This is a genomic window from Streptomyces sp. NPDC048383, from assembly GCF_040651775.1.
Taxonomy (GTDB): domain Bacteria; phylum Actinomycetota; class Actinomycetes; order Streptomycetales; family Streptomycetaceae; genus Streptomyces.
Genome location: NZ_JBEZKS010000014.1, coordinates 1 through 56,142, shown reverse-complemented (window position 1 = coordinate 56,142; position 56,142 = coordinate 1). Strand labels below are relative to the sequence as shown.

Genomic DNA, 56,142 nt, shown 5'->3' with positions numbered 1-56,142 from the left:
CCGCCGGGGACGAAGCCCTCGGCCTTCGCGTCGTACGCGCCCTCGATCAGGCCCATGTACTCGCTCATCACGTTCCGGTGGAAGTACGGCGGCCGGAACGTGTCCTCGCCGACCAGCCAACGCGGTGCGAACACCACGAAGTCGACGCCCGCGAGCCCGGGAGTGTCGGACGGCGAGGTCAGCACGGTGAAGATCGACGGGTCCGGGTGGTCGTAGCTGATCGACCCGATGACGTTGAAGCGGCGCAGGTCGTACACGTACGGGACGTGCGTACCGTGCCAGGCGACCACGTCGAGCGGCGAGTGGTCGTACGTCGCCGACCAGAGGTTGCCGCAGAACTTGTTGACCACCTCGGTCGGGCGCTCGCTGTCCTCGTACGCCGCCACCGGGGCCCGGAAGTCACGCGCCGAGGCGAGGCCGTTGGCGCCGATCGGGCCCAGGTCGGGCAGCTCGAAGGGGCGGCCGTAGTTCTCGCAGACGTACCCACGGGCGGGCGCGCCCTCGGAGTCCAGCGGCTCGACGCGGAACCGGACCCCGCGCGGGATCAGCGCCATCTCGCCGGGACCGGCGCTGAGCAGGCCGAGTTCGGTGCGCAGCAGCAGGCCGCCGCGCTCGGGAACGATCAGCAGCTCGCCGTCGGAGCTGCTGAACACCCGGTCCGTCATCGGGGCGTTGGCGGCGTAGAGGTGGATGGCCATGCCGCTGCGCTGGGCGGCGTCGCCGTTGCCGCCGAGGGTCCACAGGCCGGCCAGGAAGTCGGTGCCGGGCGCCGGGTCGGGCAGCGGGTTCCAGCGAAGCCGGTTGGGGTCGGGGACCGCCTCGGTGAAGGGCGCCGTGCGCAGGGCGCCGTTGTCGACGCGGACGAAGGCCGGGTGTGCGGCCGACGGGCGGATCCGGTAGAGCCACGAGCGGCGGTTGTCGGCGCGCGGCTCGGTGAAGGCGCTGCCGCTGAGCTGCTCGGCGTAGAGGCCGAGCGGCGCGCGCTGGGGCGAGTTCCGGCCGAGCGGGAGAGCGCCGGGCACGGCCTCAGAGCTGTGCTCGTTGCCGAAGCCGGTGAGGTACTCCAGCCCCTCCGCCGTCTTCCTGGCCTGCTCACTCATGTGCTGCTCCCGCTCCGTCGAAGGAATCCTATGCCTGACAGTAGGATTCCGCGACCCCGGCGTCAACGCCCCCTCGCCCGAACAGGCGGCATGCGGATTCCCACAGAGGGGGATCCGAAAAGATGAACATTGCTCTACTCTCTCGCGCATGTCGTGGACCCGCAGGTTCCCTGCCGTGCCGGCGGCGCTCCTCGCCGCCCTCCTCGCTCTCCTGTCCCTCCTCGTCGCCGCGCCCGCCGCCCGCGCGCACGAGGAGCGCCCCGTCACTTTCCCCGACGGCACCGGATCCGTCCCGCAGTACCGTTCCACCGCGCCCGACCTGCTGGTCTGCAAGACCGACCGGGCCGCCTTCGAACGCCGCACGGCGGGCTTCCCCGACGCCCTGCGGCAACGCAACCTGGCCCTGTACGAGCAGTGCGAGAAGAGCGGCTACCGCCACCTCCAGGAGGCCGTCGACGCCGTCGACCGCCCCGGCATGAACATCGCGATCCTCCCCGGCCTCTACGAGGAGGAGCCCTCGCTGCCGAAACCGACGGGGGAGTGCGCCGCGCTCAAAGCCCCCAACTCCTCCTTCGGCTACCAGATCCTGACCTACGAGCAGCAGGCCCAGTGCCGCCACAACCAGAACCTCGTCGCGATCCTCGGCAAGACCGACCTGCAGATCGAGGGCACCGGGGCATCCCGCACGGACGTGATCATCGACGCCAAGTACCAGAAGCTCAACGGCCTGCGCGCCGACCGCTCCAACGGCATCTACTTCCGCAACTTCACCGCGCAGCGCACCACCTTCAACTCGTTGTACGTCCTCGCGGGCGACGGCTTCGTCATCGACGACGTCCTGACCCGCTGGAACGACGAGTACGGCTTCCTGACCTTCGCCAGCGACCACGGCCTGTACAAGAACTGCGAGTCGTACGGCAACGGCGACTCCGGCATCTATCCCGGTAGCGCCTCCAACATCAACGACGGCCGCGGCTACGACGTCCCCCGCTACTCCATCGAGATCACCGGCTGCCGCAGCCACCACAACATGGTCGGCTACTCCGGCACCGCGGGGGACTCCGTGTGGGTCCACGACAACGAGTTCGACCAGAACATGGGCGGTGCCTCGATGGACAGCGCCTTCCCCGGCCACCCCGGCCTCCCGCAGAACCACGCCCGGTTCGAACGGAACCTGATCCACGACAACAACCAGGACTACTACCGCTACGTCGCCGACGGCACCTGCGCCAAGCCGCCCGCCGAACGCGGCTACGAACAGGGCGTGGTCTGCCCGCAGATCTCCATGCCTCCCGGCACCGGCATCATCACCGCGGGCGGCAACTGGAACCTGTACGAGGACAACTGGGTGTACGGGCACCGACGCGCGGGCTTCTTCCTCAGCGCCGTCCCCGCCTTCATCCGAGGCGAGGAGGAGTGGTCCAAGCAGACCGACACCTCCCACCACAACCGGTACGCCGGCAACGTCCTCGGCAAGGACAAGTCCGGCGCATCCCGGCCCAACGGCACGGACGTGTGGTGGGACGGGCAGGGCAGGGGCAACTGCTGGCAGGACGGACCCGACGGCTCCACCCCGGGCACGCTCCCGCAGTGCGGATCCGCCCGCGGCGACGTCAGCGGAGCCTCGGCCCGACTGGTCGGCGAACCGGTGAAACTCGCCCAACTGATGGTCTGCGCGGACTACAACGTCCAGGCGCGCAAGCTCCCGGCGGGCTGCGACTGGTACGGAGCCCGCGGCCTGGAACGGGTCGAGACCCAGCTGGCGCTGGGCGTGGCCGCCGTACTGCTGCTGGTCGGCGGAGTGCTGTGGCGACGCCGGCTTGCCGGCTCCCGACTGGGCGCGGCAGCCTCCCTGCTGGGCCTCGCCGGGCTGGCCCTGGACGTCGCCGGATCCACGATGCCCCTCGTGGACACCTTCGTTCCGGCGCTCGCCCTGTTGCTCCTGGGCCTGTGGTGGACGGGCGCCGGGCTGGTCCTGCGCGCGGAACGCCCCTGGCTGGCACGCCTCACCCTGCTACTGGGGGCCCTGACCCTGCTCGACGCGTTCGACAAGGCCGTCCTGATGATCCCCTGGACCCCGCTGAGCCCCGCCTGGGTACGGGCCCTGGTCGCGGTGGTGTGGGTCCTGTGGGCCGTCGCCGCCTCGGCCCGCCCGACCCCGCCCACCCCGACCCACCCCGCCGACCCGGGCGCTGCCGCCGACCCGGGCGCCGGCGACCCGGGCGACGGCAACGGCCCGACCCACCCCGCTGGCCCGGGCGACGCCGGGGACGCCGCCGTCCCGGGCGACGCCGCCGTCCCGGGCGACGGCAACGACCCGACCCACCCCGCCGATCCTGGCGCCGCCGCCGACCCGGGCGACGGCCCGGAGGGCGACCGAGCCCCGTCCCCGGCCACCCCACCCCCACCGCCCCCCGCAGCGGCCACCCCGACCCCGTAACACCCCGACGGACGGGGCGGGGGCATGCGAGAGCGCCCCGGCTCGGGGTGCGGGGGAGTCGAGCCGCTTCCCCGCGTCGGGGCTCCGGAGCGCCCGCTCCGGAGGGGCCGGCGCGTCGCCCCGCAGCGCCGCCTCCCACACCGGGCCCCGCGCCGGGCCCCGCGCCGGGCCCCGCGCCGGGTCCCGGGCCGGCCGGGGTGGACGCCCGTCGTCCCGCCCCGGCCGGCCCGGAATACCGATATGACGACCCGTTCCGAGACCGGAGGTCCGCAGTGAGCGTCCGTCCCGAAGACCGTGTCCGGTGCGACGCGTGCGGGATACCCAACCGCACGGCCCGCACGGCCGGGCCGTCCCGCCGGGCCACCCGGCTCGCCGCGCTGGTGGCCGTCCTCCTGCTGCTGGTCGGCGGCGCGGTAACGGGCTGCGGGGGCCGGGCCACGACCCACCACAAGCCCGGCACCACCCACGAAGAGGCGTCCGGCGGAGTCGGGACCCTCCTGGAGGTGCAGGACGGTACGGGCCACCGCCTGCGCGAGGTCCCCCCGCAGGGCGCGCCGGAGGTCCGGCTCACCGCACGACCCGACTCGGAGGACGGCTGGAACCTCCAACTGGCCGTGACGAACTTCCGCTTCACCCCCGACAGCACCGGCGGCGGCGCCCTCCCGGGCGCCGGCCACGCCCACCTCGAACTCGACGGCCGCAAACTGGCCCGGGTGTACGGCCCATGGTTCCACCTGCCCGCGGCGCAGGTACCCCAGGGCCCGCACACCCTGACCGTCCGCCTGTACGCCGACGACCACACCGCGTGGGCCGTCGCCGGCAAGGCGATCGAGGCTGCCGTTCCGCTGACCGCCGCCCCCGCGGGCGCCGACCACAGCCACCCGGCGGGCACCCCGAGCGCCGGCGGCACCCCGACCGGGGCCCCGCAGGCGGACCGGACCGTCACCCTCGCCGTCCGGGACGGCAAGGTGCACCCCGCTCCCGACCGCACCGAGCTCAAGCGCGGTGAGCGCGTGGCCCTGATCGTCACCAGCGACCTCGCCGACACCCTCCACGTCCACGGTTACGACAAGGAACTCACCCTGCCCGCGGGCCAGGAGGCGACCTTGGTCCTGACGGCCGACCGCACCGGCCTCTTCGAGGTCGAGACCCACACGTCCGGCCTGCTCCTGACCCAGCTCGTCGTCCGATGACCGCCACCGCCACCGCCACCGGAACGGGCGCAGGCGCAGGCGCAGGAACAGCCACGGGGACCGTCACCACCGCCGCCGCGCCCGGCCCCGCCGCATCCGGCGGCACCTGGCCGGGCGGTGGCCCGGCTGTGTGGCCCGATGCCGGGGTCACCGCCACGAGCCCGACTGGGAGCCCGGTCGGGTTCACCACCGCGAGCCCCGCCGACATCCCGTCCGCGATCGCCGCCGGATTCGGCCCCGCCCCCGGCCCCGGCGCGAGCCCGGTCGGCTGGTCCGGCCAGAGCGTGGTCCTTCACCCGGCCGACCCGTCGATCCTGCTGGCGCACGGGATCGGATCCCAGCACGACCTGCCCATCTCCCCCTTCTACGCCTTCGCCGGCGCCTTCACCGCCCTGTTCGTCTCCTTCCTGGCCCTCGGCCTGCTCTGGTCCGTGTCCCGCTTCCGCGGCGACCGCTCCGGTCTCGCTCTGCCCGCCGGGTTCCAGCGGGTGGCCGACGCGCCGGCCACCCGCCTCGTCCTGCGCGGACTCGGCCTCGCCGCAGCCCTCGCCGTACTCCTCCACCTCCTCCTCGGTCCCGACGACCCCACCCGCAACCCCGCGCCGGGGGCCGTCTACGTCCTGTTCTGGGTCGGCCTCGTGCCCACCTCCCTCCTCCTCGGCCCCGTCTGGCGCCTGGTCAACCCGCTGCGCACTCTCCACCGCCTCCTTTCCCGGGGCCGGGCCCGGCTCCTGGGCCGCCCGCCCGGACCCGGACGCCCCCTGCCCGCACGGCTGGGCCAATGGCCGGCCGCCGCAGGCCTGTTCGGCTTCACCTGGTTGGAGCTCGCCGCCCCCGATCCCGCATCCACCACCACCCTCCTGATCGCCCTCGTCGGCTACGCGTCCGTCCACCTGCTCCTCGCCGCCCGCCACGGCGAGCGCTGGTTCACCGACGCGGACGCCTTCGAGGCCTACTCCGACCTCCTGGCCCGGCTCGCCGTGCTCGGCCGTCGTAGCGACGGCCGCCTGGTCCTGCGCAACCCCTTCCACGGACTCGACGCGACGCCCGAGCGGCCCGGACTCGTCGCCACCGTCTGCGTCCTCCTCGGTTCCACCGCCTACGACGGCTACAGCGACAACCCCTCCTGGATCAACGTCGTTCAGACCTCCCCCCTCGGCCGCACCCCCACGGCCACCCTCGGACTACTCGCTTCCGTCGCTCTCGTCGCCGGCCTCTATTGCCTGTGCGCGGCGGCCACCCGCCTCGTCGCCGGACCTCATCCCGGCCCGCTGACCGCCTTCGCGCATTCACTCGTGCCGATCGCCCTCGGCTATCTCATCGCTCACTACTTCTCCCTCCTGGTCACCGAAGGACCACGCACAGTGAGCATCGCACTCGGCACTGACAACGGCCCCGATCCCAGTCCCCCCATGGGCCCCGGCGGTCTCGCAGCCCTCCAAGTGATCGCCGTCGTGACCGGACACGTACTCGGAGTGATCGCCGCGCACGACCGTTCCGTTCGGCTGTTCCCGCCCGCCAAGGCGGTGGCGGGTCAACTCCCGCTGCTGGCGCTGATGATCGCGTACACCGTCGGCGGGCTCGCCCTCCTGCTCAACTGACCGGTCGGGCGCGGGCAGGGAGGCCGGAAGGCTGGACCGAGAAGCCAGGAGCGGCATCATGGACACCGTGCCTCCCGCCCAGCCCCTGCGCAGGACCCCCGTCCAGCAGCGCAGCGCCGACCGCCTCGTGCGGATCCTCGACGCCTGCGCCGAGCTCCTCGATGAGACGGGGTACGAGAACCTCAGCACCCGGGCCGTCGCCCTGCGCGCCGGAGTGCCCATCGGATCGGTCTACCGCTTCTTCGGCAACAAGCGGGCCATGGCCGTCGCCCTGGCCCACCGCAACCTCGACCGCTACGCCGACGGCATCCAGCGCCGCCTCGCCGAGCTGCCCGCCGACTCCTGGCGGCCGGCGGTCGACGCGGTGCTGGACGAGTACCTGGCCATGAAGCGCAGCGTGCCCGGCTTCGCCCTGGTCGACTTCGGCGTGCCCGCACCGCCGTCCGACGGCCCGGCCTCCGACCCCAACCACCAGGTGGCCGCCCGGCTCACCGAACTGCTCTGCGCCCACCTCGGAATGACGCCCGACGCCGACCTCCGCAGGGCGGTGCTGGTCGCCGTCGAGGCGACCGACGCGTTGATCCAGCTGGCTTTCCGGACGGACCCGGTCGGAGACCCCGGCATCGTCGCCGAAACCCGGGCGATGATGCGGGCCTATCTCGCGCGCGTCCTCGACTGATCCGCCGCCGGACCGGCGCCCCGGACCGGCGCCCCGGACCGGCGCCCCGGTCCGTAGTCAGCCGACGCAAACCCCTCCCGCCCGTGCCTACCGGTCGGTATGCTCGGGACGCCCCAGCCGGCCCGGCCCCCGCGGTCGGCTCCGGGTCGTGTCCGTGCCGCAGCCCGCCGCCTCCCAGGAGCGTCCATGCCTCGCACCGCCCCGCGCATCTGCCCGCTCTGCGAAGCCACCTGCGGCCTCACCCTCACCATCGAGGGCGCCACCGTGACCGGCGCCCGCGGCGACCGTGACGACGTCTTCAGTCGCGGGTTCATCTGCCCCAAGGGTGCCGCCTTCGGTGCACTCGACGCCGACCCGGACCGGCTGCGCGGCCCCCTCGTACGCCGCGACGGACAACTGCGCGAAGCCGGCTGGGAGGAGGCCTACGAGGCCATCGCCGCCGCGGTGCCGGCGCTCGTCGCGGAGCACGGAGCTCAGTCCGTCGGCGTCGTCCTCGGCAACCCGAACGTCCACACCATGGCCGGCGCCCTCTACCCGCCGCTGCTGGTCAACGCCCTGGGCACGCGGAACCTGTTCACCGCCAGCACCCTCGACCAGATGCCCAAGCACGTGTCCAGCGGGCTCCTGTTCGGCGATCCGTTCGCCATCCCGGTGCCCGACCTGGACCGCACCGACTTCCTCCTGGTCCTCGGCGCCAACCCGGTCGAATCCAACGGCTCGTTGTGCACCGCCCCCGACTTCCCCGGCCGGCTCAAGGCGCTGCGCGCCCGCGGCGGCACGCTCGTGGTCGTCGACCCGCGCCGTACGCGCACCGCCCGGCTGGCCGACCGTCACCTCGCCCCGCGCCCCGGCAGCGACGCCCTCCTGCTGGCAGCCCTCGCGCACACCCTGCTGACGGAGAAGCTCGCGAAGCCCGGTCCGCTCGCCGAACACATCGAAGGACTCCGGGAACTCGCCGACGCCCTCGGGAGTTTCACCCCTGAGGCCGCCGCCCCCGCCTGCGACCTCCCGGCCTCCGAGATCCGCGCCCTCGCCCGCGACCTCGCGGCCGCGCCGACCGCCGCCGTCTACGGGCGGATCGGCAGCTGCACCGTCGAGTTCGGAACGCTCGCCAGCTGGCTGGTCGACGTACTGAACATCCTCACGGGCAACCTCGACCGCCCGGGCGGAGCCCTCTTCCCGCTGGCCGCGGCGGGCCCGCGACCCCGTCCCGCCGGACCGGGTCGGGGGTTCGCGCTGGGCCGCTGGCACAGTCGGGTCAGCGCTCATCCCGAGGTGAAGAGCGAGCTGCCCAGTGCGGCACTGGCCGAGGAGATCGAGACGCCCGGCGAGGGGCGGATCCGCGCCCTGATCTCCATCGCGGCCAACCCGGTGCTGTCCGCCCCCGACGGCCGCCGGCTCGACGCCGCCCTCGCCGGACTCGACTTCATGGTCAGCGTCGACCCTTACCTCAACGAGACCTCGCGCCACGCCCACGTGGTCCTGCCCCCGCCGCCGCCCTCGCAGAGCGCCCACCACGACTTCGCGTTCAACGGCTTCGCCGTCCACAACCAGGTCCGCTACACGCGCCCGGCCGTCCCGCTGGACGCGGACCGAATCGACGAATGCGAGATCCACGCCCGTCTCGTCCTCGCCGTCTCGGGCCTGCACGGCGCCGCCGAACCCTCCACCGTGGACGACCTCGCCATCCGGGCCGTCCTCGTCAAGGAGACCTCCGACCGGCACTCCCCGCTGCACGGTGCCGACCCCGAACGCCTCGCCGGACTCCTCACCGGCGAGAACGGCCCCGAGCGCCGGCTCGACCTGATGCTCCGACTCGGCCCGTACGGCGACCGCTTCGGCGCGCCCGGATACGTCGCCCCCGAGGCGGCGCCGCACGGGGCCGGCCTCAGTCTCGAACGGTTGCTCGCCCATCCGCACGGCATCGACCTGGGCCCGCTGCGGCCCCGGCTTCCGGGCGTGCTCAGGACCCGCAGCGGCAGGATCGAGCTGCTTCCCGACCCGATCGCGGCCGAGCTCCCCGGGCTCCGCGCGGCGCTCGCCGAACGCCCCGCCGCCCTGGTGCTCGTGGGCCGCCGCCACCTGCGGTCCAACAACAGCTGGTTGCACAACGTCCCGGCCCTCACCGGAGGTTCCAACCGGTGCACCCTCCAGGTCCACCCCGAGGACGCGGCGCGCCACGGCCTCACCGACGGCGGCCGCGCCAGGATCAGCGCGGACGGCGGCAGCCTGGACGTGCCCGTCGAGGTCACCGACACGGTCCGCGCCGGCGTGGTCAGCCTGCCGCACGGCTGGGGTCACGACCGACCCGGCACCCGGCTCGCGGTGGCCGGCGCCGACCCCGGCGCCAACGTGAACCAGCTGCTCGACGGCACCCGGCTGGACCCCCTGTCCGGCACGGCGGTGCTCAACGCCTTCCCCGTCCAGCTGGCACCCCTGCCCTGAGCTGGGGTTTTGCTCGTATTGCTCACGCGCGGACATCTTGTTGGGCGTGGCAGGGGGCACCTACGTTCCCTGCATGCTGACCTTCCTCGGCTTCGCCATGATCGCGACCTTCCTGGTCCTGATCATGCTGAAGAAAATGTCGCCCATCGCGGCGCTCGTGCTCATCCCCGCGCTCTTCTGCGTGTTCGCCGGCAAGGGCGCACATCTCGGGGACTACGTCATCGACGGGGTCGGCAAACTCGCGCCGACCGCCGCGATGCTGATGTTCGCCATCGTCTACTTCGGGCTGATGATCGACGTCGGTCTCTTCGACCCGATCGTGCGCGGCATCCTGCGCTTCTGCAAGGCCGACCCGATGCGGGTGGTGGTGGGCACGGCCGTGCTCGCCGCCATCGTCTCGCTCGACGGGGACGGCTCGACCACCTTCATGATCACGGTCTCGGCCATGTACCCGCTGTACAAGCGGCTCGGCCTGAGCCTGGTAGTCATGACGGGCGTCGCGGCGACCGCCAACGGCGTCATGAACACCCTTCCCTGGGGCGGCCCCACGGCCCGCGCCGCCACGGCCCTCAAGCTCGACGCCGGCGACATCTTCGTGCCGATGATCCCGGCCCTCGCCGTCGGTCTGCTCTTCGTCTTCGCCCTGGCCTACGTCCTGGGCGTCAAGGAGCGCCGTCGGGTCGGCTCCCTGGTGATGCCCGGCGGGGATGGTCTCGAAGGTGAGGGGAACGCCGGTGCGGCCGGCGCGGAGGTACTGGTTCCGTCCGGTGCCCGTACCGGCGGCGCCACCGACGGTTCCGGCGCCCCGGCGGTCGCCCCGTCCTCCGACGGCGTACCCGGATGCGACGGAGCCGAGGCCGACCGGCCCGCCCGTGCCCCCCAGCCGACCGGCCCCATCCCGACCGGCCCCATCCCGACCGGCTCAGGCCCGAGCGGCCCCGCCCCGGCCGACACCTCGCCGGACGCCCCGTCCGACACCGAGGGCTTCCAGGGCCTCGACCCGCGCCGCCCGACGCTGCGCCCCCGCCTCTACTGGTTCAACGCGGGGCTGACGATCGCCCTGCTGACGGCCATGATCATGGAACTGCTGCCGATCCCGGTGCTGTTCCTGCTCGCCGCCGCCCTCGCGCTCACCGTGAACTTCCCGCACATGCCCGACCAGAAGGCCCGGCTCGCCGCGCACGCCGACAACGTGCTGAACGTGGCCGGCATGGTCTTCGCGGCCGCCGTCTTCACCGGGGTCCTCACCGGTACGGGCATGGTCAAGGACATGGCCGACTGGCTGGTCGGGGCCATCCCCGAGGGCATGGGCCCGCACATGGCCCTGGTCACCGGACTCCTCAGCCTGCCCCTCACCTACTTCATGTCCAACGACGGCTTCTACTTCGGCGTCCTGCCGGTGCTCGCCGAGGCGGGCGCCGCCCACGGGGTGTCCCCGCTGGAGATCGCCCGCGCCTCCCTGGTCGGCCAGGCCCTGCACATGTCCAGCCCGCTGGTCCCGGCCGTCTACGTGCTCGTCGGCATGGCCAAGGTCGAGTTCGGCGACCACACCCGCTTCACGGTGAAGTGGGCGGCCCTCACCTCCCTCGTGGTCCTCGCGGCGGGGATGCTTTTCGGCATCATCTGATCCGGGCCACCCCTGGCGCCCGGAAAACTACCGACGCTAGTTTGTAGGGTGTTGGTGACGTCAGGTCTACGCGCTCGTGCGTGCTCGGGAGGAATGCCATGAAGGCCCAGGACGGGATGTACATCGGCGGGGCGTGGGTGCCCGCAGCCGGCGCCGGCCGGATCCAGGTCGTCAATCCGGCGGACGAGCAGGTCATCGCGGAGGTGCCGGCCGGCAGCGCCGAGGACGTGGACGCGGCCGTACGGGCCGCCCGCGCGGCCTTCCCCGGCTGGGCGGCCACCGCCCCGGCCGACCGGGCGGCCCTGATCGGCGCCCTCCGGGACGTACTGGTGGCCCGGAAGGGCGAGCTGGCCGAGACGGTCACCGCCGAACTCGGTTCCCCGCTCGGCTTCGCGGAGGCGGTGCACATCGGGTCGCCGATCGCGGTGGCCGGCTCGTACGCCGAGCTGGGGGCCTCGTACGGCTTCGAGGAGCGCATCGGCAACTCCACGGTCCTGCTGGAGCCCGTCGGCGTGGTCGGGGCGATCACGCCCTGGAACTACCCGCTGCACCAGATCGTTGCCAAGGTGGCACCCGCACTCGCCGCCGGCTGCACCGTCGTCCTCAAGCCCGCCGAGGACACCCCGCTGACCGCACAGCTCTTCGCCGAAGCCGTGCACGAGGCGGGCATCCCGGCCGGGGTCTTCAACCTGGTGACCGGCACCGGGCCGGTCGCCGGTCAGGCCCTGGCCGAGCACGAAGAGGTCGACCTCGTCTCCTTCACCGGCTCGACCGCCGTCGGGAAGAAGATCGGCGCCACGGCAGGCGCCGCGATCAAGCGTGTCGCCCTCGAACTGGGCGGCAAATCGGCCAATGTCATCCTGCCCGGGGCGGACCTCGCCAAGGCCGTCGCGGTGGGCGTCGGCCACGTCATGAACAACTCCGGTCAGAGCTGCAACGCCCTCACGCGCATGCTCGTCCACCGGGACCAGTACGAGGAGGCCGTCACCCTCGCGGCCGCCGCCGTCGCCAAGTACCCGTCCGGAGACCCCCGCGACCCGGGCACCCGCCTCGGCCCGGTCGTCAACGCCACCCAGCGCGACCGCGTCCGCGCGTACATCGCCAAGGGCGTCGAGGAAGGCGCGCGCCTCGTCGCGGGCGGCCTCGACAGCCCCCACGAGCAGGGGTACTTCGTGGCCCCGACGGTCTTCGCGGACGTCACCCCCGCGATGACCATCGCCCAGGAGGAGATCTTCGGCCCCGTGCTGGCGATCCTCCGCTACGAGGACGAGGACGACGCCCTGCGCATCGCCAACGGCACCGTCTACGGCTTGGGCGGCGCGGTGTGGGCCGAGGACGAGGAGACGGCCGTGGCGTTCGCCCGCCGCATGGACACCGGGCAGGTGGACATCAACGGGGGCCGCTTCAACGTGCGCGCGCCGTTCGGTGGGTACAAGCAGTCGGGTGTCGGCCGCGAGTTGGGCCCGCACGGCCTGGGGGAGTACCTCCAGACCAAGTCCCTGCAGTTCTGACCGCCCGAGACGGAGAAAAGATCATGGTCCGCGCCGCCGTCCTGCCCGCCGTCGGAGCCCCGCTGGAGATACGGGAGATCGTGCTGCCCGAGCCCGGCCCCGGTCAGGTCCGGGTACGCCTCGTCGCAGCCGGGGTCTGCCACTCCGACCTCTCCCTCACCAACGGCACCATGCGGGTGCCCGTCCCCGCCATCCTCGGCCACGAGGGCGCGGGTACGGTCCTCGCCGTCGGTGAGGGCGTCACCCACGTCGCCCCGGGAGACGGCGTCGTCCTCAACTGGGCGCCGTCCTGCGGGGAGTGCCACCACTGCCTGATCGGCGAGGTCTGGCTCTGCGCCAAGGCGCTGAGCGGAGTCGGGGCCGTCCACGCCCATGACGCCGAGGGGACCGAGCTGCACCCCGGGCTCAACGTCGCCGCGTTCGCCGAGGAGACCGTCGTCGCGGCGAACTGCGTGCTGCCCGCGCCCGCCGGGATCCCGCTCACCGAGGCCGCCCTCCTCGGCTGCGCCGTCCTCACCGGCTACGGCGCCGTCCACCACAGCGCGCAGGTCTTCCCGGGCGAGTCGGTGGTGGTGTTCGGCGTCGGCGGCGTCGGCCTGGCCGCGCTCCAGGCGGCCCGGATCGGTCAGGCGGGTCCCATCGTCGCCGTGGACGTCTCCCCGGCCAAGGAGGAGCTCGCGCGGGCGGCCGGAGCCACCGAGTTCGTGCTCGCCTCGGACACCACCGCCAAGCAGGTCCGCGCGGTCACCGGCGGCCGGGGCGCGGACGTCGCCATCGAGTGCGTGGGTCGCGCGGAGAGCATCCGCGCGGCCTGGGAGTCGACGCGGCGGGGCGGCCGCACGACGGTCGTCGGCATCGGCGGCAAGGAACAGCAGGTCACCTTCAACGCGTTGGAGATCTTCCACTTCGCGCGCACGCTCAGCGGCTGCGTCTACGGCAACAGCGACCCCGCCCGGGACCTCCCGGTGATCGCCGACCACGTCCGCGCGGGCCGACTCGACCTCGCGGGCCTCGTCACCGACCGGATCACCCTCGACGGCATCCCGGCCGCGTTCGAGGCGATGCTCGCGGGCAAGGGGGGCCGCTCGCTGGTCGCCTTCTGACCCACCCCGACGGGCACACCCGCCCGACCCCGCCCGACCCCGACCCACGCCCTCCGGGCGGGAGTCAGGCGGGGTCGGCGGGAAGGGCGTCGAACTGGAGGGCCAGGCCGTCGAGCAGGGCGGCCAGACCCGTCTCGAAGGCTCCCTCGTCGACCTCGCGGCGCCGCTCCGCCAGCAGGTGGGCCTGCCCCAGGTGGGGATAGTCCGTCGGGTCGTACGCCGTCTCGTCGTCGACGAAACCGCCGGCGAACGAGGCCACCGCCGAGCCCAGGATGAAGTACCGCATCAGCGCCCCGATCCGGGTCGCGTGCGCCGGCGGCCAGCCCGCCTCCGTCATCGCACCGAACACCGAGTCCGCCAGCCGCAGTCCCGCCGGCCGCCGGCCCGGCCCCCGGGCCAGGACCGGCACGATGTTCGGATGGTCGGACAGGGCGTCGCGGTACGAGTGCGCCCAGGCGTGCAACGCCCGCCGCCAGTCCCGGCAGTCCTCGAACATCGACAGGTCCACCCGCGCGCTCACCGCGTCGGCCACCGCCTCCAGGATCTCGTCCTTCGTGCGGAAGTGGTTGTACAGGGACGGCCCGCTCACCCCGAGCGCGGCGGCCAACCGGCGCGTCGAGAGCGCCTCCAGACCTTCCGCGTCCACCAGCGCACCCGCCGCCTCGACGATGCGGGCTCGGCTGAGGAGGGGCTTGCGCGGTCTGGCCATGCGCCACATAGTAGGGCCTGCCCGTCATAAACTACCGGTGCTAGTTAAAGGCCGGTCGAGACGCCCCGGAGGTGCCCGGTGAACCTGGAGCCGAGCGAGGAGCAGAGCGCCGTACGCCGACTGGCCCGCGCGTTCACCGAGCGCGAGATCGTCCCGTACGCCGCCGCGTGGGACCGGGCCGAGAGCGTGGACCGGGGCATCGTGAAGAAGCTCGGCGACGTCGGGTTCCTGGGCCTGACGGTGCCCGAGGAATACGGCGGCTCGGGCGGGGACCACCTCTCCTACGCCCTGGTCACCGAGGAACTCGGCCGCGGCGACTCCGCCGTGCGCGGCATCGTCTCCGTCTCCCTCGGCCTCGTCGCCAAGACCATCGCCGCCTGGGGCGACGAGGCGCAGAAGCGGGACTGGCTTCCCCGACTGTGCTCCGGCGAGGCCCTCGGCTGCTTCGGCCTGACCGAGCCCGGTACCGGCTCCGACGCGGGCAACCTCACCACCCGGGCCGTGCGCGAGGGGGACGCGTACGTCATCAGCGGCAGCAAGATGTTCATCACCAACGGCACCTGGGCCGACGTCGTCCTCCTCTTCGCCCGCACCGACGACACCCCCGGCCACCGCGGGATCTCCGCCTTCCTGGTGCCCGCCGACGCCCCCGGCCTCACCCGCCGCGAGGTCCACGGGAAGTTGGGCCTGCGCGGCCAGGCCACCGCCGAACTCGTCCTCGACGGCGTCCGCGTGCCCGCCTCCGCCATGCTCGGCCCCGAGGGCAAGGGCTTCTCCGTCGCCATGTCGGCACTGGCCAAGGGGCGGATGTCGGTCGCCGCGGGCTGCGTCGGCATCGCCCAGGCGGCGCTGGACGCCGCCGTCTCGTACGCCGCGCAGCGCGAGCAGTTCGGCAAGCCGATCGCCCAGCACCAGCTCGTCCAGGAACTCATCGCCGACATCTCGGTCGACGTGGACGCGGCCCGGCTGCTGACCTGGCGCGTCGCCGACCTCATCGACCGCGGGCAGCCCTTCGCCACCGAGTCCTCCACCGCCAAGCTCTTCGCCTCGGAAGCCGCCGTGCGCGCCGCCGGCAACGCCCTCCAGGTGCACGGCGGCTACGGCTACATCGACGAGTACCCCGTCGGCAAACTGCTGCGCGACGCCCGCGTGATGACCCTCTACGAGGGCACCAGCCAGATCCAGAAGCTGCTGATCGGCCGCGCCCGCACGGGGGTCTCCGCTTTCTGAGTACCCGGCTGAGTACCTGCGCCCATGTGCGCCCGGCCGTCGCCGCCGATGCTGGAGCCATGAACGAGACACCGGTCAAGCAGCAGAACACGGGGGCGTACTACGGCCAGGCCGTCGCCTCCTTCGGCGTCGCCATCGCCGCCGTGGCGCTGGGGATCTACAACATGGACGCCGACGGCTGGGTCCGCGCCTTCCTCGGCATCGCGGTGCTCTACCTCACCACCTCGGCGTTCACCCTCGCCAAGGTGATCAGGGACCGTCAGGAGGTGACGCAGATCGTCACCCGCGTCGACCAGGCCCGGATGGAGAAGATCATGACGGGCTACGACCCCTTCGCGCCGAAGCCCCCCACCCAGGACCGCTGACCGCGCGGGCCGGGACGCTCCCGTCCCTGACCGCGCGGTCCGGGACGCTCCCGTCACGCCACGCCCACCCCTGCCCGTCCGGCGCGGCTAAGCGCTTGCTCACCCTCCGGTAGGGTGTTCCTTCCTACAAGAGGAAGAGGTGGACGGGCCATGGACAGCGCGGCGGAAACCGGCGGATACCAGCCGTGGTCGGAGGTCACCCCCGACGCCGCGCGGCGGCTGCTCGTCGCCGCCGTCGAGGCCTTCGCCGAGCGCGGCTACCACGCGACCACCACCCGGGACATCGCCGGCCGGGCCGGGATGAGTCCGGCCGCGCTCTACATCCACTACAAGACCAAGGAAGAACTGCTCCACCGGATCAGTCGCATCGGTCACGACAAGGCGCTGGAGATCCTGGAAACCGCCGCCTCCGGCCCGGGCACCGCCGCCGAGCGGCTCGACGGCGCCGTACGGTCCTTCGTCGGCTGGCACGCGGCGCACCACACCACCGCCCGCGTGGTCCAGTACGAGCTCGACGCCCTCGCACCCGAGCACCGCTCCGAGATCGTGGCCCTGCGCCGGCGGAGCGACGCGGCCGTACGGCGGATCCTCGCCGACGGCGTACGGGCGGGGGAGTTCGCGGTGCCGGACGTCCCGGGCACCACCCTCGCCGTGCTGTCCCTGTGCATCGACGTGGCCCGCTGGTTCAGCGCGGCCGGACCGCGCACGCCCGACGAGGTCGGCGCGCTCTACGCCGACCTCGTGCTGCGCATGGTGAGCGCGGCCCCCGCCGCGTCCGCTCAGAAGTAGTAGCGGGACACCGACTCCGCCACGCACACCGGCTTTTCGGCGCCCTCGCGCTCCACCGTCACCGTCGCGGCGACCTGCACGCCCTCGCCGACCTCGGTGACCGACGTGATCAGCGCGGTGGCGCGCAGCCGCGAACCTACCGGCACCGGAGCGGGGAAGCGGACCTTGTCCACGCCGTAGTTGATGCCCATCCGCATGCCCTCGACCCGCATGATCTGCGGCACCAGGCTCGGCAGCAGCGACAGCGTCAGGTAGCCGTGCGCGATCGTCGAACCGAACGGCCCGGAAGCCGCCCGCTCGGGGTCCACGTGGATCCACTGGTGGTCGCCCGTCGCGTCGGCGAACAGGTCGATCCGCTTCTGGTCCACCTCCAGCCATCCGCTCGGGCCGAGCGGCTCGCCGATGCCGGCGCGCAGTTCCTCGGCGGATGTGAAGATCCTCGGATCGGCCATGCCCTGCCCCTGTCGGTAGACGTCTCCCACGCGGTCCTCAAGCCTGCTCGCCCGGCACACTCAGACGAATAAGCGTTTGCTCAGCATGCTGCGCCGCGTGTGTGAATGTCAACGCACCTCCGACTAGGCTCGGCAGGGTGCCGCAGATTCCCGAGAAGATCCACGAACTCACCGTCGGTCAGCTGTCCGCGCGCAGTGGAGCCGCCGTCTCAGCCCTCCACTTCTACGAGACGAAGGGCCTGATCAGCAGCCGCCGCACCTCCGGCAACCAGCGCCGCTACAGTCGTGACGCGCTGCGCCGGGTCGCGTTCGTACGCGCCGCTCAACGGGTGGGCATCCCGCTCGCCGACATCGGCGAGGCGCTGTCCCAACTGCCGGAAGGGCGCACGCCGAACCGCGAGGACTGGGCCCGCCTGTCGGAGGCCTGGCGATCCGAACTCGACCAGCGCATCGAGCAACTCAGTGATCTCCGCGACCGTTTGACGGACTGCATCGGCTGCGGCTGCCTCTCCATGAAGACCTGCGCGCTGTCCAACCCGGACGATGTCTTCGGCGACCGCATGACCGGCTCACGGCTGGCTTACTGACACCCGTCGCCCGCACCGGTACTCACCGCCCCGCCCGACCGGCGGACGCCGGAGCCCCCGCCGGACCGGCCTCGGCGGTGATCTCCCGGGCCGCCGCCACCAGTTCGGCGTTCGACCGGGCCGGGCGGCCGTCCGGCAGGTGGAGAACCTCTCCTACGCCGATCCGCGCACCGGCGCCGCACCGGGAGGCCAGCCGCAACACGGGCCAAGCGGCTCCGTCCTTCCCGTACAGCAGCACGGGTACGGGAGGCAGCCACCGCAGCCCCGCCACCAACGCGGGATCCGCCCGCGCCAGCTCCGCCACCAGCCGCACCCGCCCGTGGTCGGCCGGGGCCCACGCCAGGAAACGGGCCAGTGGCCCGGGCCCGGCACCGCCGCCCAGCGGTACCACCGCGTCCACCGCAACCCCGCGCGCCAACAGGGCCGAACCCAGCTCGTACGCGCCGGCTTCGGCGAAGGACACCGTCGCCCGGTCCGGCAGCACCTCCCAGCACCGCACCCGCTCCAGCCGCCCCGCCGGATCCGGCTCCGCGGCGACGGAAGCGGGCACCGTCAGGGGGACCCGGACCCCCGCGCCGCGCAACTCCTCCAGCAGTGGCCCCACCACCCGGGGCGAGAGGCCCTCCCGGCCGCACGGGGTCCGCGGGTGCACCAGTACCTCGCCGGCCCCGGCGGCGACCGCGGCCAACGCCGACTCCGCCAGCGCCCGCGGCGACATCGGTACGGCCGCCCCGTCGGCGGCGCCCCGCGACCCGTTGAGCCCGACCTGAAGCACCCGGGCCACACCGGCCGACCCCACCGCATCGGCCGTCCCGCTCACACCGGCCGTCCCGCTCACACCGGCCGCCTCGCCGACCCCGGCCGCCCGGCCCGCCGAAGCCCCCGTCCCGCCCCGGTCACGCCGCGTCCGCCGAAGCCGGGCGCACCACCGCCGCGTAAGCCAGGGCGGGTCTCGGCACCACGATGCCGCAGCCCCCGCACACCGGGCCGTCCCACGACCAGGCCCCGGCCCAGTCGCCGTGCCGGGCCGCCGGTACGGACGGCCAGCGCAACTCCTCCTCGCCGCACACCGGACACGAGGTGCCCGGCTCCGACTCCAGCGCTGTCACCAGCCGCCGCAGAACCTCGCCCAGCGTGCCCTCCGGCCGCACCCACGGGTCGGCGCAGCGCACCACCGCGTCCCCGTTGCCGCCCCAGGCCCACTCCGGGCGGCGCACCCCGTCGTGCTTCTCACGTCTGCGTCGCGCCGCGAACAACTTCTCGTACTCCAACCAGACCGCCCGCGCCTCTTCCAGTTCCTCCAGCGCCGCGACGAGCCGCAACGGGTCCGCACCCCGGTCCTCGGGAGCGATCCCGTGCCGGTCGCACAGGTGCCACCACGTCGCGCGGTGCCCGTACGGGGCGAACCGTTCCAGGCAGCGGCGCAACGAATGGCGCCGCAGGGCCCGGTCGTTGCGCGCGTCGCGCACCTGATAGGCCAGACTTCGAAAACCCGCCATCGCACCTTCACCTCCGCCGTCCCCCCACACCCGTGCCCGTGCCACTCCGTCGAACGAAGCAGCCCGCCCCGACGTGCCCAACATGCCCTGCGGGATGTGGGCGCATGCGGGGGCGGTCGAGGCGTATAGGTGGCACATGGCCGAATTTCAGCGCCCCATGCGCCCCGCGGACACCACGAGCCGGGCGAGTTCCTCGTGGCAGATGTCACTGTGCGCCCCCGACGGGGGCCCGCCCCGGCGCACCACGGACCCGGCGTCGACGCTGACGCAGCCCCTCTCCGGCAGCCCGTCGCGCAGCGCGGCGGCGAGGCCCAGCCGGGGCGCGCCCGGTAGGGCCCGCACTCCGTCGTGCCCGATCGCGCCCCACCGCTCGTCGAAACCGAGAAGTCCGGCCGAATCCCCCGCCATCCGGGAGGCCAGCGGGTAGAACACCCCGAGCGAGGAGTCGTGGGCGGAATGACAGGCCACGACCGGCCCGTCCACCCGGCGCTGCAGCCCGCGCAGGGCTCCGCCGCGACGCGGGTCATGGGGCAGCCGGTCGCTGAAGGCGTAGTGGGAGAAGGCCCCTTGGAGGAGCGTCAACGACTTGGGGTTCCGCCCCCCGTCGGGCAGGGACCGTAGCGCGAAGGAGACCACGCGGGCACCGAAGCTGTGGCCGATCAGGTGGACCCGAAGGGCGGGCCGGCGTCCGGCCAGGTCCGCCAGGACCGGTCCGAGTCCGAGTTCCCCGACCACCCCGGCCCGCTTCTTCATCTCGTAGTACGTGGCCTGCCGCAGCAGTTCCTTGGCCCCGCTCCACAGGGACCGCAGTCCGCCCCCAAGCGCGAGGCCCGACGCCCCGGAAGGTGCGGGCGCGGCGTCCGGTGCGGCGTCCCGCCCGCCCCCGACCTGCTCCAGCGCGTCCGCGAGGGTCCGGCAGACCGCCAGCACGTCCTCGGCGAAAATGGCCGGTACGTCGTGCCGCGCGGTCCCGTCGGCCGCCCCGGCCGGCGTCGGGGGCGGGGCCGGCATCGGGCCCAGCAGGTTGACGGGCGTACCGACCCGGTCGGCCCGCAGCAGTTCCCGTACGAGCGCCCCGAACTCGACGAGGGCCGCCGCAGAGTCCGGCCGGTTCTCCAACAGCTCGGCGATCCGCCCGAGTTCCGCCTCGCGGCCCGGCCAGAACCTCGCCAGGGCCCGCCGCGTGTCGGGGTCCAGGACCGTGCCGAACCCCGGCAGGGGCAGGGCGCCGGGTGCCTCGAAGTCGGGTATCGGCTCGTCGGAGAACCGGATCGACGGCCAGACGACGCCCACGTACCCGAGCCGCACCCCCGTCCCCACCAGCTCCGGGAAGGGAGCGAAGAACCGGTCGTAGAGCCGGGTCGCCGTCCACCGGTCGCTGTTCCAGCCGTGGGCGAAGACCAGCAGGTCCGTCGCCTCGATCCGGGCCACCGTCTCCCGGGCCGCCGGATCCACGTCGCCCTGCGCGTCGAAGGTCAGCTCCCGGTACGGGCCGACGCCGATGCCCGCAGCGGTCGCGGTCGCGGCCGGGCCGGCCGCCGTGACGCCGAACCCGCTCCAGCGCCCGGTCGCCGCCGGGGCCCGGCTCCCGGTACTCGTACCGGTGAAGCCCCTGCCCCCCGCCCCGGTGCGGCTCGCGCCGCCCGTCCCCGTCCCCGTCCGCGTCCGCGTCCCCGTCCCCGTCCCGCCGTCGGATCCGCCCGGCCGTCCACCCGCCATGGGTCCCCCTCCGCGCCGCCCCTGTGGTGCTTGCAGCATCCCGCCGCTCGGGCCGCCCGACCAGTCCCGCGACGCCCCGGATCGGGGGCGGCCGCCCGTCGCTCAGGGATAGAGCAGGTACTTCTCCCGTACGGCCGCGAAACGCGCCAGTCCGGCAGCCCAGTCGTTCACGACCTCCTGCACCCCGGCCCCGGCGTCCACCAGCGTGCGCACCCGGTCCGAGCCCGTCAGCCGGTCGATCCAGTGATCGGAGCGCCAGGCGAACCCGGACCACACCCGGCGCGCGGTGACCAGCAGCCCGACCCCGGTCAGCACCGGATCGAAGGCGTCCCGGTCGTGCACGATCAGCCGGACCCCGCCACACACCTTCCCGGTGTGCTTGGAGAAGGAAGGGGTGAACCACGTCTCGCGGAACCACACTCCCGGCAGCTCCAGGCCGTTCGCCGCCTCGGCCCACCGCCGGTCGACGCCCTCCGCGCCCACCACCTCGAACGGGGTGGTGGTGCCCCGGCCCTCCGACAGGTTGGTCCCCTCGAACAGACAGGTCCCGGCGTACGCCAGTGCCGTGTCCGGAGTCGGCACGTTCGGGCTCGGCGGCACCCACGGCAGCCCGGTCGCCCCGAAGAGCGCATCCCGTCGCCAGCCCGTCATCCGTACCGTCCGCAGCCGCACCGGCCCCTGCGGGAAGGCCGTACCGCTCAGGAACTCGCCGTTGAACAGCAGCGCCAGTTCGGCCGCCGTCATCCCGTGCGCGAGCGCGATCGGCTCCCGGCCCACGAAGCTCGCGTACGGCCGCTCCAGCACCGGACCGGCCGCCCGCCGGCCGCCGACCGGGTTCGGCCGGTCCAGCACCACCACGGCCTTGCCCGCGAGGGCGGCCGCGCGCATGCAGTCGTAGAGGGTCCAGACGTACGTGTAGAACCGTGCCCCCACGTCCTGGATGTCGAAGACGACGGTGTCGATGCCGGCCCTCGTGAAGAGGTCCGCGAGCTGCTGCCCGCTGGTGGCGTACGTGTCGTACACGGGCAGCCCGGTCGCCGGGTCCCGCCCCGCCCCCTCCGAGCCGCCCGCCTGCGCCGTGCCGCGGAACCCGTGCTCCGGCCCGAACACGGCGACCAGGTCGACCCGTTCGTCCGCGTGCAGTACGTCGACCAGGTGGCGGGCGTCGGCGGTGATCCCGGTGGGGTTGGTGACCACCCCGATCCGCTGCCCCGCCAGCGCCGCGTACCCGTCGGCGGCGAGCTGCTCGAACCCCGTCCGCACCCGCTCCGCCCGGGGGCCCGTGGCCGGCGCGGCACCGGTGCCCGCCACAGGGCCCGCGCCCGCCCCCAGGGCCCCGACGGCCCCAGCCGCCCCCGCCAGTCCCAGCACCCCGCGTCGTGACAGCGTCATCCGGCCACGCTAGGCGGTCCCCTCCGGATCCTGCCCGACCCACGCCGCCCGGAGGGTGCGCGTCCGCGTGCCGCGTCCGCGTGCGGCGTCGGGCGATCACGTACCGCCGAGGGGGCCGTCCCTCTTCCGGTCGGGCATACCGACTGGTTAGTCTGCCGGGGATCGGCCCCCAGGGCAGCGACGAAAGGTGACCCCCGTGAGCACGTACCAGGACCAGCGAGTCGTCGTCACCGGCGCGGGCGGCGGCATCGGCGCGGCCCTCGCCCACCGGTTCGCCGCCGAGGGGGCGACCGTCGTCGTCAACGACCTCGACCCCGCCAAGGCCGCCTCCGTGGCGGACGCGATCGGTCCCCGGGCCATCGCCGTCCCGGGCGACGCCTCCATGGTCGTGGCCAAGGCCAGGGAGGCGCTGGGCGGCGCCGTGGACGTGTACTGCGCCAATGCCGGCCTCGCCTCCGGTGGTGACGCCTTCGCGGACGAGGCCGTCTGGGAGGCGGCCTGGGACACCAATGTGATGGCCCACGTGCGCGCCGCCCGGACCCTGTTGCCCGACTGGTTGGAGCGCGGCGGCGGCCGCTTCGTGTCCACCGTCTCGGCCGCGGGACTGCTGACCATGATCGGAGCGGCGCCGTACAGTGTCACCAAGCACGGCGCCCTCGCCTTCGCGGAATGGCTCTCGTTGACCTACCGCCACCGGGGCGTGTCGGTCCACGCCATCTGTCCGCAAGGGGTGCGCACCGACATGCTCACCGCCGCCGGATCGGCGGGCGAGCTGGTCCTGGCGCCGACCGCGATCGAACCCGACGCGGTCGTGGAGGCGCTGTTCGACGGCATGGAGAAGGGCCGGTTCTTGATCCTCCCGCACCCCGAGGTGGCGGACTACTACGCCGCGCGCGCCACGGAACCCGACCGCTGGCTGACCGGCATGAACCACCTCCAGCGGAAGTGGGAATCCTCGTGACCGAAGCACCGAGGGCGCCTGGGGCGCCGAAGGCGCCGGGGTTCGAGGGCCCGGGGTTCGAGGGTCCGGGGTCCGAGGCGTCGGCGGTGTTGCCCCGGGCGTCGGCGACTTCGGTGACCGAAGGGCGCGTGCACGGGGTCCTGGCCGGCCCGGTGCCGGGCGCCGCTACGGTCTCCGCAGCCTCGGCAGCCCTGGCGTCGACCTCCGGCGCCGCCCCCACCGGGTCCCGGTACGCCGCGCGTCCCTGGCTGCGGCAGCTGAGCCCCGCCCAGTTGGCCGGGGTTTCGCCGCAGCCCAGCGTGCTGCACGCGTTCCGGGCGGCCGTCGCCCGCGCCCCCGGCCGCCCGGCCCTCGCGTACTTCGACGGCCGGATCGCCTACGCGGAAGCCGACGCCCTCTCCGACTCCCTCGCCGGGCACCTCGCCGCGCAGGGCGTCGGTCGGGGCGACCGGGTCGCCGTCATGCTGCAGAACACCCCGCACTTCGTGCTCGCGGTGCTGGCCGCGTGGAAGGCCGGGGCGGTGGTCGTCCCGCTCAACCCGATGTACAAGGCCGCCGAGGTCGGGCACGCCCTGCGCGACTCCGGGGCCGCCGCGCTGGTCTGCGCGGAGCCGGCCTGGACGGCGTACCTGCGGGAGGCGGTGCGCGGGACCGGCGTACGGACCGTCCTGACCACCCGCGACCGGGACTTCCAGACCCGCGACGACCCCCGCGTCCTACCCGCACGGCCCGCACAGGCCGAGGCCGCCCAAGCCGCGTCGGCCGGGCCCCCGCCCGCACGTGCCGAGCCCGCGCAGCCCGCGCCCGCACATGCCGAGCCCCGGCACGCCGAGCCCCCGCACCCCGAGCCCGCGCACGGCGGGCCCCGGCACGCCGAGCCCCCGCACGCCTCGCCCACACAGCCCGCGCCCGAGCACCCCGCGCTCGCGCCGGCAGGGTCCGCGCAGCCCGCGCACGCACATGCCGGGCCCCCGCCCGTCGGGCCCCCGCGCCCCCCGGCCCCCACCCCCGTCGACCTCGTCGTCACCGCGCGCCGGGGCCTCCCCCCTCCGCCCGATCCCCGCCTGACCGCCGCCGACCCCGCTCTCATCAGCTACACCTCCGGAACCTCCGGCACCCCCAAGGGCGCCGTGAACCCGCACGGCGCGCTCACGTACAACGCCACCCGCCAGGTCACCGGACACCCCCTCCCCGAGGGCGCCGGCTACTTCGCGCTCGCCCCGCTCTTCCACATCACCGGCATGGTCTGCGAGCTCACCGCCTGCTTCACCAACGCCGGCACCCTCGTCCTCGCCCACCGCTTCGACGCCGGCGCCGTCCTGGACGCCTTCCTCGAACACCGCCCCGCCTACACCATCGGCCCGGCCACCGCCTTCATCGCGCTCGCCGCCCATCCCGCCGTCACGCGCGAGCACTTCGCCTCCTTCCAGGTGGTCTCCTCCGGCGGCGCACCCCTGCCGCCCGCGCTCGTCGCGCGGCTGCGCGCCGATCTCGGCTTCTACCTGCGCAACGGCTACGGCCTCACCGAGTGCACCGCCCCCTGCGCCTCGGTCCCCGCCCACCTCGAAGCCCCCGTCGACCCCGCCTCCGGCACCCTCTCGGTCGGTGTCCCCGGCGCGCAGACCCTCGTACGGATCCTCGACGAGCACGGCGCCGAGGTGCCCTTCGGCGAGAGCGGCGAGATAGCCGTCCGCGGCCCCCAGGTCGTCCCCGGCTACTGGGGGATGCCCGAGGAGAGCGCGCGGGCCTTCCCGGACGGCGAACTGCGCACCGGGGACGTCGGCTTCATGGACGCGGACGGCTGGCTCTACGTGGTCGACCGGAAGAAGGACATGATCAACGCCGCCGGGTTCAAGGTCTGGCCGCGCGAGGTGGAGGACGTCCTGCACACCCACCCGGCCGTCCTCGACGCGGCCGTCGTCGGGGTCCCCGACCCGTACCGCGGGGAGAGCGTGAAGGCGTACGTGAGCCTGCGGCCGGGCGCCTCGGCGGAGCCGGCCGAACTCGTCGCCCACTGCGCCGAGCGCGTCGCCGCGTACAAGTACCCGCGCGAAGTCGAGATCCTGCCTGTTCTTCCCCGGACGACGAGTGGCAAGATCCTGCGACGGGAACTGCGCGAGCGAGGCTGAAAACAGTTGGATGGTCGTACGACGCAGCAGCTCAGGGATCAGGAAAGGAAGGCGAGCGCCATGACAGCCAGGACCACCACGGAGCCGGCGGAGAACAACCGGGAGACCCCGGTACCGCAGCGGTTGCTGGCCGTGGCCACCAGGCTGTTCGCCGAGCGTGGCTACGACCGCACCTCCGTCCAGGAGATCGTCGAGGCCGCCGGCGTCACCAAGGGGGCGCTCTACCACTACTTCGGGTCGAAGGACGACCTGCTGCACGAGGTGTACGCGCGCATGCTGCGCCTCCAGCAGCAGCGGCTCGACGCGGTGGCCGGATCCGATGCTCCCGTCGAGGAGCGGTTGCGGGCCGCGGCCGCCGACGTGGTGGTCACCACCATCGAGAACCTCGATGACGCGATGATCTTCTTCCGGTCGATGCACCAGCTCAGCCCGGAGAAGTACAAGCAGGTCAGGTCCGAGCGCAGGCGCTACCACGAGCGCTTCCGGGCCCTGGTCGAGGAGGGCCAGCGGACGGGGGTGTTCGTCACGGCCACGCCCGCCGACCTGGTGGTCGACTTCTACTTCGGATCCGTCCACCACCTGTCCACCTGGTACCGCACGGACGGCCCGCTCACCCCGCACCAGGTCGCCGACCACCTCGCCGACCTGCTGCTGCGCTCCCTGCGCCCCTGAGCGGCCGGCCCGCTCACACCCGGGCCAGGGCCGGGTAGTCGGTGTACCCCTCAGCCCCCCGTACGTGCATCAGGAACTCCGGCCGGAGCTCGTTGAGCGGGGCACCGGCGCGCAGCCGTTCCACGAAGTCGGGGTTGGCGAGGAACCCCCGACCCAGCGCGATCAGGTCGGCGCCCGCCCCCAGCAGCCGCTCGGCCCGCCGCCGGCCGCCGTCACCGGAGACCTCCTCGCGCGACAGCGTCGGATTGGCGATCAGGGTGCCCGGCCAGGCCGCGCGGAGCGCGCCGAAGGCGGGCCGGTCCGGGTCGGCGTACACCTGGTGCAGGTACACCGGCCCGAGCTCGGCCAGGGCCCGGGTGAGCGCCGGGTAGATCTCCTCGGTGTCGCCCTCCTCGATGCCGTTGACCCCCGCTCCGGGAGAGACGCGTACGCCCACCCGGTCCGCGCCGATCGCCCCGATCACGGCCCGGACCACCTCGACGGTGAAGCGGATCCGGTGCTGTACGGGGCCGCCCCACTCGTCGGTGCGGCGGTTCGTGTTCCGCGCGAGGAACTGGTGGAGCAGGTGGCCGTTGGCGGAGTGCACCTCCACGCCGGCGAACCCCGCCGCGACGGCGTTGCGGGCGGCGGTCGCGAAGTCGGCGATGGTGGTGCGGATGTCCTCGCCGGTCATCTCGCGCGGCGGCACGGCGTCCTGGAGCCCGGACGGCGTGTGCAGCGGCTCCGGGAAGCGGACCGCGGACGGGGCGAGCGGGGCGTGCCCGCTGGTGTCGGGGTGCCCGACCCGGCCGCCGTGCTGGAGTTGGAGGAACATCCGCCCGCCGGCCGCGCGCACGGCGTCGGTGACCCGCTGCCAGCCGGCGATCTGCGCGGGGGAGTGGATGCCGGGGATGTACGGGTACGTCTGCCCGACGGCGTTCGGCGTGGTGCCCTCGGCGATGATCAACGCGGCCGATGCGCGCTGCGCGTAGTGCTCGGCCATGAGCGCGCCCGGCACTCCGTCGGCGTCCGCGCGGTTGCGCGTCAGCGGCGCCATCACCAGGCGACCGGGCAGTTCCAGGTTGCCGAGGCGGACGGGTTCGAAGAGGCGGGAGGCGGCGGGTACCTGCTCGGTGTGCGTCATGCCGGTACCGTAGAACCTCACATTGATGTCAGGTTCAAGCCTTCGGGGCGGGGGACGGGCCGTGCGGATCGGCGAACTGGCGGCGCGCACCGGGGTCGGCGCGCGGTCGCTGCGCTACTACGAGGAACAGGGCCTGCTGGTGTCCGACCGGACGCCGGGCGGCCACCGCGACTACCCCGAGCGGGCAGTCGACCGGGTGATCCGGATCCAGGAGCTGTACGCGGCCGGCCTGCACAGCGCGCGGATCGCCCGGATCCTGCCCTGCATGCGCGACGAGGACGGCGGCCCGTCGGTGCGCGCGACCCCGCTGCTGGTGGCCGAACTGACCGCCGAGCGGGAGCGCATCGAGCGGATGATCGGCGACCTGGAGCGCTCCCGCGACGTCCTGGACGAGGTCATCGGCGCCGCCGCCGACCTGCTCGCCGCCGACGGCCCCGCCTGATCCGCTCCCCGGGCCTCAGCCCAGCGGAAGGACCTTGCGGCCCCAGGTCTCCTCGGCCACCACGGCGAAGGAGACGTACCAGGCGATGCCGGCGCAGAGCAGGCCGAGGAAGCCGCCGAGGTGGCCGAGGGCGGCGACCCGGGTGAGGTCGCCGAGCGCCAGGAAGAGGAAGGTCAGGGCGAGCACGGTGAAGAGCAGCCGGTGCGCCAGGTCCAGTTTCAGGGCGGCGACGGCCATGTACGCGGTGAAGACGAACCAGGCGATGAGGAACCAGCCGGTCGCGATGTGCGCCTGGCCGGCGGGCAGGGTCGGGACGACGAACTTCACGTAGCCCGCGAAGGACATCCAGAACGCGCCGTACGAGACGAACGCCGTGGTGGCGAAGGTGTTGCCGCGGCGGAACTCCATCGCCCCGGCGACGAACTGCGCGAGGCCGCCGTAGAAGAGGGCGAGCGGCAGGACGACCGCGCTCAGCGCGGTGTCCGCGATCAGGCCCGAGTTGAAGAGGCTGAGCACGAAGGTGGTCAGCGCGAACGCGGCCAGACCCAGCGGGCCGGGGTTGGCGACACGGGGCGCCGGCGCCTGCGGGGAGGCGGCCTGCGCGGAGGTCGGGCCGGCCGGGGCGGGGGCGGCCGGGGTCAGGGTGGAGCTGGGCATGGCGATATGCACCTTCGGTGGGGGGATGTTCCGAATATAGCCCACCGTGCGCGGCCCCTCGGACCGGTTCGCCCGGGATCCCGCGGGGCGAAGGTCCCGTTCCGGCGGGGCCGCCCGGCCCCCCGCACGCGGACCGGCCCGCCCCCGGCGCGCCCTTGGTGGGGGCGGGCCGAAAGGCGGGCCGGTCCGTGGCAACCGTTGGATCGGCTACGTCCGGTCACCCGTTACGGGGCGACCTTCAGCAGCTTGTTCGCCGTGCCGGACGACGGGTTGGTGACCGCGCCCGCGGTCGCCGCCGCGGTCAGGGCCGCCGCGGTCTGCGCCGGGGTCGAGGAGGGGTGCCCGGACAGGTAGAGGGCGGCGGCGCCCGCCACGTGCGGGGCGGCCATCGAGGTGCCGGAGATGGTCTTGGTGCCGGTGTCGCTGTCGTTCCAGGTCGAGGTGATGTCCGAGCCGGGAGCGTAGAGGTCCACCACGGAGCCGAAGTTGGAGAAGTCGGACTGCGCGTCGTCGATGGTGCTCGACGCCACGGTCAGTGCCTCGGTGACCCGGGAGGGCGAACCCTGACCCGCGTCGCTCGACTCGTTGCCGGCCGCGACGGAGAACGTGATGCCCGCGGCGACCGCACGCCGCACCGCCTCGTCGAGCGCCTCGTCGGCGCCGCCGCCCAGGCTCATGTTGGCGACGGAGGGGCCGGAGTGGTTCTTGGTGACCCAGTCGATGCCGGCGACGACCTGCTCGGTGGTGCCCGAGCCGTTGTCGTCCAGCACCCGCACCGCCACCAGCTTCGCCTTCTTGGCGACGCCGTGCGCGGTGCCCGCGACGGTCCCGGCGACGTGCGTGCCGTGGCCGTTGCCGTCGTCGGCGCTGTCGTCGTTGTCCACGGCGTCGAAGCCGTGGGTGGCGCGACCGCCGAAGTCCTTGTGCGTCACCCGTATGCCGGTGTCGATGACGTACGCCGTGACCCCTTCACCGGCCTTGTCCGGGTAGTCGTACTTCTTGTCCCCCTCCTGTGCGCTCTGGTCGATCCGGTCCAGCCCCCAGGACGGCGGGTTGGGCTGGCCGGCCTTGATGGTGAACTTCTTGTTCTGCACGACCTTGCCGACGGCGGGGTCCGCCGCGAGCCGCTTGGCCTCCGTCTCGCTCAGCCCCGAGGCCGAGAAACCGTTGACCTGGGACCCGTAACTGCGTTGCAGTTCGCCTCCGTACTTGTTGGCGAGCTGTGCCTTGTCCGCGGATTCGTCGAGGATGACGACGTAGCTTCCGCTGATCGCACCGGGGGCGCCCAGTCCGTAGACCGTGCCCTCGGCCGGCGCCGCCGCCCCCGCGAAGGGGGTGGCGATCAGGGTCACGGCGACCGCGGTGGCGGCTCCCGCACCGATGGCCGCGTAACGGAAACCGCGCGAACGCTTGTGAGTTGCCATGTGGAGGGTTCTCCTCGTGGGTGACGTGTGGGGCGTCGAACCTTCTGGAGAACCCTGTTCCGATTGACAGGCGCAAATCAAGATCGCCCCTGCCTTTCGGCCTTATTCAACAAGGTTTCTTAAAAGGCTCCCCGCATCGCCTTCACGGTGCACACACGTTCACCCGAACTCCCGCACGAATGCCCCACTTTCAGGGCCGGCCGCCCGCGTACCGCCTCAGCTCGCGGCGCGCGAGCGAGCGCTGGTGCACCTCGTCGGGTCCGTCGGCCAGCTGCAAGGTCCGCGCGGCGGCCCACAGTTCGGCCAACGGGAAGTCCTGGCTCACCCCACCGGCGCCGTGCAACTGCACCGCCCGGTCCAGGATCCCGACCACCGCGCGCGGGGTCGCGATCTTGATGGCCTGGATCTCCGTGTGCGCCCCCCGGTTGCCCACCGTGTCCATCAACCACGCCGTCTTCAGCACCAGCAGGCGCAGCTGCTCGACGGTGACCCGCGCGTCCGCGATCCAGCCCTGCACGACCCCCTGGGCGGCCAACTCCCGCCCGAAGGCCGTACGTTCCACCGCGCGTCGGCACATCAACTCGATGGCCCGCTCCGCCATGCCGATCAGCCGCATGCAGTGGTGGATGCGGCCCGGGCCCAGTCGGGCCTGGGCGATGGCGAAGCCGCCGCCCTCCTCGCCGATCAGGTTCCCCACCGGCACCCGGGCCCCGTCGAAGACCACCTCGGCGTGCCCGCCGTGGTCGTGGTCCTCGTACCCGTACACCTTCATCGCCCGTCGGACCTCCACGCCCGGGGTGTCGCGCGGGACCAGCACCATCGACTGCCGGCGGCGCGGATCGGCGCCCTCGGGGTCGGTCTTGCCCATCACGATGAAGACCTTGCAGTCCGGGTTCATCGCTCCGGAGATGTACCACTTGCGGCCGGTGACCACGTACTCGTCACCCACCCGCTCGATCCGCGTCTCGATGTTGGACGCGTCCGAGGAGGCGACCTCCGGCTCCGTCATCGCGAACGCGGAACGGATCTCACCCGCCAGCAACGGCTCCAACCACTGCTTCTTCTGCGCCTCGTCCCCGAACTGCGCGAGCAGCTCCATGTTCCCGGTGTCCGGGGCCGCGCAGTTCGTCGCCATCGGCGCCAGGTGCGGACTGCGGCCGGTGATCTCGGCCAACGGGGCGTACTGGAGGTTGGTCAGCCCGGCGCCGTACCCCTCGCCGCGCTCGCCGGGAGGGTTCACGAAGAACAGGTTCCACAGGCCCTGACGGCGCGCCTCGGCCTTCAGTTCACCGAAGACGGCCGGAGCGTCCCAGGGCGAGGCCAGCCGTGCGCGCTGCTCGGCGGCGACGGATTCCGCCGGGTGCACGTACTCCTCCATGAACGCGAGCAGCCGCTCGCGGAGTTCCTCGGTCCGGGCGTCGAATGCGAAGTCCATGGGGAGTCCTCAGCCTTCCTGAAGTTCTTTGAGTGTGGTCAGACCGTGCTCGATGAAGACCGGGACCAGCTCGCCGATCCGGTCGAAGCCCGCACCGACGGTCTGGCCGAGCGTGTAGCGGTAGTGGATGCCTTCGAGGATCACCGCGAGCTTGAACCAGGCGAAGGCCGTGTACCAGGCGATGGCGCCGGTGTCCCGCCCGGAGCGCGCGGCGTAGCGCTCGATCAGTTCGGCCGGCGCCGGATGCCCCGGGGCCCGGCTCGTGGTGCTGACCGGGGAATCGGTCAGGCCCAGGTCGGAGCTGTACATCACCAGCAGCCCGAGGTCGGTCAACGGGTCGCCGAGCGTGGACATCTCCCAGTCCAGCACCGCCCGGATCGTGTCCTCGGGCCCGCCGATCAGCACGTTGTCCAGCCGGAAGTCCCCGTGCACCACCGTCGGCGCGGGGGAGCGGGGCAGCGTCCGGCCCAGTTCGTCGCGCAGTTCCTCGATCCCGGCGAGCTCCCGACCCCGGGAGGCCGCGAGCTGCTTGCCCCAACGGCGCACCTGTCGTTCCAGGAAGCCCTCGGGTCGACCGAAGTCGCCCAGGCCCACCGCCTGCGGATCGACCGCGTGCAGGTCGACGAGGGTGTCCACCAGGCCGAGCACCGCGCGCCGGGTGCGTTCGGCCCCGATCACGGCAAGCTGGTCGGCCGTCCGGTACGGGACTCCGTCCACGTGCTCCATGACGTAGAACGGCGCCCCCAGGACGGCTTCGTCCTCGCACAGCAGCAGCGCCCGCGGCACGGGCACGGCCGTCCCGTGCAGGGCGGCGATCACCCGGTGTTCGCGCCGCATGTCGTGCGCGGTGGCCAGGACGTGGCCGAGCGGCGGGCGGCGCACCACCCACCGTCCGGCGCCGTCGGTGACGTCGTACGTCAGGTTCGAGCGACCGCCCTCGATCAGTCGGCCGCGCAGCGGACCGGCCACGAGGCCGGGCAGCTCGGCGTCGAGACGGCCGCGCAGCCGCTCCAGGTCGAGGCCTCGCGGATCATCCGGGACTGGGGTCATGCTGGGCACCTCCGGAGGGAGTGGACGGCAACGGGCTCAGCGCCCGGAAGCCATCATGCCGACCAGTCGGTATGCCGTCCAGAGCGTGGCGCCGGAAAACCGCTTCCGGCCCCACCGGAACACCCGCGGACCGGGGCGCGGCGCCGGCCGAACGGCCCGCCGCCCCGCACTCACCTCACGCGCGCTCCCCTCACGCGCGCCGGGCGAGCTCGCCGACCCAGCGCAGGTACCGCTCGGTGGCCTCGTACGCCGACGGGTCGGTCAGCGGACCGTGGCCCGGTACGACCGTCTCCGGGCCCAGCTCACGCAGCCGCTCCAGCGCGCGCAGCGACCCCGACAGGGAGCCCATCGCCAGGAACGGCGTACCGCCCGCGAAGATCAGGTCCCCGGTGAACACGCCCTTCTGTCGGGGCAGCCACACGACCGAGTCCCCGGTGGTGTGCGACGCCCGGATGCAGGACCCGCACCTCGATCCCGCCGACGTGCAGGACCAGCCGGTCGGCGTACGTCAGATCGGGCGCGGTGACGGCGGCGAGTTGCTCCGCCCGAGCCGCCCCGTGCCCGATGATCACCGCGTCGGGGGCGAAGAGGGCGCTGCCGTAGGTGCGGTCGCCGTGGTGGTGCGTGTTCACCACCGTCCGCGGCAGCGGCACCCCGGCCGCGACGACGGCCTCGCGCAGGGCCGGCGCCCGCCGCTCGGTGGCGGCCGTGTCGACGAGCAGGGTCCGCCCGCCGTCGCTCACGAACCCGGCGTCGTTCAGGCATCAGCCGCCGTCCGGCGGGACGTACGCGTACACACCGGGCGCGGGCTGGACGAGGTACGGCTCTTCGACGGACATCCGGACTCTCCCCGGCTCGCTGTGACGGTCCGTCGGCATCCTGCCACCCGGCGTCCCGCCCGGGGAGGGCGGGTCCGGGGGCGGGGTCAGTGGTCGTCGTAGTGGCCCTCGTGCTCGGCGTGCCGGTGGCCGTCGTGCAGGTAGTCCACGTGGTCGCCGTGCGGGACGGAGTCGTGCCCGCAGCCCGACCCGTGTGCGTGCGGGTGCGCCTCGTGCGTCGTGTGCTCCGGGGTCTCGCACTCGTCCCAGTGCCCGGAGTGCTCCCGGTGCAGGTGCCCGTCGTGCGCGTAGTCGACGTGGTCGCCGTGGGGGACGGGCTGGTGCCCGCAGTCCGGGCCGTGGGTGTGCTGGTGCGTGGGGTGCTCGTGGTGCAGGGTCGTCATGGCGCAGAGGCTAGTGCGGTTCGTCCCGGAACACCCGCTCCGTCCGTTCCCGTGTCGCGGGTGCGGGTGCGGGTGAGGGTGCGGAAGTGCGGGAGCCGGCGCGCTGGGGGCCGGCGCGCGGGGGACGGGCGTACGGCACCGCCGCCGCTCAGAGGATCACCGCGACCGCGAGCACCGCCAGCGTCCCCGTGCACGCCACCACTCCCAGGGCCGCCCCCGGCGCCAGTCCCCGGGGCCGGGCGGCCGCCAGCTCCCGCATCCGCCGGTGCGCCACCCACAGGAAGGCGACCCAGATCAGGACGGTCACCGCCGCGCCCGCCACCTCGGTCGGACTGCCCGTTCCCCGCAACGCCTGCCGCACGGCCAACACCGCCACGACCGAACAGGCCAGCGTGGTGCGCCGCCACGCCAGCCGGGTCCGTTCCGGCTGGAGCCCCGCGTCGCGGACCTCGCCGGCGGCGCTCACCGCCCCGACGTCCAGCCCAGCAGGACGACGACGACCATCACCACCGCCACCAGCGCCACGCACAGGCTCAGCACCACGGGGAAACGCGACAGCGGCAGGTCCTCGCCCCGCCGCATGGCCCGCTCGCAGCGCGTCCAGTGGTTCACCGCCCGCAGGGCGCACGCGGCGCCCACCGCCAGCAGCGCGAACGCCATCCCGACCCGCACCCCCCACCGCAGGTCCGGCAGGAACTGGTCCACCGCGAACCCGCCGCCGACCAGGGCCAGGGCGGTGCGGATCCAGGCCAGGAAGGTCCGTTCGTTGGCCAGCGAGAAGCGGTAGTCGGGGGTCTCGCCCTCGTCCCTCAGCCGCGATGGTGCGAACCAGAGGCGCGCGTCCTTGACGAAGTCGATCACCTGCCCAATCTACTGGCGCACCCTCCGGAACTCCCGCAGCCCCCGTCCCCGCCACCGCCCCGAACCGCTCCCCGGGCCTACTCCGCCCCCCCCGGCCTACTCCGCCGCCCGGAACTCCCGAAGCCGCCGGTACGCCTCCAGTCCGTCGGGCACCCAGGCCCACCCCGCGCCGTCCGCGACCCGTCGCTCCAGTTCCTCCGGGGTCAGCCAGGCGTGCCAGTCCACCTCGGAGACCTGCGGGGACACCGGCAGCTCGCACCGCACCTCGTACACCGAGGACCACCAGGCCCCGCCCGGGCCCTCGTACAGGAACGTGAACAGCGGCGTCGGCGGCTCCAGCCCCCGCACCCCCAGTTCCTCCTCGGCCTCCCGCAGCGCGGCCCGCGCGTAGTCCTCGCCGGCGCCCACCACCCCGCCCACGAACATGTCGTGGTGCGAGGGGAAGACCAGCTTCGACGCGGTCCGGCGGTGTACGAAGACCCGCCCCCGCGCGTCCGTCGCCCGGACGAACACGCACCGGTGGATCAGCCCCCGGGCGTACACCTCGCCCCGGGGGGCCCGCCCGATGACCCGGTCGTCGCGGTCCACCACGTCCAGCACTTCATCAGCGGCGCTCATACGGTCCATCCCATCATCGCTGTTGACTGGTTACCGCTCCGTAGCAAAGGATCTGCCCCACCACCGAGACCGGAGGACGGGCAACGCATGACGTACGACGCTGACGTGATCGTGATCGGAGCGGGGCTCGCCGGCCTCGTGGCCACCGCCGAGCTCGTCGACGCGGGCCGCAAGGTCATCCTCGTCGACCAGGAACCCGAGCAGTCGATCGGCGGCCAGGCCCACTGGTCCTTCGGCGGCCTGTTCTTCGTGGACTCGCCCGAACAGCGCCGCATGCGCATCAAGGACACCCGTGAACTCGCCCACCAGGACTGGCTCGGCACCGCCGGCTTCGACCGCGAGGAGGACGCCTGGCCCCGCCGCTGGGCCGAGGCGTACGTGGACTTCGCGGCCGGCGAGAAGCGGCCCTGGCTGCACGCGCAGGGCGTCCGCTTCTTCCCCGTCGTCGGCTGGGCGGAGCGCGGCGGCTACGACGCCAACGGCCACGGCAACTCCGTACCCCGCTTCCACATCACCTGGGGCACCGGCCCCGGCCTGGTCGCCCCCTTCGAACGCCGGGTCCGCGCCGGGGTCGCGCGCGGGCTGGTCCGGTTCGCGTTCCGCCACCGGGTCACCGGCCTCGCCTCGACCGCCGGCACCGTGGACACCGTCACCGGGGAGGTCCTGGCCCCCTCGGACGCCGTACGGGGCAGCGCGAGCAGCCGCGAGAGCGTCGGCGCGTTCAGCCTGCGGGCCCAGGCCGTGATCGTGACCAGCGGCGGCATCGGCGGCAACCACGACCTCGTCCGCCGGCAGTGGCCCGCCCGCCTCGGCACCCCGCCCGAGCGGATGCTCTCCGGGGTGCCCGCGCACGTGGACGGGCTGATGCTCGGGATCACCGAGGGCGCCGGCGCCAGCCACATCAACAAGGACCGGATGTGGCACTACACCGAGGGCATCGAGAACTGGAACCCGATCTGGGCCCGCCACGGCATCCGCATCCTGCCCGGCCCGTCCCCCCTGTGGCTGGACGCCACCGGCCGCCGGCTACCCGTACCGCTCTTCCCGGGCTTCGACACCCTCGGCACGCTCGAACACATCATGCGGACCGGTCACGACCACACCTGGTTCGTCCTCAACCAGCGCATCATCGGCAAGGAGTTCGCCCTCTCCGGTTCCGAGCAGAACCCGGACCTCACGGGCAAGTCGGTCCGTGACGTCCTCACCCGCGCCCGGCAGGCCGTACCCGGCCCGGTGAAGGCCTTCATGGACAACGGCGCCGACTTCGTCGTCGAGCGGGACCTGTCGGCACTGGTGCGCGGCATGAACGCCGTCACCAAGGAGAACCTCCTCGACGAGGCCACCGTCCGGCGCGAACTCGTCGCCCGCGACCGGGAGATCGCCAACCCCTTCACCAAGGACCTACAGGTCACGGCGATCCACGGCGCCCGCCGCTACCTCGGCGACAAGCTGATCCGCACCGCCGCCCCGCACCGGATCCTGGACCCGGCGGCGGGCCCGCTGATCGCCGTCCGGCTCTCGATCCTGACCCGCAAGTCCCTCGGCGGCCTGGAGACCGACCTGTCCTCGCGCGTCCTGACCCCCGCCGGCGACCCGCTCCCCGGGGTGTACGCGGCCGGTGAGGCAGCCGGCTTCGGCGGCGGGGGAGTCCACGGCTACCGCGCCCTGGAGGGCACGTTCCTCGGTGGCTGCATCTTCTCGGGCCGCGCCGCGGGCCGCGCCGCGGCGCAGGCGGTGGGCTGACCCGGCGCTCGGCGTCCGATCCCGGCCGCCGCCGTCAGGCGAGCCGCTCGGTGACCCGGAACCGCTCCGCGACGACCAGGGTGTCGTCGTCGACCGTGTACCGCGGGTCGCCGAGCGCCGCGCGCACCGGCTCGGAGTGCCAGAACGCTTCGTGTGCCGTGCGCCATTCGGCCACCGACGCGTACCCCTCGCCCTCGTCGAGGGCGTGCCGGAGGGGGACGTCCGCCAGCCGCAGCACCTCCACGCCGGTGACCTCGACGACGGCCACCCCCGCCTCGTCCGAGTCGACCAGGACGGCCCGCTCCCCGGGCACCGGCAGCGGTTCGCCCTCGGCCTCGTACTCCGCGAGGAGGCCGGTGGTACTGGTCTTCGCGCCGCTCAGCACCGCCGCGACCAACTGGTCGCGCAGCGGGCCGGGGAAGCCGAGGAGATAGGGAGGAAGATCGTCGAGGGATGCCACCGGGCCACTTTAACCACCGTCCCCCGACCGCTTCGAACGATATTCGCGGCCCCCCAACTCCGCTCTCGGAACCATCAGTTGAAACCCGCCACGCAGTGGACTGGACCTTGACGTGGAGCTGTGCGTACCGCTTAGCTGTATGTGATCATCCGAGTTCTCACCGGCATGATCCACCCCGCACCACCGCACCGACCACCACCCCGTGCGCGTCCCCGCGCACGTCCACCCGCGCCCGCGCTCTGGAGGGAACCCGCGGATGTCCCCGCCTCCGCCGCCCCTCGGCCGCGCCCGCAAGCGGGACGCACAGCTCTTCGACCCGGCCCTGTGCGACACCGAACTCGTCGAGGTGCGGACCCAGTTCGCGCAAGGCCGATGGGCCAGGGCCCGCGCCCTCCTGGTGGGCACCGGCGACGACTGGGACCGCCGCGGCCACCGCGTCGTCGTCCTCGCCGAAACCCCGGCCGCCACCGCCTGGGCCCGCGAATGGCTGCTCGCCGAACCCGACAGCGCCGACGCCGCCACCCTCCTCGCCTGCGCCACCGTCTTCACGGCGCTGCGGCACAAGGGGACCCCGGAATCCGCCGAGGAGGCCTGCCGGCGCGCCGCCGGACTGCTGCCCGCCGACCCCACGCCCTGGCTGGGCCTGCTCCTGCTCTCCGGGACCTTCGGCACCGAGGAGGAGTTCAGTCGGCACTTCGACCAGGTCCGCGCCCGCCACCGCGAGCACCACCACGCCCACCACCTGATGGTCGCCCGGCTCGCCGAACGCACCCCCGCCACCGGCCAGGACCCCCTCCACGAGGTCTACGACTTCGCCGCCTGGGCCGCCGAGGAGTCCCCGGCCGACTCACCGCTCGCCGTGCTCCCCGTCATCGCCCACGCCGAGCGCTACCGCGTCCTGGCCGCCGCCCACGGCCGCGCCACCCCCGACGCCGCCGCCGAGCACTGGTCCGGCCGCCGCGCCCGCACCGTGCTGCGCTCCGCCTTCGACTGGTGGCTGGAATGGGAACGCGAGGACCACCCCCGCAACCGGGTCGACCTCAACTTCCTCGCCCACGCCAAGCTCTGCGAGGGCCGCTCCGCCGAGGCCGCCGCCCTCTTCCACCGCATCGGCGCCCACGCCACCCCGGCGCCCTGGTCCTACCCCGACCAGGACCCGCACCAGGCCTTCCTCGCCGCCCGCAGCGTCGCGCTCGGCACCGCCTAGCGCCGTTCCGGACACCTCTACGACCGTCCCCGCAGACCGCTCCCGAAAGGACGCCCCGCCATGTCGACGGGCAGATCCACCACGCTCAGCGAACCGACCGAGATCCGCACGTACAAGGGCGAGGACCGCGCCCTGCGCGCCGACCGGCTCGGCACGGCCGGACTGCTGCTCTCCGTACTCGCGGCCAGCGCGCCCCTGATGGTCGTCGCCGGCGTCATGCCCACGATCTTCGGGGTCATGGGCATCGTCGGACAGCCACTGCTCTTCGTGATCCTCGGCGTCGTCCTGGCCCTGTTCAGCATCGGCTACGCCGAGATGAGCCGGCACGTCCACAACGCCGGCGCCTTCTACGCCTACATCGCCCGCGGCCTCGGCCCCACCGCCGGAGCCTGCGCCTCCGTCGTCGCGCTCGTCGCGTACAGCGCCATGCAGGTCGGCGTCTACGGCATCCTCGGCTTCGAGATATCCGGCCTCTTCGCCACCTACCTCGACGTCGAGCTCGCCTGGTGGATCCCGGCCCTGCTCGCCGTCGCCGCCACCGGCGCGCTCGGCTGGCTGAAGATCGACCTGAACGCCAAGGTGCTCGGCGTCCTCCTCCTCATCGAGTGCGCCCTCGTCGTCGTCTTCGACGCCGCCGCCCTCGGCAAGCCCGGCCCCGAGGGCCTGTCCCTCACCGCCTTCGACCCCAGCACCCTGACCGGCGCCGGCCTCGGCACCGCCCTGTGCTTCTGCATCGCCGCCTTCGTCGGCTTCGAGCAGTCCCCGGTGTACGCCGAGGAGACCAGCAAGCCGCACATCGTCGTCTCCCGCGTGATGTTCCTCGGCGTCGGCTTCGTCGCCCTCTTCTTCGCCTTCAGCGCCTGGGCCCTGACCGTCGCCACCGGCCCCGCCGCGATCACCGACGCCGCCGCGGCCTCCGGCCCCGGACTGCTCTTCGAGCTGACCGAGGCCCGCCTGGGCGCCACCTTCACCGACGTCCTGCACGTGCTCTTCGTCACCGGCATGTTCGCCGCGATGCTGAGCTTCCACAACGTCGTCGCCCGCTACGCCTTCGCCATGGGCCGCGAGGGCCTGCTCCCGGCCCGCTTCGGCCGCACCAACCCCGGCACCGGCGCCCCGGCCACCGGCTCCCTGCTGCAGACCGGCATCGCCGCCGTCGTCGTCGCGGTGTTCGCGCTCACCGACGACCTGCCGACGGGCGACCCGACCGCGCCCGTCCTGCACCTGTTCACCTGGATGGGCAGCGTCGGCGCCCTCGGCGTGACCGTCCTGATGGCGGCGTCCTCCTTCGCCGTCATCGCCTTCTTCGTCCGCCGCGGCACCGCCGGCGCCCAGGTCTGGCGGCTCGTCGCGGCGGGCCTCGCCGGCCTGGCCCTGATCGGGATCGCCCTCTACACCGTCAAGGACTTCGCCGTCCTGGTCGGTGCCGAGAAGGGCTCCGCGCTCAGCTGGGCGCTGCCCGCGATCATCGCCGTCGCCGCGCTGGGCGGCCTGGCCCACGGCCTGTACCTGAAGTCCCGCCGCCCCGAGGTCCACGCCCGCATCGGCCTCGGCAACGAGGCCTTCCGGCTCGACCAGGTGGCGGAGTCCACCCCGCACGACTGACCCGCTCCACCTCGCATTCGTGCCCCGACGAAGCCCCCGGCGACCGTTTCCATGGTCGCCGGGGGCTTCCGCGTGCGGGGAGCCGATTTTTACGGAAACGGAGCCTCATGGTCTCCTGGTGCGACAAAACCACCGGATCGCGGCACGGGGGACACCACCCAGCTCCCCCGCGCGGCCCTCCGACCCTGCCTGTCCCATCCACGAAGGCGAAGTCCGTATGAGTGACCGCACCTTGACCGAGGCCCCCGCCGAGGCGCATTCCCGCCCCGTCGACGCCGGTGACGAGGGCTACAGCAAGGACCTCAAGTCCCGCCACATCAACATGATCGCCATCGGCGGGGCGATAGGCACCGGCCTGTTCCTCGGCGCCGGTGGCCGCCTCGCCGGAGCGGGCCCCTCGCTCGCCATCGCCTACGCGGTCTGCGGCGTCTTCGCCTTCTTCGTGGTCCGCGCCCTCGGCGAGCTGGTCCTCTACCGCCCCTCCTCGGGCGCCTTCGTCAGCTACGCGCGCGAGTTCATGGGGGAGAAGGGCGCCTACACGGCGGGCTGGCTCTACTTCCTCAACTGGTCCACCACCACCGTGGCCGACATCACGGCCGCCGCCACCTACGCGCACTTCTGGTCGCTGTTCACGGACGTCCCCCAGTGGGTGCTCGCCTTCATCGCCCTGGCCGTCGTCCTCACCGCGAACCTGATCTCGGTGAAGTACTTCGGCGAGATGGAATTCTGGTTCTCCCTGGTCAAGGTGGCAGCCCTGACGATCTTCCTGCTCGTCGGCATCTACCTCGTCGCCACCAGCCACGACATCGACGGCAACACCCCGGGCCTCGCCAACATCACCGACAACGGCGGCCTCTTCCCCGTCGGCGTCCTGCCCATGCTCCTGGTCATCCAGGGCGTGGTCTTCGCGTACGCCTCCGTCGAGCTCTGCGGAGTCGCCGCGGGCGAGACCGAGAACCCCGAGAAGATCATGCCGAAGGCGATCAACTCGATCATGTGGCGCGTGGGCATCTTCTACGTCGGCTCGGTCGTCCTGCTGGCCCTGCTGCTCCCGTACACCGCCTACTCCGAGGGCCAGAGCCCCTTCGTCACCGTCTTCGACAAGCTGGGCGTCCCGGGCGCCGCGGGCATCATGAACCTGGTCGTCCTGACGGCCGCCCTCTCCAGCCTGAACTCCGGCCTCTACTCCACCGGCCGGATCCTGCGCTCGATGGCCATGTCCGGCTCCGCCCCCAAGTTCACCGGCGTCATGAACAAGGGCAAGGTCCCCTACGGCGGCGTCCTGTTCACCGCCGCCTTCGGCATCGCCGGCGTCGGCCTGAACTACCTGATGCCCGAGGACGCCTTCGAGATCGTCCTGAACTTCGCCTCGCTCGGCATCCTCGGCACCTGGGCGATGGTCATGCTCTGCTCGCTCCACTTCTGGCGCAGGGCGAAGCAGGGCCGACTGGAGCGCCCGTCCTACCGGCTGCCCTGGGCCCCGTACACGCAGATCGTGACGCTGGTCTTCCTCGTCACGGTCCTGGTCCTGATGTGGTGCGACGGCGGCGTCGGCCGCACCACCGTCCTGTTCGTCCCGGTCATCGGCGCCGCCCTGGTCGGCGGCTGGTTCCTGGTCCGCGGCCGGGTCGCGGAGATCGCCGCCACCCGCCGCTGACCCGAAGCGCGTACGAGGGGCCCCGGCCCGGGATCCGATCCCGGGCCGGGGCCCCTGCCGCATCCCCCGCGCGCCGGGAACGCAGGCGCGCCGGAACGAACCCGCGCCGGAAACGAAGAAGGACCCCGCCGCGGCGGGGTCCTTCTTTCTTTGTGTCCGAGGGGGGACTTGAACCCCCACGCCCGATAAAGGGCACTAGCACCTCAAGCTAGCGCGTCTGCCATTCCGCCACCCGGACAAGGTGTCTGTCTCGCGTCCCTCGCGGGCCGTTCCGACGTGGAAAACATTACCAAACATTCCGGGGGCCCGATCACACCCCCCGATGACCGGGGAGCGCCCTTGGGTACGGCGCCGCGGAGCGCGAGGATGGGGAGGTAGCCGGTACTGATCAGTGGGAGGAACAGCGTGAGCGAATCGGGCGCGGGCAGGACCGTCTCCGGCCAGGACGAGGTCGTCGACCTCTGCCGGGACCTCATCCGGATCGACACCAGCAACTACGGGGACCACTCGGGCCCCGGCGAACGCAAGGCGGCCGAGTGGATCGCGGAGCAGCTGGCCGAGGTGGGTCTGGAGCCGCAGATCTTCGAGTCCCACAAGGGCCGCGCCTCGACGGTGGCCCGGATCGAGGGGGAGGACCCCTCGCGGCCGGCCCTGTTGATCCACGGGCACACCGACGTGGTCCCGGCCAACGCCGCCGACTGGACCCACGACCCCTTCTCGGGCGAGATCGCCGACGGGTGCGTGTGGGGCCGTGGCGCGGTCGACATGAAGGACATGGACGCGATGACGCTGGCCGTCGTGCGCGACCGCATGCGCAGCGGGCGCAAGCCCCCGCGCGACATCGTGCTGGCCTTCCTCGCCGACGAGGAGGCGGGCGGCATCTACGGGGCCCGCCACCTCGTCGACAAGCACCCCGGCCTCTTCGAGGGCGTCACCGAGGCGATCGGAGAGGTCGGCGGCTTCTCCTTCACCGTGAACGAGAACCTGCGCCTCTACCTCGTCGAGACGGCGCAGAAGGGCATGCACTGGATGCGGCTCACGGTGGAGGGCACCGCGGGCCACGGTTCGATGACCAACAACGACAACGCCATCACGGAGCTCTGCGAAGCCGTGGGCCGGCTCGGCCGCCACCAGTGGCCGGTGCGCGTCACCAAGACCGTACGGTCGTTCCTGGACGAGCTCTCGGACGCCCTCGGTACCCCGCTCGACCCCGACAACATGGACGCGACCCTCGCCAAGCTCGGTGGCATCGCCAAGATGGTCGGCGCGACCCTGCGCAACTCGGCCGCCCCGACGATGCTCGGCGCCGGCTACAAGGTCAACGTCATCCCCGGCCAGGCCACGGCGCACGTCGACGGCCGCTTCCTGCCGGGCTACGAGGACGAGTTCTTCGCCGACCTCGACCGGATCCTGGGCCCGCGCGTGAAGTACGAGGACGTGCACGCCGACAAGGCCCTGGAGACGGACTTCGACGGCAAGCTCGTCGACGCCATGCAGGGCGCCCTGAAGGCCGAGGATCCGATCGCGCGAGCCGTCCCGTACATGCTCTCGGGCGGCACGGACGCGAAGTCCTTCGACGACCTCGGCATCCGCTGCTTCGGCTTCGCCCCGCTCCAGCTGCCCCCCGAGCTGGATTTCGCGGGCATGTTCCACGGCGTGGACGAGCGGGTACCGGTCGACGGGCTCAAGTTCGGCGTCCGGGTACTCGACCGTTTCATCGACAACGCGTGACCGACCCCTCCTCACGCCGGGGAATCGGAAAGGTGTGCGGAATCCACTGAGAAGAGTGAATGCGCTCATACGCTCGTAGCCCCGGTGGGAAGTCCTCGTTACAGGTGGTGCGGTCCGCGGCTGGGACCGCACTTGCCTACTAGGAGGAACAATGCTCAAGAAGGTTGTCGCCGCTGCGGCTGCTACCGGTGGTCTGGTTCTCGCGGGTGCGGGCCTGGCTGTCGCCGACGCGGGTGCCCAGGGTGCGGCCATCGGCTCCCCCGGTGTCCTGTCCGGCAACGTCGTCCAGGTTCCGGTCCACATCCCCGTGAACGTCTGCGGCAACACGATCTCCGTGATCGGCCTGCTGAACCCGGCCTTCGGCAACACCTGCGTCAACGCCTGACGCGTCTGAAGACCCGGCCCCGGGGCGCTCGCCAGCGCTCCGGGGCCGCCGGGCTTTCCGGCCCGATCCATCGACCTTTCGGCGTACCAGGCGGGGGAGCCTGGACGGCCCGGCCGCCGCGCGGCGGCCGTCGACGTACCAACAGGGGACGAGTACAGATGCGACGACCGATCCAGGTCACCAGGAAGACGTTGATCACCATGGCGGCCGCGGGGGGCGTGCTCGCGCTGGCCGGTGGCCAGGCGCAGGCGGCCTCCGGAGCGTCCGGCCAGGCCACGAACTCGCCGGGCGTGCTGTCCGGGAACAACCTGCAGGCCCCGGTGGACGTGCCGGCGAACCTCTGCGGCAACACCGTCGACGTGATCGCCCTGCTGAACCCGGCTTTCGGGAACGGCTGCGCCAACGAGTCGGGGAAGCACCGCCCGCCGGGCAAGCCGGACCACCCGGGCGGCGGCGACCACGAGGAGCCGTGCGACGACCACCCGGACACGCCGGGCGGCGGGAACCCCGGCGGCGGCAACCCGGGAGGCGGGAACCCCGGTGGCGGCACTCCGGGCGGCGGCAACCCGGGGGGCGGGAACCCCGGTGGCGGCACTCCGGGCGGAGGCACCCCCGGCGGTGACAACCCCGGTGGCGGTACGCCGGGCGGCGGGACCCCGGGCGGAGGCACTCCGGGCGGTGACAACCCCGGTGGCGGCAATCCGGGCGGGGGGAACCCCGGCGGTGGGACCCCGGGCGGTGGTACTCCCGGCGGTGGCAACCCCGGCGGTGGCAACCCCGGGGGCGGTACCCCCGGCAGCGGTACCCCCGGTGGTCCCGGCGGGCAGACGCCCGGCGGGACCGGGGGGCAGGTGTCCGGCCAGGTCCCCGGTCAGGGGACGGGCGGACCGGCTGGGCTCGCGGCCACCGGCGCCGGTGACGCGCTCACGGCCGGAGTGCCGCTCGCGGGCGGACTGCTGCTCGCCGGAGCCGTGCTCTACCGGCGCGCCCGCAACGCGGCCTGACGGACGTACCCGACGCGGGTCCCGCTCCCGGGGCCCGCGTCACCAGGTCGCGCGGACCTGGCGGATGATCCGGCGGCGCAACCGCACCCTGCGGCTGCCGTCCCGGTGGAGCGTCAGGCGGTCCAGTTCCCAGTGCCCGTACTCGGCGTGGTCGGTCAGCAGTCGGGTCGCCTCCTGGCGGGGGGTCCCGCGAGGCACGTACACGTCGACGAATTCGTATTCCGGCATCGCATCTATTGTGCGGGCAGAGCCCCGCTACGGATAGCGTCTGCACTATGTCTGATGCCGCTCTGCCCACTGTTGCCGAGGTCCGCGCCGCCGCCGAGGCGGTCAAGGCCGCTCTCGACCGCCACCTCGCCGCGGTCGAGAGCAGGATCGGGGACGAGGACCCGGCCGTCTACGCCGCCTTCAACGAACTCGCCGCCGCCGCCGAGGAATACGACGAACTGCTCTACGACCGCTACGACGAGGTCACCCCGTTCGAGATCCCCACGCCGGAGGACGGAGTTCCGTACACCGGGCCGGCCGAGCCCGCGGCCTTCAGCGTGTTCATCCGTCGCGACTACGCCGTCGTCGAACCGGTCCGGCTGATCGCCCAGGCCGAGCGTGTCGCCGCGCACGACCGTGAATCCGATTTCGTCGACGACGCCGGCACGGCCGGTGCGCTCGGCGTGCTCTTCGGGGAGTACGAGCCCGACGAGATCGCCTCCCGCTACAAGGAGTTCGGATTGGAGGAGGGCGACTCCACCCTCTGGATCGCGGCGCTCGAAGAGGTCGCGGAACCGGGCGACTGGCTCGACGCGCCCTTCGGGCAGACCGACCCGCAGGACGTGCTGCACCGCTTCGACGTCAGCTCCGTGTTCGACGAGGACCCCGAAGGCCCCGAGGAGTTCGAGGAGGCGGCCGAGCCCGGCCTCACCCCGGCCTGACCCCCGCCCGACGCCTGTCCGCGCGACGCCCCCGCCCGATCCGGGCGGGGGCGTCGCGTTCCCGGTCCTGCCCCCGCGCTACTGCGGCGCGCCCTCCTGAGCGGCCGTCAAGGCCCGCAGCAGGCCGGCGAGTCGGGTGGTACGGGGCTTCGGCAGGACCTGCGCCACCGCGTTCGGCAGCGCCTGATCCACTCCGTGGACGACCGACAGGTGCCGCTCCGCCCGCCCGAACGCCGTGTACACCCAGTCCCGGGACAGGGCCTGAGCGGCGTCGCCCGGCAGCACGACCACCACGGCCGGCCAGCGCGTGCCGACGGCCTGGTGCGCCGTCACCGCCCAGCCGTGCCGCACCTGTGACTCGACCCGTTCCTGCGGTACGACGACCCGGACCCCCGCGAGGTCGAGGTGCAGCCCCTGTGCGTCGGCCGACACCACCCGGGCCGGCAGTGCCCGCCCGGGGGAGGGCACGTGCACGACCCGGTCACCGGGGTCGAACCCGCCGAACCGGCCGGGGCCCGGGTTGAGCCGTTCCTTGAGGGCCGCGTTCAGCGCGCGGGTGCCCGCCGAGCCGCCGTGGCCCGGGGTGATGACCTGCACGGCGTCGGCCGGGATCCCGAAGGCGCGCGGCACCGACTCGGCGACCAGCTGCACCGTGCGGTGCACCGCCTCCCCGGCGTCCTGCACCGGGACGATGACGACCTCCTTGCCGGGGGCGTGGACCTGGTTCAGCTCGCCGATGCCGACGCCCGAGACCAGCTCGCCGATCGGGCCGGGGTCCGGGGTCCGGGACACGACCTGCGGCCAGGACCGGGCCGCCAGTACGTCGGCGAACACCCGCCCGGGACCGGCCGACCCGAGCACGCCGGGGTCCCCGGACAGCACCAGACGGGCCCCGTCCGGGACGGACTCCACCAGGGCGGCGGCCGTCTCCACGTCCAGCTGCGGCGCGTCCAGCACCACGAGGAGGTCCAGCTCGAACCGGCCGTCGGCGTCCCGCCCGGGTCCCTGCGCCCCGGCCAACAGCGCGGCCGGGGTGACCCGGTCCGGGCCCGGGGCGTGCGCGGCCAGCACGGCCCGCAGCCCCAGCTTCCGGGCCGCTTCCAGCAGCGCCGCCGGCTCGGCACCGGCGGCCTCGCCGCCGGTGTGGGTGACCACCCCGTGGCCGGCGACGGCCCGGATCAGCTCGGCGCCCGGGCCTTGGGCGGCCTGCGACCAGTCGGCGGGGGCGGTGACGCCGGCGGCCAGGCGGGCCAGCCCGTCGGCGAGGCTCTCCTCGGCGAGGGCGTACTCCTCCAGCCCCACCAGAACCCGTACGGGTCGCTCCGCTTCCGCGGCCTCCTCGTCGGCGTCCGTGGCGGGCGTCGGCGCGGGGCCGTCCAGCGGCTCCTCGAACACGAGCACCGCGCCCTCACCGACGGCGTGTTCGAGGGCCGCGGCCGGCTCCGGCACCCCGTACTGCGCCAGGGCCTTCTCCAGCACCGGGGTCTCCAGGGCGGTGTGCCCCTTCTCAGCGGCCCGGTCCAGCAGCCAGTTCACCAGGGCGGCGCCACGGCGCTCGTCGGCAGGACCGGCCTCGGCGCCCAGCAGCGCCTGCGCGAAGCCGTCCGCCTGGGCCGGGCGCACACCCGTGACGGCCAGCAGCCGCCAGGGGTCCTCCACGAGCTGCGCCGCGGCGCCCTCGCCGAGGGCCCGGGCGGCCGGCCCGGCCAGCGCCTCGGGGGCGCCACCGCGCGCCAGCACGGCCCGCACGCCCTCGATCTCGGCGGCGGCGGGCTCCGCGGCGGTCGCCACGGGCCGGGGCTGCGGCGGGGGAGCGGGCGCGGCCTTGCGGGGGGCGGCCGGGGCCTCGTCGAAGTACACCGGGGCCGGCGCGGCGCCGCTCTCCACGGCCCGTACGGCCGCCAGCAGGTCGGCGGCCTTCCCGCTGAGCTTGGCGCCCGCCTCGACGGGAGCCTCCCGCTCGGCCTTGCGCCGCGCGATGCGCTCCCGCTCGACCTTCTGCGCCGCCAGCTCGGCCTGCGCCTCGGTGAGCGCGGGCGCCGCCCCCTCCGCGCCCGCGGCGCCGGTCCCGGCGTCCGCACCCCCGGCGTCGGCGTCGGCTTCGGCGGCTTCGGCGTCCTCGGTCGTCGCTGCCGTCCGGGCGTCGGTGTCCTCGTCGGGAGCCCCTGCGTCCGGTTCACCGCCTGCGGCGGCCGACGTCGCTGCGACCCCCCGGGCGTCGGCGTCGTCGGAACCGTCCCCGTCGGAAGCGTCCTCGTCGAGACCGTCCCCGCCGGACGCGTCCCCGTCGGAACCGTCCCCGTCCGGCTCGCCCTGCCCGGCGTCCACGGCTTCCGCGGCTCCCTCGGGGTCCGGCTCCCCGCCCGGCTCACCGACTCCGTCGGTTTCGTCGGCTCCGGCGCCCTCCGACGCCTCCGGGTCGAGGGCGCCCCCGGGTTCCGGGACGGCCTCCGGCGTCGCGGGGTCCTCGGGCGCGGCCCCGCCGGCCCCGGCCCCTTCCTCCGCGGCAGCGGGCGCGGCGGCGGCGGCGGTGGTCTCGGGGTCCGTACTCACAACGTGCTCCAGTCCTGATCGGGGTAGCGGTGCACCGGGACGGAAACGTCGTCCAGCGCACGGCAGATCTCCTCGGGAAGACTAAGGGCCTCCACCGACAGCGCCGCCCCGAGCTGCGCCGAGGTCCGCGCGCCGACGATCGGGGCGACCACCCCCGGCCGGTCCCGTACCCACGCCAGCGCCACGTGCAGCGGCGTCACCCCCAACCCCTGGGCGGCGGTCACCACGGCGTCGACGATGCGCCGCGCCGGTTCGTCGAGGTAGGGGTCCACGAACGCGGCCAGGGACTCCGAGGCGCCCCGCGAGTCGGCGGGCGTGCCGTCGCGGTACTTGCCCGTCAGCACGCCCCGGCCCAGCGGGGACGAGGGCAGCAGGCCCACACCCAGGTCCAGCGCGGCGGGCAGCACCTCCCGCTCCACGCCCCGTTGGAGGAGCGAGTACTCCATCTGCGTGGAGGCGAGCCGGGTCCGCACCCCCGGCACGGCCAACTGCCAGGTGGCGGCCTTCGCGAGCTGCCAGCCGCTGAAGTTGGACACCCCGGCGTACCGGGCCCGGCCGCTGCTGACGGCGAGGTCCAGCGTCTGCAGGGTTTCCTCCAACGGGGTACGCGGGTCGAAGGCGTGGACCTGCCACAGGTCCACGTAGTCGGTGCCCAGCCGGTCCAGCGAGTCGTCGAGGGCGGCCAGCAGGTGCCCGCGCGAACCGTTGAACCGCCGATAGGGATCCGGCACGCTACCGGCCTTCGTCGCGATGACCAGGTCGCGGCGCGGCACCAGTCCGCCCACCAGGTGCCCCAGGAGGTACTCGGCCTCGCCGCCGCCGTACACGTCGGCCGTGTCGACGAGCGTGCCGCCCGCCTCCCAGAACGTCTTCAACTGCTCGGCGGCGGCTTCCTCGCCGGTGTCACGGCCCCAGGTCAGGGTGCCGAGGCCGATCCGGGAGACGCGCAGTCCGGTGCGGCCGAGATGCCTCTGCTCCATGAGCGCTGAGACTACTGCGGCGCTGACGCGGAGGACCCGGGCGCGCTACAGTCCCCCGCAGACCCACGTTACTGACCGGTACATCGGCTTCACCGTTAGGGGACGACACATGCGGCTCGGCATCAATCTCGGCTACTGGGGTGCGGGCATGGACGCCGACAACCTCTCCGTCGCCCAGGAGGCCGACCGGCTCGGCTACGACGTCTGTTGGGCCGCCGAGGCCTACGGCTCCGACGCGGCCACCGTGCTGGCCTGGGTCGCGGCCCAGACGGAGCGGATCGACGTCGGCTCGGCCATCTTCCAGATCCCGGCCCGCCAGCCCGCGATGACGGCGATGACCGCCGCCACCCTGGACTCGCTCACCAAGGGCCGCTTCCGGCTCGGCCTCGGCGTCTCGGGACCGCAGGTCTCCGAGGGCTGGTACGGCGTCAAGTTCGACAAGCCGCTGGCCCGCACGCGCGAGTACGTGGAGATCGTCCGCAAGGCCATGACCCGCGAGCGGCTGTCCTACGACGGCGCCCATTGGACCCTCCCGCTGCCCGACGGTCCGGGCAAGCCCCTGAAGCTGACCGTCCACCCGGAGCGCGAGCACATCCCGCTCTACATCGCCGCCATCGGCCCCCAGAACCTGGAGCAGACCGGCGAGATCGCCGACGGCGCCCTGCTGATCTTCCCGGCGGCCGAGCACCTGGAGGAGACGGCCCTGCGCCACATCCGCGCGGGCCGCGAGAAGGCCGGTCTGAGCATGGACGGCTTCGACGTCTGCCCGACGGTGCCACTGGCCCTCGGTGAGGACGTGAACGCCCTCGCCGACATGTTCCGCCCCTACACCGCCCTGTACGTCGGCGGCATGGGCAGCCCGAAGCAGAACTTCTACAACCAGCTCGCCCAGCGCATGGGCTACGAGAAGGAGGCCGCCGAGATCCAGACCAAGTACCTCGGCGGCGACAAGACCGGCGCGGCCGCCGCCGTCCCGCACTCCCTGATCGACTCGACCACCCTGCTGGGCTCCGTCGAGCGGATCGCCGACGGCATGCGCGCCTACGCCGACGCCGGGGTCACCACCCTCACCCTGGCCCCGGCCGGCTTCACCCTGGACGAGCGGATCGCCGCCCTGCGGGCCGGTACCGAGGCCCTGGAGCGCGCCGGCCTCGCCTGACACGCCCCCTCGGGACCCCGGACACGACGACGGAGCCGCGCGGGGTGCGCGCGGCTCCGTCGATCAGGTCTGCGGCCGTGGTGGGGGCTCGGGGGGTCTTCCCCGCCACGGCCGACACAGCCAACAACGCTCCGCGCACTCCCCGGGTTACGCCCTCGCGCCGGGCCACCGATTTCGTTCATTCGGCCGAGTCGGGCGGTCCCCTCGGTTGCCCGCCCGAACGATCCGCATTTGACTCGTTCCATGCTCTCTGCCCGCAGCCTGTTCCGGGAGATCGTCGACCACGACGACTCCTTCCAGCTGTTCTGCTCCATCGCCGCCGGCGGGGAGTCCCAGGGCGGCTGGGAGAACGCCCGGATCGCCGCCCTCGCCCCCGCTTCGATGCGCGAGCTGGTCCCCAAGATCACCCGGCACGGCGCCGACGAGGACAAGCACGGCAGGATCTTCCAGGCCCTGCTCCGCAAGCGCGGCCTGCCGCCCGTACCCGTGCCCCCCGAGACCGACTACACGATGCTGCTGGAGCGCCGCGGCATCGGCCTCTCCCACGAGAAGCTGCGCGGCGACCGGCCGCTGACCGAGGACGACATCGTCGTCTACCTCGCGCACAGCCGGGTCACCGAGCAGCGCGCGGCCGACCAGATGGTCATGCTCGTCCGCCACTTCGGCGACCACCCCGAGCTCGGCAGGGCCGTGCGCATGATCAGCGCCGACGAGGACAACCACCTCGCCTACTGCCACGAGGAGCTGCTGCGCCTCGCCCGCCGGGGGCACGGCCGCAGCATCCACCGGATCCTGCGCGAGAGCGCCCTCGCCGAGATCGCCGTCTACCGGGACGTCAGCCTCGCCGTCATGGACCACATGGGCCGACTGCTGCGCTGGCCCGCGCCCAAGTCCGCCGCCCTCGCCGCCGGCATCCGCGCCGCGTACGCGTACGAGCGCTTCAGCGGCTGGCACCGGGCGGTCCGCCTGACCCCGCCCGAGCGGGTCGACGCCCTCGGCGGCGCCCCGGCGCCCGCACCCGTGCCCGCGCCCGAACCCGCCTGACCGGGGCCCGCCGCGGCCCGCCCGCCCGTGCGCCGCCTCACAACCAGCCGCGGCGCTTGAACATCCGGTGCAGGCCCAGGCACACGGCGACCATCAGGGCCACCACCCCCGGGTAGCCCCAGCCCTGCCGCAGCTCCGGCATGTCCTCGAAGTTCATCCCGTAGACGCCCGCGACCATCGTCGGGACCGCGGCCATCGCCGCCCAGGCGGAGATCTTGCGCATGTCGTCGTTCTGCCGGACGCCCATCTGCGCCAGGTGCGCGGCCAGCGCGTCCGACAGCAGCCGGTCCAGGCCCTCGACGTACTCGTTGGCCTTCGTCAGGTGGTCGGCCACGTCCCGGAAGAAGGGCCGCGCGTGCTCGTGGACGAACGGCACGTGCCCGGAGGCGAGCCGGTCCATCGGCTGGAGCAACGGGCTCGTCGCCCGGCGGAACTCCAGCACCTGCCGCTTGAAGCCGTAGATCCGCGACGCCGTGTTCTTCGAGTCCGAGGCGTTCGGAGCGAACACCTCCGCCTCCAACTCCTCCAGGTCGCCCTGGAGCTCGGCGGCCACCTCGATGTAGTGGTCCACCACCGCGTCGGACACCGCGTACAGCACGGCCGTAGGACCGTGCCGCAGCACCTGCGGATCCTGCTCCAACCGGTGGCGCACCGCAGCCGGCGCCGCGCCCTCGCCGTGCCGGACCGTGACCACGAAGGAGTCGCCGACGAACACCATCAGCTCGCTCGTCGTGACGGTGTCCGCCGCGTCGTCGTAGAGCACCGGCTTCAGGACGACGAACAGCGAATCGTCGTACACCTCCAGCTTCGGCCGCTGGTGCGCCGTCAGCGCGTCCTCCACCGCCAGCGCGTGCAGCCCGAACTCCCGGCTCACTTGCTCGAACTCCGCCTCCGTCGGCTCGTGCATGCCGATCCAGACGAAGGCGTCGCCGCGGGCCCGCGCCTCGGCCAGGGCGTCCGAGAAATCACGCGGCGCCGCCGAACGGCGGCCGTCACGGTACATCGCGCAGTCGACAATCACGCGGCGCATTCTCCCCCGCCCGCACCCGGCCCGCACCGGGGCGACACCCCTACCCTGTACCCATGGCCACGTTGATCCTCGTACGGCACGGGCGTTCCACCGCCAACACCGCCGGCGTGCTCGCCGGATGGACTCCGGGAGTCGCCCTCGACGAACACGGGGCCGGGCAGGCCGACGCGCTGCCCGGCCGGCTCGCCGGGGTACCGCTGGCCGCCGCCGTCACCAGCCCCCTCCAACGCTGCCGGGAAACCCTGGCGCCGCTCCTCGCCGCCCGCCCCGAGCTGCCCCTGCACACCGACGAACGCATCGGCGAGTGCCACTACGGCGACTGGTCGGGCCGCAAGCTCTCCGAACTCGCCGCCGAACCCCTCATGAAGATCGTCCAACAGCACCCCTCGGCCGCCGCCTTCCCGGGCGGCGAGTCCATGCGCGCCATGCAGGCCCGCGCCGTGGACGCCGTACGGGAGTGGAACACCCGCGTCGAGGACGAACACGGCGGCGACGCGGTGTTCCTGATGTGCTCGCACGGCGACATCATCAAGTCCCTCGTCGCCGACGCGCTCGGCATGCACCTCGACCTCTTCCAACGGATCCACGTCGACCCCTGCTCGGTCACCGCCATCCGCTACACCCCCACCCGCCCCTTCCTGCTGCGCCTCGGCGACACCGGCGACCTCGCCCCGCTGGTCCCGCGCCCGACCCCGGCCGCCGAGGGCGAGTCCGAAGGCGCCGGCAACGCCGTGGTGGGGGGCGGCGCGGGCGCGGCGTGATCGAACGGCGCAGTAGGGTGGCAGGGCCGATACGCGTGCGCGGACCCGCCCACGCCTGAGACTTGGAGACTGGACGTGCCCCGTCAGGTGTTCCTTTACGACCCGCCGGACCGCTTCGTGGCCGGCACGGTCGGTCTGCCTGGGCGCCGTACGTTCTTCCTGCAGGCCTCCGTGGGTACCCGCGTCACCAGCGTCTCCCTGGAGAAGACCCAGGTGGCGGCGCTGGCCGAGCGGATGGACGAGCTGCTGGACGAGGTCGTGCGGCGCACCGGCGGCAACGCCCCCGTCCCCGCCGTCGCCTCCACCGAGGCCGCCGACACCGCGCCCCTCGACGTACCCGTCGAGGAGGAGTTCCGGGTCGGCACCATGGCCCTCGCCTGGGACGGCGAGGAACAGCGGATGATCGTCGAGGCCCAGGCGCTCGTCGAACTCGACGCCGACTCCGACGAGGACCTCGCCGACGCCGAGGAACGCCTCCTGCAGGACGAGGAGAACGGCCCGCCGATGCTCCGGGTGCGCCTCTCGGGCGCCCAGGCCCGCGCCTTCGCCAAGCGGGCCCTGGACGTGGTCAACGCCGGCCGCCCCCCGTGCCCGCTGTGCAGCCTCCCGCTCGACCCCGAGGGACACGTGTGCCCCCGCCAGAACGGCTACCGGCGCCAGGCGTGAGCGACGCGACCCCGATCGAGGAGCTGCTCACCCGCGGTGAGCTCACCGTACGAGGGCGCATCGCCGAGGCCTCCAACGCCGTCCTGCTGTGCACCGTCGCCCACGACGGCCGCAGCGCGGACTGCGTCTACAAGCCGGTCAAGGGCGAGCGCCCGCTGTGGGACTTCCCCGACGGGAACCTCGCCCGCCGCGAACGCGCCGCCTACCTCGTCTCCGAGGCCACCGGGTGGGGCCTGGTCCCCGCCACCGTCCTGCGCGACGGACCGTACGGCGAGGGCATGGTCCAGCACTGGATCGACTCCGGGGAGACGCCCGAGGCGGAACTCCTCGCCCTCGTCGAGGGCGAGGAGGCGGCGGAGGGCTGGAAGCCCGTCGCGCTCGCCGAGGTAGGCGAGGGCCGCACCGCCCTGCTGGTGCACGCCGACGACCCCAGGCTGCGCCGCCTCGCCGTCCTCGACGCCGTGATCAACAACGGCGACCGCAAGGGCGGCCACCTGCTGCCCGCCCCCGACGGCCGGCTCTACGGCATCGACCACGGCGTGACCTTCCACGCCGACGACAAGCTGCGCACGCTGCTCTGGGGCTGGGCGGGGGAGCCCCTCACCGACGAGGCCCGCACGGTGCTGCTCTCCCTGCAGTCCCAGCTGGCCGCGGGAGAGCCCCTCGCCACCCGGTTGGCCGAACTGATCACCGACGCCGAGCTGGACGCCGTACGGGCCCGCGTGGCCGCCCTGCTGCGCAGCGGGACCCATCCGCAGCCCTCCGGGCAGTGGCCCGCCATCCCCTGGCCCCCCGTCTGACCAGGCGCGGCCCCGGACGCACAGAACCGGCCAGAGGGCAAGAGTGCGGATCAGGCCAAGAGTGCTGCTCCGGTTCGTTGACGGAACACTCGTCCGGTTAGTCTCAAGGCATGCATGCCTGGCCCGCTTCTGAGGTCCCCGCCCTGCCCGGCAAGGGCCGCGACCTCCAGATCCACGACACCGCGACCCGGGGGACGATCACCCTCGCCCCCGGTCCCGTCGCCCGTATCTACGTCTGCGGGATCACCCCGTACGACGCGACCCACATCGGTCACGCGGCGACCTACAACGCGTTCGACCTCGTTCAGCGCGTGTGGCTCGACAACAAGCGGCAGGTCCACTACGTCCAGAACGTCACGGACGTGGACGACCCGCTCCTGGAGCGGGCGCTGCGCGACGGACACGACTGGACCGAACTCGCCGAGCGCGAGACCGCCCTCTTCCGCGAGGACATGACCGCGCTGCGGATGCTGCCCCCGCAGCACTACATCGGAGCGGTCGAGGCCATACCCGGCATCGTTCCGCTGGTCGAGCGTCTGCGGGACGCGGGCGCCGCCTACGAGCTCGAAGGCGACGTCTACTTCTCCGTCGAGTCCGACCCGCACTTCGGCGGGGTCTCCCACCTCGACGCCGAGGCGATGCGCCTGCTCTCCGCGGAGCGCGGCGGCGACCCGGACCGCCCGGGCAAGAAGAACCCGCTCGACCCGATGCTGTGGATGGCCGCCCGGGAGGGCGACCCGAGCTGGGACGGCGGCTCGCTGGGCCGCGGCCGGCCCGGCTGGCACATCGAGTGCGTCGCCATCGCCCTGGACCACCTGGGCATGGGCTTCGACATCCAGGGCGGCGGCTCCGACCTGGCGTTCCCGCACCACGAGATGGGTGCCTCGCACGCCCAGGCGCTGACGGGCGAGTTCCCGATGGCCAAGGCCTACGTCCACGCGGGCATGGTCGGTCTGAACGGCGAGAAGATGTCGAAGTCGAAGGGCAACCTCGTCTTCGTCTCGACGCTGCGCCGCTCCGGGGTCGACCCGGCGGCCATCCGCCTCGCCCTGCTGTCGCACCACTACCGGGCCGACTGGGAGTGGACGGACGCCGTCCTCGCCGAGGCCGTGGCCCGTCTGGAGCGCTGGCGCGCGGCCGTCTCCCGCCCGGACGGCGTACCGGCGGACGCCCTCGTCGAGGAGGTCCGCGAGGCCCTCTCCCGCGACCTGGACGCCCCCGCCGCACTGGCCGCCGTGGACCGCTGGGCCGAACTCCAGCTGGCCGCGGGCGGCGACGACGAGTCCGCCCCCGGCCTGGTCTCCCGTACGGTCGACGCCCTGCTCGGCGTCGCCCTCTAGCAGCACCCCGGGCGGAACGAGAAACGCCGGACCGGCCGCTTCAGCGGCCGGTC

At 73.4% G+C, this 56,142-nt stretch carries 51 protein-coding genes, 1 tRNA gene and 1 pseudogene (1 of these 53 only partly in view); 30 read left to right on the top strand and 23 right to left on the bottom strand.

All coding sequences use genetic code 11. The features are described from left to right. A protein-coding gene (gene hmgA / locus AB0D46_RS12705; RefSeq protein WP_362877320.1) for a homogentisate 1,2-dioxygenase crosses the window boundary here: on the bottom strand, window positions 1-1,100 show its 5' portion. Its footprint begins 223 nt before the window's first position; the window shows 1,100 of its 1,323 coding nt (coding positions 1-1,100); its start codon is at window positions 1,098-1,100; its stop codon lies beyond the left edge, outside the window. Between the two features lie 148 nt (window positions 1,101-1,248). Here hmgA and AB0D46_RS12700 point away from each other — a divergent pair, with 148 nt between their 5' ends. From AB0D46_RS12700 to AB0D46_RS12665, 8 genes are all read left to right on the top strand, one after another. Beyond that, on the top strand, window positions 1,249-3,540 hold the full coding sequence (locus AB0D46_RS12700; RefSeq protein ID WP_362877319.1) for a right-handed parallel beta-helix repeat-containing protein: 2,292 nt from the start codon (window positions 1,249-1,251) through the stop codon (window positions 3,538-3,540). Between the two features lie 377 nt (window positions 3,541-3,917). Beyond that, on the top strand, window positions 3,918-4,733 hold the full coding sequence (locus AB0D46_RS12695; protein WP_362877389.1) for a hypothetical protein: 816 nt from the start codon (window positions 3,918-3,920) through the stop codon (window positions 4,731-4,733). Continuing rightward, a complete protein-coding gene (locus AB0D46_RS12690; protein ID WP_362877318.1) occupies window positions 4,730-6,334 on the top strand; it encodes a hypothetical protein in 1,605 nt (534 codons plus the stop codon). Before AB0D46_RS12695 ends, AB0D46_RS12690 begins: the two co-directional genes overlap by 4 nt. A 58-nt stretch (window positions 6,335-6,392) precedes the next feature. Continuing rightward, the gene (locus AB0D46_RS12685; protein ID WP_362877317.1) at window positions 6,393-7,013 is read left to right on the top strand and encodes a TetR/AcrR family transcriptional regulator; all 621 of its coding nucleotides are present in this window, start codon (window positions 6,393-6,395) and stop codon (window positions 7,011-7,013) included. A 186-nt stretch (window positions 7,014-7,199) separates the two neighbouring features. Beyond that, window positions 7,200-9,458, top strand: coding sequence for a molybdopterin-dependent oxidoreductase (locus tag AB0D46_RS12680; RefSeq protein WP_362877316.1), 2,259 nt, complete (start codon window positions 7,200-7,202; stop codon window positions 9,456-9,458). A 73-nt stretch (window positions 9,459-9,531) separates the two neighbouring features. Beyond that, complete coding sequence (locus tag AB0D46_RS12675) at window positions 9,532-11,085, top strand: citrate:proton symporter (protein WP_362877315.1); 1,554 nt, start codon at window positions 9,532-9,534, stop codon at window positions 11,083-11,085. A 98-nt stretch (window positions 11,086-11,183) separates the two neighbouring features. Next, window positions 11,184-12,596, top strand: a complete 1,413-nt coding sequence (locus AB0D46_RS12670; RefSeq protein WP_362877314.1) for an aldehyde dehydrogenase family protein — start codon at window positions 11,184-11,186, stop codon at window positions 12,594-12,596. Window positions 12,597-12,619: 23 nt separating this feature from the next. Continuing rightward, the gene (locus AB0D46_RS12665) at window positions 12,620-13,699 is read left to right on the top strand and encodes a zinc-binding dehydrogenase (RefSeq protein ID WP_362877313.1); all 1,080 of its coding nucleotides are present in this window, start codon (window positions 12,620-12,622) and stop codon (window positions 13,697-13,699) included. Window positions 13,700-13,763: 64 nt separating this feature from the next. Here the strand turns inward: AB0D46_RS12665 and AB0D46_RS12660 are convergent, their stop codons facing one another. Next, complete coding sequence (locus AB0D46_RS12660) at window positions 13,764-14,408, bottom strand: TetR/AcrR family transcriptional regulator (protein WP_362877312.1); 645 nt, start codon at window positions 14,406-14,408, stop codon at window positions 13,764-13,766. A gap of 78 nt (window positions 14,409-14,486) precedes the next feature. Here AB0D46_RS12660 and AB0D46_RS12655 point away from each other — a divergent pair, with 78 nt between their 5' ends. The 3 genes from AB0D46_RS12655 (at window position 14,487) to AB0D46_RS12645 (ending at window position 16,792) form a co-directional block, all read left to right on the top strand. After that, window positions 14,487-15,638 carry an acyl-CoA dehydrogenase family protein gene (locus AB0D46_RS12655; RefSeq protein ID WP_362877311.1) on the top strand — a complete coding sequence of 384 codons (1,152 nt, stop codon included), beginning with the start codon at window positions 14,487-14,489 and terminating at the stop codon, window positions 15,636-15,638. A 59-nt stretch (window positions 15,639-15,697) separates the two neighbouring features. Beyond that, the gene (locus tag AB0D46_RS12650; RefSeq protein WP_362877310.1) at window positions 15,698-16,003 is read left to right on the top strand and encodes a YiaA/YiaB family inner membrane protein; all 306 of its coding nucleotides are present in this window, start codon (window positions 15,698-15,700) and stop codon (window positions 16,001-16,003) included. 150 nt (window positions 16,004-16,153) lie between these two features. Beyond that, entirely contained in the window at window positions 16,154-16,792 is a 639-nt protein-coding gene (locus AB0D46_RS12645) for a TetR/AcrR family transcriptional regulator (protein ID WP_362877309.1), read from the top strand. Here AB0D46_RS12645 and AB0D46_RS12640 read toward each other — a convergent pair. Continuing rightward, the gene (locus AB0D46_RS12640) at window positions 16,783-17,244 is read right to left on the bottom strand and encodes a MaoC family dehydratase (protein WP_362877308.1); all 462 of its coding nucleotides are present in this window, start codon (window positions 17,242-17,244) and stop codon (window positions 16,783-16,785) included. The genes AB0D46_RS12645 and AB0D46_RS12640 overlap by 10 nt on opposite strands. 137 nt (window positions 17,245-17,381) lie before the next feature. On the opposite strand from AB0D46_RS12640, the gene soxR reads away from it, so the two are divergent. After that, window positions 17,382-17,831 carry a redox-sensitive transcriptional activator SoxR gene (gene soxR / locus AB0D46_RS12635; RefSeq protein WP_362877307.1) on the top strand — a complete coding sequence of 150 codons (450 nt, stop codon included), beginning with the start codon at window positions 17,382-17,384 and terminating at the stop codon, window positions 17,829-17,831. Window positions 17,832-17,853: 22 nt separating this feature from the next. Here the strand turns inward: soxR and AB0D46_RS12630 are convergent, their stop codons facing one another. From AB0D46_RS12630 to AB0D46_RS12615, 4 genes are all read right to left on the bottom strand, one after another. Beyond that, entirely contained in the window at window positions 17,854-18,669 is an 816-nt protein-coding gene (locus AB0D46_RS12630) for a 3-keto-5-aminohexanoate cleavage protein (RefSeq protein ID WP_362877306.1), read from the bottom strand. A gap of 58 nt (window positions 18,670-18,727) precedes the next feature. Then, window positions 18,728-19,330: a hypothetical protein gene (locus AB0D46_RS12625; RefSeq protein WP_362877305.1), complete on the bottom strand. Its 603-nt coding sequence runs from the start codon at window positions 19,328-19,330 to the stop codon at window positions 18,728-18,730. 147 nt (window positions 19,331-19,477) lie between these two features. Beyond that, entirely contained in the window at window positions 19,478-21,049 is a 1,572-nt protein-coding gene (locus AB0D46_RS12620; RefSeq protein ID WP_362877304.1) for a serine-threonine protein kinase, read from the bottom strand. A gap of 102 nt (window positions 21,050-21,151) precedes the next feature. Beyond that, the gene (locus AB0D46_RS12615; protein WP_362877303.1) at window positions 21,152-22,441 is read right to left on the bottom strand and encodes a DUF1343 domain-containing protein; all 1,290 of its coding nucleotides are present in this window, start codon (window positions 22,439-22,441) and stop codon (window positions 21,152-21,154) included. Window positions 22,442-22,637: 196 nt separating this feature from the next. On the opposite strand from AB0D46_RS12615, the gene AB0D46_RS12610 reads away from it, so the two are divergent. The 3 genes from AB0D46_RS12610 (at window position 22,638) to AB0D46_RS12600 (ending at window position 26,203) form a co-directional block, all read left to right on the top strand. Further along, the gene (locus AB0D46_RS12610; RefSeq protein WP_362877302.1) at window positions 22,638-23,402 is read left to right on the top strand and encodes an SDR family NAD(P)-dependent oxidoreductase; all 765 of its coding nucleotides are present in this window, start codon (window positions 22,638-22,640) and stop codon (window positions 23,400-23,402) included. A gap of 191 nt (window positions 23,403-23,593) precedes the next feature. After that, window positions 23,594-25,531 (top strand): AMP-binding protein, encoded by a 1,938-nt coding sequence (locus AB0D46_RS12605; protein WP_362877388.1) that lies wholly within the window; start codon window positions 23,594-23,596, stop codon window positions 25,529-25,531. Between the two features lie 60 nt (window positions 25,532-25,591). Then, a complete protein-coding gene (locus AB0D46_RS12600; RefSeq protein ID WP_362877301.1) occupies window positions 25,592-26,203 on the top strand; it encodes a TetR/AcrR family transcriptional regulator in 612 nt (203 codons plus the stop codon). A 13-nt stretch (window positions 26,204-26,216) separates the two neighbouring features. Here AB0D46_RS12600 and AB0D46_RS12595 read toward each other — a convergent pair whose 3' ends face one another. Next, window positions 26,217-27,326 carry an alkene reductase gene (locus tag AB0D46_RS12595; protein ID WP_362877300.1) on the bottom strand — a complete coding sequence of 370 codons (1,110 nt, stop codon included), beginning with the start codon at window positions 27,324-27,326 and terminating at the stop codon, window positions 26,217-26,219. 61 nt (window positions 27,327-27,387) lie between these two features. On the opposite strand from AB0D46_RS12595, the gene AB0D46_RS12590 reads away from it, so the two are divergent. Further along, window positions 27,388-27,768: a MerR family transcriptional regulator gene (locus tag AB0D46_RS12590; protein ID WP_362877387.1), complete on the top strand. Its 381-nt coding sequence runs from the start codon at window positions 27,388-27,390 to the stop codon at window positions 27,766-27,768. Between the two features lie 15 nt (window positions 27,769-27,783). On the opposite strand, the gene AB0D46_RS12585 is transcribed toward AB0D46_RS12590, so the two are convergent. From AB0D46_RS12585 to AB0D46_RS12545, 9 genes and pseudogenes are all read right to left on the bottom strand, one after another. Continuing rightward, the gene (locus AB0D46_RS12585) at window positions 27,784-28,425 is read right to left on the bottom strand and encodes an acetate uptake transporter (RefSeq protein WP_362877299.1); all 642 of its coding nucleotides are present in this window, start codon (window positions 28,423-28,425) and stop codon (window positions 27,784-27,786) included. A 224-nt stretch (window positions 28,426-28,649) separates the two neighbouring features. Then, window positions 28,650-29,849 carry a S8 family serine peptidase gene (locus AB0D46_RS12580; protein ID WP_362877298.1) on the bottom strand — a complete coding sequence of 400 codons (1,200 nt, stop codon included), beginning with the start codon at window positions 29,847-29,849 and terminating at the stop codon, window positions 28,650-28,652. Window positions 29,850-30,039: 190 nt separating this feature from the next. Continuing rightward, window positions 30,040-31,284, bottom strand: a complete 1,245-nt coding sequence (locus AB0D46_RS12575) for an acyl-CoA dehydrogenase family protein (RefSeq protein ID WP_362877297.1) — start codon at window positions 31,282-31,284, stop codon at window positions 30,040-30,042. A gap of 9 nt (window positions 31,285-31,293) precedes the next feature. Beyond that, entirely contained in the window at window positions 31,294-32,334 is a 1,041-nt protein-coding gene (locus AB0D46_RS12570) for a phosphotransferase family protein (protein ID WP_362877296.1), read from the bottom strand. Window positions 32,335-32,533: 199 nt separating this feature from the next. After that, window positions 32,534-33,173: pseudogene (locus AB0D46_RS12565) on the bottom strand (MBL fold metallo-hydrolase); the annotation flags it as partial. 86 nt (window positions 33,174-33,259) lie between these two features. Beyond that, entirely contained in the window at window positions 33,260-33,556 is a 297-nt protein-coding gene (locus tag AB0D46_RS12560; RefSeq protein ID WP_362877295.1) for a hypothetical protein, read from the bottom strand. Window positions 33,557-33,704: 148 nt separating this feature from the next. Then, window positions 33,705-34,022, bottom strand: coding sequence for a DUF202 domain-containing protein (locus AB0D46_RS12555; RefSeq protein ID WP_362877294.1), 318 nt, complete (start codon window positions 34,020-34,022; stop codon window positions 33,705-33,707). Further along, window positions 34,019-34,417, bottom strand: a complete 399-nt coding sequence (locus tag AB0D46_RS12550; protein WP_362877293.1) for a DUF202 domain-containing protein — start codon at window positions 34,415-34,417, stop codon at window positions 34,019-34,021. The genes AB0D46_RS12555 and AB0D46_RS12550 overlap by 4 nt, the downstream gene beginning before the upstream one ends. A gap of 96 nt (window positions 34,418-34,513) precedes the next feature. Continuing rightward, complete coding sequence (locus tag AB0D46_RS12545; protein ID WP_362877292.1) at window positions 34,514-35,035, bottom strand: NUDIX domain-containing protein; 522 nt, start codon at window positions 35,033-35,035, stop codon at window positions 34,514-34,516. Window positions 35,036-35,122: 87 nt separating this feature from the next. Here AB0D46_RS12545 and AB0D46_RS12540 point away from each other — a divergent pair, with 87 nt between their 5' ends. After that, window positions 35,123-36,778 carry an FAD-binding dehydrogenase gene (locus AB0D46_RS12540; RefSeq protein WP_362877291.1) on the top strand — a complete coding sequence of 552 codons (1,656 nt, stop codon included), beginning with the start codon at window positions 35,123-35,125 and terminating at the stop codon, window positions 36,776-36,778. Between the two features lie 34 nt (window positions 36,779-36,812). Here the strand turns inward: AB0D46_RS12540 and AB0D46_RS12535 are convergent, their stop codons facing one another. Continuing rightward, window positions 36,813-37,238, bottom strand: a complete 426-nt coding sequence (locus tag AB0D46_RS12535; RefSeq protein WP_362877290.1) for an ASCH domain-containing protein — start codon at window positions 37,236-37,238, stop codon at window positions 36,813-36,815. A 256-nt stretch (window positions 37,239-37,494) separates the two neighbouring features. Between AB0D46_RS12535 and AB0D46_RS12530 the strand changes: the two genes are divergently transcribed. The 3 genes from AB0D46_RS12530 to AB0D46_RS12520 all read left to right on the top strand — a co-directional run bounded on the left by AB0D46_RS12530 (window position 37,495) and on the right by AB0D46_RS12520 (window position 41,707). Then, window positions 37,495-38,445, top strand: a complete 951-nt coding sequence (locus AB0D46_RS12530) for a hypothetical protein (protein WP_362877289.1) — start codon at window positions 37,495-37,497, stop codon at window positions 38,443-38,445. Between the two features lie 60 nt (window positions 38,446-38,505). Further along, window positions 38,506-40,050 carry an APC family permease gene (locus AB0D46_RS12525; RefSeq protein ID WP_362877288.1) on the top strand — a complete coding sequence of 515 codons (1,545 nt, stop codon included), beginning with the start codon at window positions 38,506-38,508 and terminating at the stop codon, window positions 40,048-40,050. Window positions 40,051-40,267: 217 nt separating this feature from the next. Then, entirely contained in the window at window positions 40,268-41,707 is a 1,440-nt protein-coding gene (locus AB0D46_RS12520; RefSeq protein ID WP_362877287.1) for an amino acid permease, read from the top strand. A gap of 153 nt (window positions 41,708-41,860) precedes the next feature. Here the strand turns inward: AB0D46_RS12520 and AB0D46_RS12515 are convergent. Beyond that, a tRNA-Leu gene (locus AB0D46_RS12515) sits at window positions 41,861-41,945 on the bottom strand. Between the two features lie 167 nt (window positions 41,946-42,112). On the opposite strand from AB0D46_RS12515, the gene AB0D46_RS12510 reads away from it, so the two are divergent. The 3 genes from AB0D46_RS12510 to AB0D46_RS12500 all read left to right on the top strand — a co-directional run bounded on the left by AB0D46_RS12510 (window position 42,113) and on the right by AB0D46_RS12500 (window position 44,827). Further along, window positions 42,113-43,438, top strand: coding sequence for a M20/M25/M40 family metallo-hydrolase (locus tag AB0D46_RS12510; RefSeq protein WP_362877286.1), 1,326 nt, complete (start codon window positions 42,113-42,115; stop codon window positions 43,436-43,438). Between the two features lie 151 nt (window positions 43,439-43,589). After that, complete coding sequence (gene chpH, locus AB0D46_RS12505) at window positions 43,590-43,823, top strand: chaplin ChpH (RefSeq protein ID WP_362877285.1); 234 nt, start codon at window positions 43,590-43,592, stop codon at window positions 43,821-43,823. A 158-nt stretch (window positions 43,824-43,981) separates the two neighbouring features. Then, the gene (locus AB0D46_RS12500) at window positions 43,982-44,827 is read left to right on the top strand and encodes a chaplin (protein ID WP_362877284.1); all 846 of its coding nucleotides are present in this window, start codon (window positions 43,982-43,984) and stop codon (window positions 44,825-44,827) included. Window positions 44,828-44,866: 39 nt separating this feature from the next. On the opposite strand, the gene AB0D46_RS12495 is transcribed toward AB0D46_RS12500, so the two are convergent. Continuing rightward, entirely contained in the window at window positions 44,867-45,055 is a 189-nt protein-coding gene (locus tag AB0D46_RS12495) for a DUF5703 family protein (protein ID WP_281205875.1), read from the bottom strand. Window positions 45,056-45,102: 47 nt separating this feature from the next. On the opposite strand from AB0D46_RS12495, the gene AB0D46_RS12490 reads away from it, so the two are divergent. Continuing rightward, window positions 45,103-45,756: a hypothetical protein gene (locus tag AB0D46_RS12490; RefSeq protein ID WP_362877283.1), complete on the top strand. Its 654-nt coding sequence runs from the start codon at window positions 45,103-45,105 to the stop codon at window positions 45,754-45,756. 78 nt (window positions 45,757-45,834) lie between these two features. Here the strand turns inward: AB0D46_RS12490 and AB0D46_RS12485 are convergent, their stop codons facing one another. Both AB0D46_RS12485 and AB0D46_RS12480 read right to left on the bottom strand, forming a co-directional pair. After that, on the bottom strand, window positions 45,835-48,084 hold the full coding sequence (locus tag AB0D46_RS12485; protein ID WP_362877386.1) for a helix-hairpin-helix domain-containing protein: 2,250 nt from the start codon (window positions 48,082-48,084) through the stop codon (window positions 45,835-45,837). Between the two features lie 221 nt (window positions 48,085-48,305). Continuing rightward, complete coding sequence (locus AB0D46_RS12480) at window positions 48,306-49,289, bottom strand: aldo/keto reductase (protein WP_362877282.1); 984 nt, start codon at window positions 49,287-49,289, stop codon at window positions 48,306-48,308. 109 nt (window positions 49,290-49,398) lie between these two features. Here AB0D46_RS12480 and AB0D46_RS12475 point away from each other — a divergent pair, with 109 nt between their 5' ends. Continuing rightward, window positions 49,399-50,448: an LLM class F420-dependent oxidoreductase gene (locus tag AB0D46_RS12475; protein WP_362877281.1), complete on the top strand. Its 1,050-nt coding sequence runs from the start codon at window positions 49,399-49,401 to the stop codon at window positions 50,446-50,448. 243 nt (window positions 50,449-50,691) lie between these two features. Next, window positions 50,692-51,492: a ferritin-like domain-containing protein gene (locus tag AB0D46_RS12470; protein WP_362877280.1), complete on the top strand. Its 801-nt coding sequence runs from the start codon at window positions 50,692-50,694 to the stop codon at window positions 51,490-51,492. Between the two features lie 37 nt (window positions 51,493-51,529). Here AB0D46_RS12470 and corA read toward each other — a convergent pair whose 3' ends face one another. After that, window positions 51,530-52,522, bottom strand: coding sequence for a magnesium/cobalt transporter CorA (gene corA / locus AB0D46_RS12465; protein ID WP_362877279.1), 993 nt, complete (start codon window positions 52,520-52,522; stop codon window positions 51,530-51,532). Between the two features lie 53 nt (window positions 52,523-52,575). Here corA and AB0D46_RS12460 point away from each other — a divergent pair, with 53 nt between their 5' ends. The 4 genes from AB0D46_RS12460 to mshC all read left to right on the top strand — a co-directional run bounded on the left by AB0D46_RS12460 (window position 52,576) and on the right by mshC (window position 56,089). Next, the gene (locus tag AB0D46_RS12460) at window positions 52,576-53,283 is read left to right on the top strand and encodes a histidine phosphatase family protein (protein WP_362877278.1); all 708 of its coding nucleotides are present in this window, start codon (window positions 52,576-52,578) and stop codon (window positions 53,281-53,283) included. Window positions 53,284-53,358: 75 nt separating this feature from the next. Beyond that, a complete protein-coding gene (locus AB0D46_RS12455; RefSeq protein WP_362877277.1) occupies window positions 53,359-53,949 on the top strand; it encodes a DUF3090 domain-containing protein in 591 nt (196 codons plus the stop codon). Beyond that, the gene (locus AB0D46_RS12450; protein ID WP_362877276.1) at window positions 53,913-54,749 is read left to right on the top strand and encodes an SCO1664 family protein; all 837 of its coding nucleotides are present in this window, start codon (window positions 53,913-53,915) and stop codon (window positions 54,747-54,749) included. Before AB0D46_RS12455 ends, AB0D46_RS12450 begins: the two co-directional genes overlap by 37 nt. Window positions 54,750-54,859: 110 nt before the next feature. Then, window positions 54,860-56,089: a cysteine--1-D-myo-inosityl 2-amino-2-deoxy-alpha-D-glucopyranoside ligase gene (mshC, locus tag AB0D46_RS12445; RefSeq protein ID WP_362877275.1), complete on the top strand. Its 1,230-nt coding sequence runs from the start codon at window positions 54,860-54,862 to the stop codon at window positions 56,087-56,089. Window positions 56,090-56,142 lie beyond the last annotated feature (53 nt).

Bases quoted from the DNA above. Each gene is read 5' to 3' on its own strand.
- AB0D46_RS12495 (WP_281205875.1), bottom strand. From the start codon at position 45,055: ATGCCGGAATACGAATTCGTCGACGTGTACGTGCCTCGCGGGACCCCC.
- AB0D46_RS12460 (WP_362877278.1), top strand. From the start codon at position 52,576: ATGGCCACGTTGATCCTCGTACGGCACGGGCGTTCCACCGCCAACACC.
- AB0D46_RS12575 (WP_362877297.1), bottom strand. From the start codon at position 31,284: ATGGACTTCGCATTCGACGCCCGGACCGAGGAACTCCGCGAGCGGCTG.
- AB0D46_RS12600 (WP_362877301.1), top strand. From the start codon at position 25,592: ATGACAGCCAGGACCACCACGGAGCCGGCGGAGAACAACCGGGAGACC.
- AB0D46_RS12520 (WP_362877287.1), top strand. From the start codon at position 40,268: ATGAGTGACCGCACCTTGACCGAGGCCCCCGCCGAGGCGCATTCCCGC.
- AB0D46_RS12660 (WP_362877312.1), bottom strand. From the start codon at position 14,408: ATGGCCAGACCGCGCAAGCCCCTCCTCAGCCGAGCCCGCATCGTCGAG.
- AB0D46_RS12625 (WP_362877305.1), bottom strand. From the start codon at position 19,330: ATGGCGGGTTTTCGAAGTCTGGCCTATCAGGTGCGCGACGCGCGCAAC.
- AB0D46_RS12530 (WP_362877289.1), top strand. From the start codon at position 37,495: ATGTCCCCGCCTCCGCCGCCCCTCGGCCGCGCCCGCAAGCGGGACGCA.
- AB0D46_RS12685 (WP_362877317.1), top strand. From the start codon at position 6,393: ATGGACACCGTGCCTCCCGCCCAGCCCCTGCGCAGGACCCCCGTCCAG.
- AB0D46_RS12475 (WP_362877281.1), top strand. From the start codon at position 49,399: ATGCGGCTCGGCATCAATCTCGGCTACTGGGGTGCGGGCATGGACGCC.
- AB0D46_RS12470 (WP_362877280.1), top strand. From the start codon at position 50,692: ATGCTCTCTGCCCGCAGCCTGTTCCGGGAGATCGTCGACCACGACGAC.
- AB0D46_RS12675 (WP_362877315.1), top strand. From the start codon at position 9,532: ATGCTGACCTTCCTCGGCTTCGCCATGATCGCGACCTTCCTGGTCCTG.
- AB0D46_RS12665 (WP_362877313.1), top strand. From the start codon at position 12,620: ATGGTCCGCGCCGCCGTCCTGCCCGCCGTCGGAGCCCCGCTGGAGATA.
- chpH (WP_362877285.1), top strand. From the start codon at position 43,590: ATGCTCAAGAAGGTTGTCGCCGCTGCGGCTGCTACCGGTGGTCTGGTT.
- AB0D46_RS12595 (WP_362877300.1), bottom strand. From the start codon at position 27,326: ATGACGCACACCGAGCAGGTACCCGCCGCCTCCCGCCTCTTCGAACCC.
- AB0D46_RS12645 (WP_362877309.1), top strand. From the start codon at position 16,154: ATGGACAGCGCGGCGGAAACCGGCGGATACCAGCCGTGGTCGGAGGTC.
- AB0D46_RS12690 (WP_362877318.1), top strand. From the start codon at position 4,730: ATGACCGCCACCGCCACCGCCACCGGAACGGGCGCAGGCGCAGGCGCA.
- AB0D46_RS12580 (WP_362877298.1), bottom strand. From the start codon at position 29,849: ATGGCAACTCACAAGCGTTCGCGCGGTTTCCGTTACGCGGCCATCGGT.
- AB0D46_RS12650 (WP_362877310.1), top strand. From the start codon at position 15,698: ATGAACGAGACACCGGTCAAGCAGCAGAACACGGGGGCGTACTACGGC.
- AB0D46_RS12585 (WP_362877299.1), bottom strand. From the start codon at position 28,425: ATGCCCAGCTCCACCCTGACCCCGGCCGCCCCCGCCCCGGCCGGCCCG.
- AB0D46_RS12670 (WP_362877314.1), top strand. From the start codon at position 11,184: ATGAAGGCCCAGGACGGGATGTACATCGGCGGGGCGTGGGTGCCCGCA.
- AB0D46_RS12570 (WP_362877296.1), bottom strand. From the start codon at position 32,334: ATGACCCCAGTCCCGGATGATCCGCGAGGCCTCGACCTGGAGCGGCTG.
- AB0D46_RS12640 (WP_362877308.1), bottom strand. From the start codon at position 17,244: ATGGCCGATCCGAGGATCTTCACATCCGCCGAGGAACTGCGCGCCGGC.
- AB0D46_RS12500 (WP_362877284.1), top strand. From the start codon at position 43,982: ATGCGACGACCGATCCAGGTCACCAGGAAGACGTTGATCACCATGGCG.
- AB0D46_RS12540 (WP_362877291.1), top strand. From the start codon at position 35,123: ATGACGTACGACGCTGACGTGATCGTGATCGGAGCGGGGCTCGCCGGC.
- AB0D46_RS12480 (WP_362877282.1), bottom strand. From the start codon at position 49,289: ATGGAGCAGAGGCATCTCGGCCGCACCGGACTGCGCGTCTCCCGGATC.
- corA (WP_362877279.1), bottom strand. From the start codon at position 52,522: ATGCGCCGCGTGATTGTCGACTGCGCGATGTACCGTGACGGCCGCCGT.
- AB0D46_RS12615 (WP_362877303.1), bottom strand. From the start codon at position 22,441: ATGACGCTGTCACGACGCGGGGTGCTGGGACTGGCGGGGGCGGCTGGG.
- mshC (WP_362877275.1), top strand. From the start codon at position 54,860: ATGCATGCCTGGCCCGCTTCTGAGGTCCCCGCCCTGCCCGGCAAGGGC.
- AB0D46_RS12680 (WP_362877316.1), top strand. From the start codon at position 7,200: ATGCCTCGCACCGCCCCGCGCATCTGCCCGCTCTGCGAAGCCACCTGC.
- AB0D46_RS12525 (WP_362877288.1), top strand. From the start codon at position 38,506: ATGTCGACGGGCAGATCCACCACGCTCAGCGAACCGACCGAGATCCGC.
- AB0D46_RS12620 (WP_362877304.1), bottom strand. From the start codon at position 21,049: ATGGCGGGTGGACGGCCGGGCGGATCCGACGGCGGGACGGGGACGGGG.
- AB0D46_RS12700 (WP_362877319.1), top strand. From the start codon at position 1,249: ATGTCGTGGACCCGCAGGTTCCCTGCCGTGCCGGCGGCGCTCCTCGCC.
- AB0D46_RS12490 (WP_362877283.1), top strand. From the start codon at position 45,103: ATGTCTGATGCCGCTCTGCCCACTGTTGCCGAGGTCCGCGCCGCCGCC.
- AB0D46_RS12545 (WP_362877292.1), bottom strand. From the start codon at position 35,035: ATGAGCGCCGCTGATGAAGTGCTGGACGTGGTGGACCGCGACGACCGG.
- AB0D46_RS12560 (WP_362877295.1), bottom strand. From the start codon at position 33,556: ATGACGACCCTGCACCACGAGCACCCCACGCACCAGCACACCCACGGC.